Raw genomic sequence first — 57,671 nt, 5'->3', positions numbered from 1 at the left:
AAAGAACTTTGATACCATTCGACTGCAATTCCGTATCCATTGCCTGAAAAGAATTTGCGCGACGAAGTAAGGCATTAATCCTTGAAACAAAAACTCCCAGTTTGAACGGTTTTGTAATATAGTCATCACCGCCAATATCCAACCCCATAATGATGCTTGTTTCTTCGTCCGAAGCCGTCAGAAAAATAATCGGCACCTTTGATGTAAGCCGAACTTTTTTGCAAAATTCAAAGCCACAACCGTCCGGCAGAGATACATCCAAGATCAGCAAATCATATTTTCCATCTTTCCACATCCCCTCTGCCTCTTTGAGCGTTCTGGCAATACTCAGTTCAAATCCCTGCTTTTTGAAAACAAAGGATAATCCATTGATAAGGCTTAAATCATCTTCTAAAAGTAATATTTTACTCATCTTTAACTCTCTTTCTGTATATCATTTCATATAATGTGCAGATTGAGTTACCATCATCCAGATGAAGTTGATAGGATTCTGTATATGATTATCTCTACATCTGTCAAGCTAACATTAGTGCCTTTTTATGGCAGTTTCCAGCTCATAGTAACTCTGGCATCCAATCCAACCATTCACCAACATTCAAACTTTTAATATACACTGGGTTTTGCACTCTGAGGCAAAGAAATCTGTATGGATAATCAAAGTTTTTGAGCCGCAAACTTGAGTTTTTCTTATATAAAAAAGTCAAAATAGGATTAATCAGTTTTCTACAACTAGATTAATCCTATTTCATTTTATCCTTCTTTTCGTATGATTATTTTTACAGAAAATTCCAACAGTAGAAAGGATACATGAACAGTATCACAAATTTACTCGAAAATCATTGATGTTCCGGTTTAAGAGTGAACTTTATTATCTGCTATTTTATAATCAAATGTCATATAGCACATTTTTTATTATTTTTCCTGATAATCCCGTCCCAAAAACTTCTTTTTCTTCGTAAAAACGGCCACTTGATGCTCGTCAATATTCATTTGGATTAGTTTTCTCTGCTCTTCACTTTCAATCTTATCGCGGTTTAGCGTAAGAATATATTGAAAATCCTGATATTGTTCTTCTTGTTTATAAAGATAATTCAAACATTGAACAAGTGTATCCTGATCCACATCAAAAATATTATCATGCACTAAAAACAGCGGATGCCTATCTCTCGTATATTGATTAAATAATAATGCCATATCATAAATGAACACCTTTGTTCTATCTACACTATGACTTCCATCATCATAAATGCGAAGAGTCAATTCGACTGGTGTTTTTCTGCGAGCTTTATCAATTGTCTGGATGCTAAACGAACATTCCTTATTTCCCATAATAAATTCATGGATTTGCAAAATAGTATCAGTAAAGTCATCAATGATTTTTTTATTTTGTTCAATCTCATCATCAATTTCCATGAGTTGCTGCGTTTTCTGTAGGTTTAGCATTCTTTTCTTTTTCTCGTTCTTTTGGTATTGTTCGAATAAAAACTTTGTATTTGAAGTGGCTTCTTTCTTTGCTTCGTAAATTTTTAAACTTACTTTTAAATTCTTAAGAATTCCTTTTTTATCAATCACCTTCAGCTTTTCTGAATATTCATCATCCAAAATCCGAATTTGTTCCGCAATATTTTTTAACTGGGACTCCAATTCTTTTGCTTTTTGATTCACCAACATTCTTTGAAATTCTTCTATTTTATTCTTAAATCCTACCACTTCATTCAAAGATTTTACTATAGCATTTCCTAAATCATTCTTAAACTGGTTGTAGACCAATTCGATTTCTCTGTCATCAATTTGTTCCGGTTTTGGCATTTTTCTAATTTTTTCATAATCATAACGCAAAGCCTTTTGCCGTTTTCTCAATTGGTCCAGTAAATCCTCCAATTCAATTAGATCCGCTTCCATAGCATTAAAGCTCTCATTCGTTTTAAAGCTTTCAATCGCATCCTCCAATTTTTGCAATTCATCTTCCAATGCATTGAGCTCCGCTCTGACATCTGAAATTTTCTTTTTCCCGTCCTGCGTCAGTTCTTTTTTTTCTTTCGTAAGGACAGTACTAACTGCCTCAATTTCCCTGATGGTTTCAATTGTATTCTTATAAGCTTCCAGAGAAAATCCCAGCAAATATAAATGAGCACTTAGATCGTCCGGGATCTTTTTTGTCAGGTCATGACATTTTATTATATCTGTAAACTCTGAACGTTCATCCCTCATCAAGATTGAAAAAAGATTTCTAAAACTAGGCACTTTTTTACCATTTAATTTTGAAAAAATAATTCCAGTCAGATAATCTCTTGCGTCCTGAATTTTATCAAAGGAAACTGTTTTCCCCTCCCTGATAAGTATAGGTTTATCTGCTTGTTTGCGGTTTCTTTTTATGGTGACTGTTTCCTGCCCTATATCTAAATCCAGGATTACATTTTCTTCTACTGGGAAAACTTCTTTTGGTATTTTTACAATTCTGGATTTTTCATAATCATTCAGAAAACAAAAATCCAAAAATTCAATACTCATGGATTTTCCAACACCATTTGTCTTTCGGCCTTTTACAGATCTGTCATCGTACTTCTCGCCTAATATAATATTAACTCCATCATGAAAAGTAATTTCTTCAAAAATATTATTTTCAGAATAAAGTCGATTGAGACGAATACGATTTATTTCTTTACCCATATGTTCGCCTCCTCAAACTCAACAATATCAACAGAGTATAAAAAAGAAAGCCCTAAGATCAATTGCCTGCTACTTGTGATTCCGGCTTTTTTTAATGCTTTGGACACATCATATATTGAAATCTTTTCTGCATCTCGCTTTTGTATCTCTTTGAGTATGAGATAACCAATATACATTGCAGAAGATTTTAGTGCATTGCTACTTGTCAGCATCATACTCACTCCCTTCGTTTGGAAATACCCTACATTTAATCATTTCATTGACAAGATAGAATTTTATCGCAGAACGGTCATATTTTTTTCCATTAGTGCTTAATTTTTCTTCAAAATATGTAACCAATTTATTTAAAGCAGCAATGGGGTTATCATGCTCCTCTTCCAAAAATTGTACGCTAATATCCTGCAGATAGAACATAATAATAATGTCCTGAGCTTCATCTATTCCAAGCGTTTCATTCACAATATTCAACGCCTCTCCATAAATTGTATAAAGCGTCGTATACTCCGTAATTAATTTATCCGTAAAATTCTTAAATCTTTTATATATTTTATACTCTGGATCCACCGTTGTTTTACGATCCTTGTTTACTTTTCTATTTTGTGAAATATACTCTATCAAATCTATGATTGTGTCCACTTCTCCCGCCTGTGTTTCTCTCACAGAATAATATTTGTTACACAATTCTTCTGACAGATAATCGCTAATTTTTTTTATTTGCACTGTCTCTAATTCACGAATATCTTTTATTAACTTTTCAACGTCCCAAATATCTCTTGTCTTTTCGAAAGAAAACAGCCCCTGTGTATCAAAATCAGAAGAATATTTTTTCTTCTGCGTCAAAATTAGTACAACCAATCTGTCATATAAATGATACGCTTGATTTTTATTAAATTCCGCTATCGTATGCCTGATTTTTGTACTACTATTGTCTGATGTAACCTGAACTGCTATCCTATTCTTCCGATCAATCAAATCAATTGCTGGAGCATTTTTTTCCAAATGATTTGCATTTTTCAATTCATAACCATAGATAAGATTCAACAACCCAGGAAAGAAGTCTTCCGCAATGATGTTAATATCATAGAGATTTACTGCATTTAAAATAGACACTTCCCGACTTAATAGTGCTAAATTTTCAGCTATAGTTTTTAAATAAACCTCTTTATTTATCATGCTTTTCCACTCTCCTTATTTGTTGCTTGCTTCATTCTAACATATTTTTTACTATATGACTATTGATTTTTCTCGTAAATCGTGATCGCATGAATTGTGCTACCTTTGATTTTCTCCGGATACAAGCCATAGGTATGTGAGTGTACGATGAAAGCAATGTTACTCACCTCGTGATCAACTCGCTTACTTCGAATATGTAACAAAGAATTTATCGTACCAGATAAGGAATGACAAAACCATCCAGATTTTACGGCTGTTATCTTCCTTTTTCTCTTTATGGTCTTTCAGAAGCCGAAGCAGTTCCTCTATATAAAAAAATTCTTCTGCTTCTTTTGGATCCAAAAAAAATAAGAGGGCTGCATCTTACAGCTCTCTTATTTTAAATATACATCCTATAAGCAAAGCGGAATCTGCCATATAGAAGCTATCATAATAGCAACACTGCCTATAAAGGATTGTCCCGGTGTGAAAATAACGGTTGACGGGGAGATAATATTGCTAACACATACCAACAATGCCAATATAAAAGCCGCAAATATCATTTTTTCAATCAGAATCAGGTTTTTACTAATCCAAAATTTTTTCAGATTGATAGACATAGAATATACGGAATAGTATTTATCTGCACGTATTTCTTTTTGATTGGACAAATAGCAAAGAACTGTAATTGTTCCCGGAAGTAAAAAGGAATACCACCAATACAAGGACATATACTGGAATCCAGTAAATCCAGCCATAAGCCAAGCAAAAACTGCTGTAATCAATGGGGCAATTATCAATAATTTATTGAAAAAGGTTCTTCTGAATTTTAAATGTTCTGATTTAAGGTATTTCATACTCTTACATTTCCTTTCTGTTTTTTTTCACAATATCCATGAATAATTTTTCGAGATTTTCTTCAGCATGTAAAACACCTTCATACCCCAAGACACCCTCCGAGATAATGCCGATATGGTCAGCAATCTGCTGTACCTCTGTAAGAATGTGGCTGGAAAGAATTACCGTAATTCCTTTAGAGGGGAAGGAACGAATCAATTCACGGAGTTCTTCTATACCAACAGGATCGAGGCCGTTTGTAGGTTCGTCTAAAATCAGCAGGCGGGGATTGTTTAAAATTGCAATCGCAATTCCCAACCGCTGTTTCATGCCAAGAGAAAATTGTCCTGCCCGTTTCTTTCCGGTATTCGTAAGGCCGACAATATCAAGCGCTTCATGGCAGCGTTTATCCGGTAAGCCGAGAAGCTCCGTCCTCACTTTTAAATTTTCAAATGCAGTCAGGTTCTCATAAAGAGGCGGGGTTTCGATTAAGGTTCCTATGTCATTCAAATCTTTTCAGCGCCAAGCGTGGCCGTCAAACTCAATGCTTCCAGATGTCGGTTTCAAAATGCCTGTTACCATTTTAAGTGTTGTGGACTTTCCGGCTCCGTTTGGTCCCAACAATCCATAGACGGAATTTTTTTCAATATTCAGCGATATGTTATTTACAACTGTCTGCCTGCTGAATGATTTACAGAGATTTGTTGTTTTCAAGATTATACTCATATTTTACACTATCCTTTCTTTTGATTATGCTAAAAGGATAACTGCAAATTTTGAAGATTTCATAAAGAAAATAGAATTTCTTAAATACATAATAGGAAATACTTGTCCACTTCCAGAAGATGCTTTCCAAGCGTATCATGCAGAAGCATCACCCGATAGGTTGAATTTCGATGGTTTTTCAGATAATCTCTGCGAAGAAAACCATACTTGCCAAGTTGCTCCATCTGCTTACCGGATTTATAAGTAAGATCCGGAAGCAGATATCCATTTACATTCGTATACGTTAATTTCATTTTGTTAGCACTCTCCATTTCTCATCATTTTTTGACCACAAATTCACGACATTTACGACAAATCTGACACTGCTTTACAATACCAGACAAAATGACTGATACCCCGGAAAGCCTGTAAAACAGGCACTTTTGGGACACACAAGACAGGACAAAAATCGACTTCCATTATCAAATAAAAAACGCGAATATTCCAGTGCTTAATAAGCCACTGATATTCGCGTTTCTTATTATCCTAACCACTTGAAAGATGGATAGTATCTTACAACAGCTTTCCCCACAATCTGGTCAAATCGCACGAATTTGTTTTTCCATGAACGTGAATCCTTCGAATCATTCCGGTTGTCACCAAGCATGAAATAACAGTTTTCCGGAACTGTATATGGACCATAACTTCCGATCATTTTCTCCGGAATGAAAGAGTCATCCAATGGAGTGGGGGAACCATCAATATAAACTTTCCCATCCTTAATTTCCACTACTTCTCCCGGCAGTCCGATCACTCTTTTGATAAAAAGACGACTTTCATCATCTGGGTATTTGAATATTACAATATCAAATCGCTCCGGGTCCTTGAACTTTTCAGAAATTTCATAACCGAACAGATTAAGATTAATTCCATACGCAAGCCGAAAGCCGAAAAGGCGGTCTTTCACCATAAGTGTTTTTTCCATGGAGGGTGAAGGGATTTTTGCGTTAATCAAAACAACATTATTGATAACCAGAGTAATTGCCACTACTATTACAATCAATTTCACATAGCCTAACAGTTCACGCCAGATTTTCATATTCTCCACCTCACCGTTCTTTATCATTCATATATCTGAACAATCTTTTGTCATATTTTGCTTCCCGGTACCAGCCAATTCCGATCATGACCACGCCTAATACAATGGTAACCGTTCTGACCATTGTATCAGCTGAAAACAGGCAGGTGATTACAATTCCAGTTCCTGCACCTGTAAAAAAGTCAATAACAGACTTTTCCCGTTTCAATGATCCAAGCACTCTTTCTTTATCCATGGTTTTTACCATTTTGACATCTTCCTTTATTAAGACATCGAGAGAAATATCAAAACGGTTGCTGATGTCTATGAGAATCTGCAGATCCGGATAGCTCTTTTCATTTTCCCAATTAGACACAGTCTGTCTCGTAACATGAAATATTTTTCCAAATTCCTCCTGGGTCAGTCCCTTTTCTTTTCGTATTTTTAATATCTGCGTTCCAATGTTCATATTGCTCTGCTCCTGTTCTTCCAATCGGTTTTGCTTTCTCACCTGGATTATATAAAAATTTCTGCCAAATGAAAAGCAATTTACCTTTTACAGCGAAAAAACAGGTATGCAAAGCTTCTTTGACATGGGATTTTTGAAAACAGATTCACGTTTCTCTACCTAATCTGAATCCTTATTTTATCCCCGACAGATGTCCAACCGGATTCTGCAGTGATTTCACCGATAGCTCCATCATAATATGCGCTTTCTTCGGTTCCGTAATCTTCATCCGTTTTATCTGCTGCGTCGGTATTTTCTTTCTGGTCTGTATCGTCTTGAAGCCTTACTTCTGTGGGAGCATCTGCCCCTCCGATAATTTGAGTTTCAACCTGATCCTCTGCATCTGACGGATTTTTTTCCTCCAAAGTATCCTCCGGAACCTCTTCTACCTCTTCTGTAGTCTCACCAATTTCTACAAAATCGTCATCAACCCAGACAGTGTCTGCAGCAGCCATGTAAGGTTCTCTGGTATAAAGCTGTAATTCCAGATAATCGCTGTCAATATCCGGGAGCAAAAGAACCGGGCCGTCAGAATCCAGCTGATACATACCCCAGAAACTGGTTTTAAAACTCCATTGAGATTTACCATCTGCCGAATTACTGCGCAGTTCATACTGTACCTGATTTCCTTTACTGTCTGTCCCCATAAGCATCATCTCATTACCATTATACAGCTTTTCCTCAAGTTCTTCCGGAATTTCTGCCTTAATTATACTTTGCAGTTTATTCATGGAAAAGTCTGTTAATTTTACGATTCCTTCTTCTGTTTTAACAGAAACATCTTCCAGCTTTTTATGAACTGTCTGTTTCATAAGCTCCTCATGGGGAATAGAAAAATCAAACTCAAACTCTACGAAATAATCTTCGCCAAGATTTTCATTTTGATAGGCACCGAGTACCAAATGTACTTCCGGATTTTCTCCCAAATCACCATCAAGGGAAAATCGAGATTCCAGAACAGCATCATAGACATTTTCATCCAGTCCATTATTTAGCAAATCTTCGTCCGAATATGGCAGATGGTGTCCGCTTTCGTATTCTTCAATTTTCTGTCCATTTATTGTAGTTTTCCGATAATCAATGTCAAGCTGTGTATTGGCAAAGGTCCAGGCATCCTGGACATCATCCGTGTCCTTTTGCCCGGAAGATGTTTTTTCTGCATGCACCTTTGTTAACAGAACCCCATTATCCAGAACAACTTCTTTTAATGTTACAGTAATTCCTTTGTCTTCCTTAGAGGTATTCAACACTTCCGTATAAGATTCAATACCTTTTGGGAAACCAAGGGTTTCTCCTATGGACAATGTAATATTTTTTATTGCAGCCTGGATATGTGGATTAGAAAAGATAACAGAACCCAAGGTGACGATCACACAGGCTGCTGCTGCTTTGCTCCACCCTTTTGGTCTCCGGTTTTCCTTTTTTTCACTCCATTCCCGCTCTGCTTCCTCTATATATTTCGGATCAATATTACCAAATTCTTTTGAAAAATCAAACTTTTTCATATGCGTCCTCCTTCTTTTTCCAACAGTTTCAACAGCTTTTTCCGGTTTCTGTATAAATTCATTTTCACGCTTCCCGCTGACATATGATGCCTTTTGGATATTGCAGAAACAGGATCTAAAAACCAGTATCTTCGTACAAAAATATTTCTGTCCTTTGGAGACATTTCTTCCAAAAAACGATTTATGGTTTCCATCAGTTCTTTTTCCGCCAGCTGTTCTTCCACGGTATAAGTTACATTTAGCTGCTCCATTTCCTCCATAACATCTGCCATATGAACATCCGGGCGCTTGCCTGCAAACTTTTTCCTTAAGCGGTCAATACTAAGATTTCTTGTAATCCGACCGCAAAAGTGTGCCAATACAGAAGGATGCGTAGGAGGAATCTGTGACCATACCGAAAACCAGGTATCATTCAGACATTCCTCGGCATCTTCTCTATTCGCCAATAAATTCCAGGCAATCTTGTAGCAATAGGGGTGATACTTAGTACTCAATTCTATAATTCCATTCTCATCTCTTTTCAAAAACAGGTTTATAATTTCATCATCATTCATTTACAGGTTGTCCTCCGAGTTTCTTTAAGATAAAAGTCACTGTCCATAATCTGACCAGCAACAGATAAGGCGCCTTTTTGAATAAAAAAATTTCCATTCATATTATATATCGTAAAAAATAGTGGATGGTAACAAAAAAATTTAATTTTTTCAGTTGAGATCCAAACTACAGTTTTGGTTTTCAGAAGATTACCTTTTAGGGGTAAAAATAATGAAAAGCAGCCGATATTCTCATTTTATATATCATGAGATACCGGCTGCAACTGCTGTTATAAAATATTTTCTTGTTCTGTAGTTTTGTACTTTATACTACAGCATTCATTATAATCACGGTCAAAACACATCCTATAAACTGTCCACAAAACGCATAAAATCTTCTCTTCCTTTTGGTGTGCATTTATAAACTCCGGCCTCTTCCAGCACATGTACAAACACCAGTCCTACTTCTTTTTGAAGAATTGCATGAATGTTCTCTGCATTAATATCCGAATATTTTTTCAGCAATTCTTTCACCCAGACCTCATGCTTTGCTATTTTTTCATTTGAAGAAATATCTTTTCCAGATAAAATGTATTCCTCTAAATTGTCTGATATTCAAGTCGTTGAGTCGCTCTTGAAAGCAAAACCGTATTACACTTGTAAAAAAGGTCTGCCGCTTCTGCACTCAGATCTTTTTGCAAGTGTAATATTCTACATATTCCTGAACTATCCTTATGGAGTAACATATCACTGATATGGACAAACAGATACCTTTCGACGATCAATCAGTCTATTAATTGTTTTAGTACCAACATCAAATTGAATCAATTTCTTTATATAACTTTATTAGTTGCCTAAGCAAATTTTCATATTCTTTTATTGTCTCATCCGAATTAGACTCTTTTACTATATCCTTGTCATTTCGTAGATTAGAAATTTCAAATGGGTATTGGTTCAATAATTTGATTGTTTCTTTGCAATTTGGGATTAATTGATTTCTTTTATTATATGGAATCGCATTTATGCGTTCTCTTAAATTATGCCGCAGATTGTATGCAAGCCAGTCTGCCGTATCAAAAAAAGCACGATATTCATGTCCATATGCTTTCTCAAGGTTTCCTTTGATATAAGAATAGTAATCGTATCCCTCCGGCACTTTTTTGGTTGTGCTTGCAAAAATCCTTACAATATGATCATATGCATCCCGGTGCTCTTTTAATGGCTGAATCAATGCATCCCCATTTTCTGATATTTCTTCGGCTGTAAGTAGATAAATTTGGGTTTTTTGATGTAATTGATATATCTTTTTCCACAACAGCCCAATCTCATCGTTTTGCATTAGATTAAAAACATTTTGTTCAGCCATTTAAAATACCCCGCTATTGAATTAATGAATTTTTAACTTTGACTCCTTTTCCCTCATTACCAGAAACGATTTTTCATCTAGAATACGGTCACCAAAAATCCGCCAGGATCCACGTCGCTTTATTCGGTACGCTTTAATAGTGGAGATTTTTCCGTTTTCACAGTCTCTTGAAAAAAATTTCCTATATTTAAAAGTTTCTATTATCCCCCATAGAGTTCCTGCAACTATAAAAAAAAGAAGTACTGCTACAGCTTCAATCATAAATATTCTCCTTATCATCCCAGTTACATGCATCGTCACAATCGGACTGCATCCCAAGGTCTTTTGGTTCGATCACATTTCTTACACTACTACCTGCACTATATTTTTCTCTTCTGTAAATTATGCTAAGATGAACAAATATTTCTCTGTAAAGTAACAAAAGAATAAATCCAACAAATATACAGGATAGTAATATAACTCCTTTCCTAGATGCCACAGATTGCAATTGTGGATTTCCAAGGAAGCAAACTGCTGAAATTGCGCTTCCTGATTTGCCTTTCCATTTAAGAACAATGAGTCGAAAGCATCCAAAACCGTAAAATCTTTCAGATTTCCACCCACATACTCCTTAAACTCTTCCTCCAATAATCCGAAAGTTTCTATACAAACAAATAGAGTTTTATCATAAAAATCCCAAATACCATTGTCAACGGATTTTTCGTATATTTATATTTTTACCGTCTCATAACCAACTCTCTCACTTCGAACATGTAGCAAAAAATCTATCATACCAGATAAGGAATGTCAAAACTGTCCAGATTTTACGGCTGTTATCTGCCTTTTTCTCTTTGTGCTCTTTCAGAAGTAAAAGAAGCTTATCTGTATGAAAAAACTCTTCTGCTTCTTTCGAGGTAAATAACTCCTTTACCCTCTGATACCAGTCATCCTGCCGCAGCCACACACGGATTGGAATTGGAAAACCAAGTTTCCTACGTTCATCGGTTTCCTGTGGAAGAAATTCTGAAACAGCTTTACGGAAAATATATTTGGTTGTACCCGCTGCAATCTTGGCTTCCTTCGGAAGCTTTGCTGCAAAGTCAAAAACTTCTTTATCCAGAAATGGTACCCTGACTTCCAATGAATGTGCCATGCTCATTTTATCTGCTTTCTGCAAAATATCGCCAGGAAGCCAGTATCTCAGATCTACAGACTGCATTTTTTCCATGTCTCGAAGTGATCCTCTGTTTTCTGACTCAAGTTCTTCAAAAAATGGTCTTAAATATTCCTGTGTGGAAGGTCCTGTTACTTTATTTTTCAAAATCTGCGCTTTCTCTTTTTCACGGTAAATATATGCATTTCCGATGAAACGTTCTTCCACTTTCATTCCTGCACGGATAAGGAAATCTCGTCCCTTCACATCCGGCAGCTTTGCAGCCAGTTTTCCAATTACACGTCTGACACCAAATGGAATCCAGGCAATTTTTTTCAATGATTCCGGTTCTCTGTAAATATTATATCCACCGAAAAGCTCGTCTGCTCCTTCTCCGGAAAGAACAACCTTGACATGACCTGCAGCCTCTTTTGAGAGAAAGTAGAGTGCAACGGCAGAAGCATCAGCAAGGGGCTCATCCATATGATACATAACATCTGGAAGGGCATCCCAGAATTCCTGCTTGGATATGATTTTCACATGGTGTTTTAAACCAGCTTTTTCTGCCACTTTGGCAGCTTTGTTTACTTCACTATATCGGTCTCCCTCATCGAATCCCACTGTAAATGCCTGATCTGCACCAGAGGAAGAAGCCAGATAACCGGAATCCACTCCCCCGGATAAAAACGCGCCAACTTCCACATCACTTAACATATGGTGCTCCACTGAATCCTTTAAATTCTCTGCAAGCTGATTCCGCAGCTGCTCCATATTCGTCTTACGGTCCCATTGGCCTGGTGCAAGCTTTGTTTTGAAATAAGTCTTTATCTCATAGTTTCCGTTTTTATATAAAAGCATATGACCTGGCATAAGCTTATAAATCCCCCTGAAAAAAGTTTCTTCCAGAGGGGAATATTGAAATGACAAATACTGCTCCAGTGCCTTCTGATTTACTTTCCTTTCATAGCCTGGAAATGCAAGGATGCTCTTAATTTCAGAAGCAAATACAAAGTGTCCATCTATTTCGGCATAGTACACAGGCTTAATTCCAAAAAAATCCCTTGCAAGCATCAAACTCTGCTCCTGTTCATTCCATACAGCAAATCCAAACATTCCCCTGAGCTTATCCAGTGCCTTCTCCCCATACTGCTGAATAGTATTTATCAGAACCTCCGTGTCAGAATGGGTACAGAAAGAAATGCCGAAAGCCTCAAGTTCTGCCCGCAGTTCCTTATAATTATAGATTTCTCCATTAAAAACAATATGAAGGTTTCCGTCCGCACTTTCCATAGGCTGCTGCCCATCTTCTAAATCAATAATACTAAGTCTTCGAAAGCCCATCGTGATCTTCTCCCTGCAAAAAGAGCCCTCACTATCCGGACCCCTATGCTCAATGGCTTTCATCATCCTTTCAATTACTGTCTTCTGATCCTGTCTGTAACCTGTAAATCCACAAATTCCGCACATTTTATCCTCCGTATCTATTTGATGTAGTTTATACGCTGCAGCAACTTTTTTATCACAAGTGAATCCCACATGGTCACATCGTAATCATAGTGGTCTGTAAGTCTGCGCCTCAGCTTGTGTTCTCCCTTCTTTTTCTACTTTTGTAGAAATCACCTCTAATTCTACATCTGTAGAATTAGAAAGTCAATCCCATTTTCTACAATTGCAGAATCTATGTCATATATTTGATTGCCCGTCATGACATACCCCAATGACTCAGATCTTACAGATTTACAAACGGTATGAATGCCTCACCGCTGATAAAATGAAAAGCCGGAAAAACGGTCTTTTGTTACAGAGCCATTTTTCCGACTGTATAGTTACCTATATTTAGTCAACTACCCATCACCTAAAGGTAATGGGCTTGGCAGACTTAGCCAAAAAGAGCCGATATCAGTCTTGCAAAGACCTTGTATCGGTTCTTTTTGTATTTTCTCATTATCTAATTATGGGAGGATTTTTCTGTATCACCGAAAAAACTTTTATCCCCGCACTTCAAGCCATTGGTCAATGTTCCCAAAATGTACCGCCTGCAGGTTATCTACATCAACCAGTTGCGGGAAGCTGTTTCTGATGATCAGGACACCGTTTTCCTTATCCTGTTTTTCTCCACCGCCAGCGATGCCTCCCATGGTCCTATCAAGTGTTAAAACCGTTCCATCTTTATAACGCACCTGGTCAATACTAGTTCTGGCATAAAGATCCATGCCATAGTCCGTACCTGCGTACTCAAATTTGTTTTTTTCATCTTCATACACCTTCATAGCTTCATCATAATCAAGATATAATGACCATAAAAGGGGCGTTACTTCCATTTTTTTCACTGTGATTTCATAACCTCCAAAATCACATTTCCGGTTCACTTCCAGAGTTGTCGGAGGCTTTACTGCACCCAGAGTCCATTTAAAGTCCCATGTTCCATCTGTAATAACAGTCGTATCATAATCTCCTTCCTCCGTAAGATTCTTTAATGTGATTTCTACTGTTTTATTACTCAGATCATAATCACTGTCATAAGATATACAGGCGTTAAAATGTTTAAGATGTGCAGAATTTTGATCTGTTTTCAGTAACACATCCTGTCCTACCCCAGTATTGAAACTTCCAAATCTGTTATCGTCCACTGCATATACTTCTTTTCCATCGATCTTAAAATGTGTCATCTCCTCAAAAGAAGTATGATCAGTCATAGAAATACTGTCATCTGTTTTCACTTCAAAAAAAGCATACAGGAATCCCTGATCCTGAATAGAATCTGTCAGGGTAACCGTCACACCATTTTGTGTTACAGACTGGTCTATATTCTGAATATAGGTTGATTCCTGCAGTGTCTTCTGCTGTTCTTCCGATGGCTCCAGTCTTTTCACCAGGTAATTATTCCATTTAAAGAACTCTTTTGCAGCTACAGTAACAGCCATACCAGTACAAATTACTGCTACTGCAATCAATAATCGGCCACTGATTTTTTTTCTTTTGTATTTTTTATCAACTGAATCCGCCTGTTCAATCTGTTTTAGTGTATCTTCAAATTTATTATGAAAATCCTGTGGTACTTCCGGTGCGATATTATTCCATTTGTTCTCTAACATGACATTTTCCCCTTTCCTGTTATTCTTTTTAATTGCTTGCTGTTTTTCCCAGTTGCCGGTCTTTTCTCTTCTTCGGATAACTGCTCTTTCAAAAACTCTCTTGCACGTGAAAGTCTGCTTTTGATCGTTCCTTCCGGAATATCCAGAGCCTCACTGATCTCTTTCAATGAAAATCCTTCTAAATAATACAATGTTACCAAAACCCTCAGATCCTCCGGAAGTTCCATAATCGCCATATACAGATGACTGTATCTGTCCTCCTCAGTCATTTTCATATTGTCCATATATTCTTCATATGGAATAACATTTTTTCTTTTCCGAAGAATCCCTTTGCATTCATTGATCAATATCCTTGTGATCCATGTTCGGAAATATTTTTCTTTCTTTAAAGTGGGAAGTTTTTCATATGCCTTAAGAATTGTTTCCTGCACAGCATCCCCACAATCAGAGTCATTCTTCAGAATGGACTTTGATATATGATACAGCATGGCTTCTGCATCCCGAACCTCCTTAATAAATACATCTTTTGTCATAACTTTGTCTTCTCCTTTTGTCCAGCTGGATTACTACTCATGTTTACTTTTACACTAATTAGATGCATCGGAAAGGAAATCGGTTCTCATCAAAGTATTTTTTTCCGTTGCCTCTTCCATTGCCAACGAAAGATCCACTTTTTTTAATCTCTGTCCTGTTTGTGCTTTTTATGTAATTCCGTAATATATTCCTCAAGCTTCTCTTTGTCTTGCTCTTCACAGGCGACCAAAACCAAACACTGCTTAGATCAATCCGATATGCTTTTACTGTTTTCTGCCCCGGTTTCTCTGTATATGTGCAATAATTCCAGAAACGGTGCTAATTTATCCGGTAGTTTCATTTTTACTCTCTTACGTTTTTTACATTCTCCGTATTATACTACCATTTCACCAGAATATTTTCAGAAATTTTACAAACAAAAAGATGGACATAAGCAAGATCATACATGACAGAAGCACTCCTTGCATTGCCAATCAGATCCGGATTCGGATATTCATCAACGATGGATACCAGGTTGTGTTTTGTATATCAGCTGCCACAAGGGATGATGACATGATCTTTGCTGTGAAATTCAGGCATAACCTGCCGGATCATGAAGTCTGCCTATCAGTGTTTTTTCGCTGTATAATGTTTTTGCCGTACAGGGTCACTTTCCTTTGTAATGTTTTATGCCAAATTCATTATACATCAGGAAATCCTGTACGATATTTTTTTATAAAAAAGTTGTAAAGTGGTGTATCAATATCATAATTTTCTAAAATTGAAACTTTTTGCGCTTTGACAGGATATATAAGAATGTAAAGGTTAAAAGCTTTTAATTTTTGAAAATATTAAAAAGAAAGTAGGATTGATATGACAGATGAAGAAGAACTTTTGCAGCGTCTCAGGAACAGAGAAAAAAATTCAATAGATGAAGCAATCCGAATTTATACGCCGTATTTGAGTACTGTTTTGTATCATATGGCCGGCAATTCACTGCCGAAAGAGGATATTGAAGAAATTGTGGCAGATGTGTTTGTTGTACTTTGGAAGAATACCGGGAGGATAGATTTGCAGAAAGGTACATTACGGTCATATCTTGCTGCTGTTGCCCGGAATTTTGCTCTGAAACGGATAAACAGAAAGATGGATCATACATCTCTTGAAGATATTGAGCTGTCAGATGGCAAAAATTTCATGGAAGAGAATTTTCACAATAATTATGTATGGGAAACAGTTATGAGCCTTGGCGAACCTGACAGCGAGATTTTTGTAAGGCGGTATAAATTTGATGAAAAAATCAAGGATATTTCAAAAGCAATGGGACTTAATATTTCTACAGTTAAGACCAGACTTTCAAGAGGAAAAAGAAAACTCAGAAAAATGTTATCGGATGCGGAGGAAAAATTATGAGAAGAAAAAATTTGCTTAAAGAATTGGGAATACAAAAACAGGCAGATATTTCCTGCAATGCTCTTGATATTGATACAGAGAATGTCAGACAGAGAGTTTATGCAAAACTTGACTTCGCAGATACAGAAAGGAAGCAAACGACTATGAGATCAAAAAAGAAAATATTACCTTTGTTGATAGCTGCAACACTTACAATTGGAGTTACTGCTATGGCAGCAACAGGAAAGATTTCAATGTGGACAGGTTCATCTGCATCACGTGCTGATTATACATCTCTTCCAACGTCAGAACAGATTACAAAGGATATTGGGTATAGACCGGTATTGATTGATACCTTTGAGAACGGGTACTGCTTCAAAGAGGGCAATATTATAAAAAACAGTTTTAAGGATGGCAATGCAAATGTAATTGAGAATTTTAAATCTGTGTCCTTTGATTATCAGAAGAATGGAGATGTTGTATTGTTTGAACAGCAGAAATTTAACTCAAAACTTACTCCGTCAGGTGATATTATTGCCACTGTAAATGGAACAAATTTGTATTATGTACATTATATAAATAAAGTGGTATCAGATGATTACGAATTGACAGAACAAGATAAAAAAGACCAGTCCAGTGGAAAAGTTGTATTCAGTTACGATGACAGTGCTTCTCAGATTGAAGTCAGTCAGGTTCAAAGCGTTAACTGGAATAAGGATGGCATCCAGTATGATTTGCTGCAAATAGATGGAAAATTATCTGCCGGAGAACTTGCAGATATGGCGAGAGAGGTTATTAATAACAGAAGATAAAGAAAAAAGATGGTGGATTCAGTCCGGTTCACCATCTTTCAGCTGTTCAAACAGATCCGACCATTCTCCGTAGACATATTCGTATTTCCAGCCTGTGTAAGAGGCAAGCTTCTGAAGATATTCATAACTGTAACCGCTCTTTGGGGAATTATCATCCGTTCCTTCCTGGAAATTATGAGAAAAATAATAGCCCACTTTTACAGTTTCCTGTTCTTTAGCAGATACGCTGCCAGTGAAAAAAGCCAACATTCCCATACAGAAAAACAAAGATACTGCGATAAAAAATGACTGATGTACAGATCTGGAAAACAGACGTGCAAAATTCCCTTTTGTACCTCGGTCTGACACTGTTTTGTTCATAGGCCCCCCCCCCGTTAACTACATTATATAAATTTCCCCGATTATTAAATAATAATTATACACTTTAAGACAATATACTGTCATTTTTTATGGAAATCAACTTGTATAAACAACAAACGGAAAGAAAAAAGAATACCGGATTCACGCAATATTTCACATGAATCCGGCATTTATATATGGTATATGATGGCACAGGCATAAAAAACTTTTTTGTTTGAATTTTTTTCAGCTGTGAATAGATTTTCAGTAATTATTTCTCAATACAAATAAATGCTTTTCCCAACAAGTTTATCGCCTTCATATTGTAATTTTATTGAGAAAAACCGTTCTTCCCCTGAAAGCAGCAGATCAAGGAATACTTTATCTCCCTCCCATGCAGGAAGTTCGGGTACTGTGTTTTTATCGATCCAGCAAAGTTCACCTTCATTACATTCGATCAACTCGCCAGTATATCCATCTGCTGTAAAAACACACATAAGTTCTGATTCACATTCATTGTTTATAAACGTTACCAGACCACGGAACTTATATGATGTAAGTGTAAAACCTGTTTCTTCCTTCACTTCACGCACAAGACATTCTTCCGGTGTTTCCTGATCTTCCACATGTCCGCCAACACCGATCCATTTTCCTTGATTCATGTCATTTTGCTTTTTTATTCTGTGAAGCATCAGGTATTGATCGTTGTTTTCTATATAACATAATGTAGTAGTTTTCATCTTTTTTCATATGTTTCAGAAAAAAGCTGTTTACGTAATTCATTTTTTCTGTCTGCTGAGGTGAAAGCTGCTTCGACTGAATTAAGGATGAGCTGCTTCTGCTGCTCTTTTGCAATGCCTGTCAGGGATTCCATGTATTTAAATTCCCTGGACAGGGATGTCCGTTCAATAGCTGGATCATCTGTATTTAATGTTACTTTAAGGCCTCTTTCCAGGAAGGTTTTCAACGGATAAGAAGACATATCTGCAACTGCTTTTGTCTGGCGGTTACTTGTTGGACACATTTCCAGAAAAATTCCGGCATCTTTTACAAGCTGGATCACTTCTTCATTTCCTGCGATACGCACACCGTGTCCAATCCTTGTCGCTCCCATGCGAACCGCTACCCTTACATCATCCGCATCACCAGCTTCGCCTGCATGAATAGTAAACGGGATTTCATCTTTTTTTGCTTTCGCAAAAAGATCCTCATAATCTTCTGTCGGGAAAAGTGCTTCCGCACCTGCAAGGTCAACAGCGACAACGCCCCCATCTTCCACAAGATATTTCCGGGCCAGTTCCAGTGTTTTCAGATTGTCCTGCTGATTGGATTCTCCGCGCATGCAACATAAGATCAGATTACCTGGAATCGGCGATTTTATCAATCCACGCATCGCAGATTGAACAGCATTTTCCTGGGTCATTCCCTTCTGAGTGTGAAGCTGTGGTGCAAATCGAAGTTCTGCATAAATCACGCCGTCTTTATGCATTTCAGAGAGAACAAGATAAACGGCATCTTCCAGTGCTTTTTCTGTCTGGAGCAGAGAAAGCGGCAGCTCAAAACATTTCAGAAAATCATTAAGATCTTGGCAGGAATCCGGTACAGAAAGGAGAGCTGTCAATTCTTTGTCAGTTTTTGCCGGAAGTGTGATCTGCTGCAATGCTGCAAGTTTTTTTGCAATGTCTACGCTAATGCAGCCGTCCAGATGCGCATGAAGGTCGATATAGTGATTTATTCTATTTTCTTTTTTCATAGGAAATAAGTACCTCCCTGTTCTGATTTTTTTCTGTTTTAGCATAAAAAAGAACGTATGAAATTCCACAGTTTACGGAAGCCTGCGTTATTTTCTATGTTTCAGGACTTAATTCCAGATATTATATAGCCTGAGTCACCTCTTTTAACCAGCTTTTTTCATCTTCATCCAGATATGGAGAAATTTTCTCATATACAAGTGCGTGATACTGATTGAGCAAAGCTCTCTCTTCTGCTTCCATCTGTGCCGGGTCGATTCCTTCCAGATCAAAAGGTACCATGGTCAAAGATTCGAATTTCATAAACTGGCCGTATGCTGTCTTTTCCGCTTTTTTGCATACGATCAGGTTTTCGTGGCGGATTCCGAACTCATTTTCTGCGTAGTAACCTGGTTCATCGGAAGTGATCATGCCTTCTTCCAGCACAGGGGCCGGACGGTCTGCAGGATTTTTCCAGCGAAAGCTCTGTGGGCCTTCGTGTACATTGAGAAGATAGCCTACTCCATGACCGGTTCCGTGGTTATAGTCCTCTCCCATTGCCCAGAGCGGACCTCTTGCTATGGAATCCAGATTCAGTCCCGTACATCCGTAACGGAATTTTGCAGCTGCCAGGTTTAAATGTCCCCGAAGCACAGCTGTGAAATATTTCTTCTCCTTTTCTGTGACCGGGCCAAGTACGACGGTGCGGGTAATATCTGTGGTTCCCTCCAGATAATGTCCGCCTGTATCCATCAACACCAGTCCTTTTGGTTCCAGAGGGATATTCGTTTCTTCTGTTGCACCGTAATGGACGATTGCCCCATGAGCACCATAGGCAATGATCGGATCAAAACTGTTCCCAAGGAACTTTTCCTGTTCGGAACGGAAATCATAAAGCTTATCAGCTGCGGAAAGCTCTGTAATCTCCTGTTTTCCAACATTCTTTTTCAGCCAGTGAATAAATTTCACCATTGCAACTCCATCTTTGATATGGGCAATCTTCTCATTTTGGACTTCTGTTTCATTCTTGACAGCTTTCGGAAGAAGCGTCAGGTTTTCTCCGTCCAGGATTGTCACTTTTTCCGGGATATTGCTGATCAGGCGGCTGTTTACATTACTTCTGGAAAGATAGATCTTTTTCTCCCCGGATATTGTCTGCACATAATCATAAATATCATTGTACGGATAAATGGTAACGCCATCAGCAGAAAGTGCCTTTTTTACAGATTCCGGAAAAGCTTTTTCATTGGCAAAAAGGCGGATCTCTTTCTCATCCATCACAAGATAGGAAAGGACTACCGGGCAACAGTGAATATCGTTTCCGCGGATATTTAAAAGCCATGCGATATCATCCAGGGAAGTGAGTACAAAGAGAGATGCGCCTTTTTCTTTTAATTTAGTACGGATCTCCTGGATCTTGTCTTCTCTGGATTTTCCAGCCCATTTCACATCAAGCTCCATCACCTGTTCACAGGAAAGAGACGGACGATTCTGCCAGATTTCACCGATCAGATCCTCGTTTACAGAAAAACGTACCTGCTTTTTCTCCAGATTCTTTTTCAGCTGATCTGCCTCTTCTCCGCTGACTGTACGGCCGTCAAAACCAAGGCACATCCCTTCTTTCAGATTTTCTTCCAGAAATTTATGGATGGTTGGAACATCTGGTTCTCCCATCTTAAAAAGTGTGACGGGTGTTCCCTCTAATTGCTGCGCTGCCTGAATAAAGTATCTTCCATCTGTCCAGAGACCTGCCATATCCTGCATGATCACTACAGTTCCAGCTGAACCGGTAAAACCTGTGATATATTTCCTACATTTAAAATAATCGCCTACATATTCTGAACCGTGGAAATCATCGGTTGGAACAAGATATGCATCAATTCCCTTTTTTTTCATCAGCTTTCGAAGAGCTACGATCCGTTCTGTAACTGTCATAAGTTTTATGCCTCCTCTGTGAAGTTATTTTTTATTGCAAAGCCATGATCCATAGGTCCGCTGCCTTTTCCAAGGTCAAGCATAGCTGCAAGTGCTCCTGAAATATAATCTTTGGCGCGGTTTACGGATTCCTCCATGGAGAATCCTTTTGCAAGGTTGGAAGCAATGGCAGAAGAGAGAGTACATCCTGTTCCATGAGTATTCGGATTGTTAATACGCTTTCCTTCAAACCACCGGTAAGCTCCGTTCACATAGAGCAGATCATTGGCATCATTAAGCTGATGTCCACCTTTGCAAAGAACTGCACAGTGATATTTTTCAGATACCTGGCGGGCTGCTTCGATCATAGCTTCTGCAGTTGTGATCTGCATTCCGGTCAGTACCTCCGTCTCCGGAATGTTCGGAGTCAGAAGATCGGCCAGAGGAAAGAGTTCATTTTTCAGAACATCGACTGCTGCCTCACTGATCAGTCTTGCACCGCTGGTTGCCACCATAACCGGGTCAACTACGATGTTTTTTGCCTTATATCGGCGAAGTTTCCCGGCGATCACCTGGATCAGGTCACTTTCCGAAACCATTCCGATCTTTACTGCGTCCGGAAAAATATCGTTAAAAACAGAATCCAGTTCCTGACCGAGAAATTCAGCTGTTGCATTCTGGATCGCTGCAACACCGGTTGTATTCTGTGCTGTCAGTGCTGTGATAGCACTCATTGCATAGACACCGTTTGCCATCATGGTTTTGATATCAGCCTGGATACCTGCTCCTCCGCTGGAATCGCTGCCTGCTATGGTTAATGCTGTTTTCATATGTATTATCCTCCGTTTTCCGTAAAATCTATTCCATATAATTTAAAAGTTCATTTAAAGACCTGCAGTAAATATCTGCCTTTTTTTTCAGCTGTTCCTGATCCGGTTCTCCGAAAGGATCGAAAATTCCTGCTGTCTGAAAACCTGCATCTCGGGCCGTAATCAAAGCATACAGGGAATCTTCCACAACAAGCGTTCCATTGGGACTGGAATTCAGAGACTTTGCCGCTGTGAGATAAATTTTCGGAGAATATTTGCTCTCTCCGATCTCGCTTGTCGTATAGATCTCTTTCAGATAAGGAAGCAGATGGTTTCGCTCCAGTGCTTTTCTTACATGCTCTCTGGGACTGGATGTAGCTGCCACTACCGGAATTCCCAGCTTATTTATTCTCTGCAAAAGTGCTTCTGCACCTGGTTTGGCTTTCACTTCTTCGAAATAAAAGGTCTGTATTCTGGTTTCCAGTTCCTGTATAATCTCTTCTTCTGAATTTTCAAGAGAAAATGTATCTTTCAGCCAGGCAGCTCCCTGTTCCATACTCATAGAAAAAAGGATCTCATCCATATCCGGAACAGGTGTATATCCATGTTTTACAATAAATCTTCTTCCAAGCTCCTTCCAGATAAAAAGAGAATCCAGAAGCACTCCGTCTATGTCAAAAATAATAGCATTTATCGGGTAAGTCATTTCTTTTATACTCCCTGTTTTGTATACTCTAACAAAAACACGGATATGTCTCTGAGACATATCCGCATCTTATTTTTTTATAATGCTATTATAGTCTGTCAAGGCATGAAATGCAACGGTGAGTTAGCGACCGCTTCGTAAAGCTATTACATCCCCAGATTTATTCTTTGCCGTTAAAGCAGTATGTACATACATTACACGGATCAATCCCGATAGATTCCAGAAGATCATCCAGCCTGTGATAGCGAAGAGTGGTAAAGTTCTGCATCTTGCAGATATCCTGTACCATCTGCTCGTATTTTTCTGTACGTGGATCTGCATATTCATCCAGAATTTCCTGCGGACAGTTGGGACCCTCTCTTTTCTCGATGACCTGACGGGCAATCAGTTCCATCTCGGATTTGGAACGGGAGAAGTTTAAATATTTACACCCATACATGATCGGTGGGCAGGCAGGACGAACATGAACTTCTTTTGCACCGCTTCGGTACAGAAACTCGGTTGTTTCACGGAGCTGGGTTCCACGTACAATAGAATCATCAATGAGAAGAAGTTTCTTATCCTTGATCAGGGCACGTACAGGGATCAGCTTCATCTTGGCGATCAGATTACGCTGGTTCTGATTGGTGGGCATGAAGGATCTTGGCCAGGTCGGTGTATATTTGATAAACGGTCTTGCGTAAGGAATTCCGGATTCATTAGCATAACCGATAGCATGAGCGATACCGGAATCCGGAACACCGGCTACAATATCCGGATGAACAGAATCGCCATCTCTTTTTGCAAGCATGCTTCCACAGCGGTAGCGCATTTCTTCTACATTGACGCCTTCATAAGAAGCTGTCGGATATCCATAGTAAACCCAGAGGAAGGAACAGATCTTCATTTTCTTTCCAGGCTCTACCAGAGTTTTTACACCATCTGCCGTGACAAATACAATTTCTCCAGGTCCAAGTTCCTTATAGTCTTCATATCCCAGGTTGATATAGGCATGGCTTTCAAAAGACAGACAGTAGGAGCCTTCTTTATGACCGATCTCTACCGGAGTACGGCCCATCTTGTCACGGGCTGCATAGATTCCGTCTTTTGTCATAAGAAGTAGTGTCATGGAACCATCGATCAGCTCCTGTACATACTGGATACCCTCCACGAAATTGTCTTTTTCACAGATAAGGGCTGCGATCAGCTCTGTCACATTGACTGTTCCGTTTGTCATTTCCTGAAAATGTACCTTGGTGGTATCATACAACCGTTGCAGAAGTTCGTCATAATTGTTGACCTTTCCCACAAAGGTAAGGGCAAAACTTCCGATTCTGGAACTGAACAGAAGTGGCTGTGGCTCATAATCGGAAATACATCCAATTCCCATGTTACCTTTCATGGAACCTACATCCCCGTCAAATTTTGTACGGAAAGGTGTGTTCTCAATGTTGTGGATGGCACGGTCAAATCCATTTTCACCGTAAACTGCCATTCCGCCGCGACGTGTTCCCAGATGGGAGTGATAATCTACTCCGTAAAAAAGTTCCAGTACGCAGTCTTCTTTTGATGCTACTCCAAAAAATCCGCTCATAATGTGCTCCTCTCTGCTTCCATAGTTTAACGATTCTTTATTTTTCGTACATCCATAATCGTTTTTCAGTATAGCATACGGCACAGAAAAATAACAATTAATTCAGAGGATATTTCGTCTTTTTCAAAATAAATCATAAGGATATTAGCCATATTTATAAAAGATTTCTGCTTTTTCTAATTCCACAGTGCAATAAAAAGATTCAGATATCCGGCAAACGTCAGCCATATAATATACGGAATCATCAGATAGACAGCTTTTTTGGAAAATCCTGCAAATACACGAATACACCAATATACCAGTCCCCACAGAAGAAGCAGCCACAACAGGGCAAATGTATACCAGCCGGCACCAAAAAAGAAAAACGGCCATAAAAAGTTTACCGCAAGCTGAATCCCATATAAAGTAAGTGCCTGGTTTCTGGCTTTGCTTTCCGGTCTGGACGCGACCAGCCAGGATGCAGTTCCCATCATGATAAACAAGATCGTCCACACAACAGGGAACAACCATCCCGGCGGAGATAAAGGTGGTTTGTCAAGCCTGGCAAATACCTTCATTCCATTTCTTGTAAAAAATCCCGAAACTGCACCTGTAGCTAACGGCACTGCTATACAGGTTATCAGCTTTTTGGTTTCTTTCTTCAAAAAACATCCTTCCTTTCCTCTCATCCAATGAGTTTCATGTAAAAGGGTTATTTAACAGCCTGTTATTTTCTGATTTAGTATATTTCCGGAACCTGATTTTTATACATAAAGAAACAGCCCTGCTTTTTACACAGAGCTGCTTTTTTACAAAAAATTTATTAAAGGGATTGGGATTCACTTATTCCTGTGTGATGCCTTTGAACTCGTAGCCGGCTTCTTTGATCACTTCTTCAACCCTGGCCTCATCAACCTTCTCCGGTGCAGTGAATACGGTTGTTCCGCTCTCGTGGGAAGATACCACATCCTCAGCACCAAAAGCTGCCTGGATTGCTTTGTTTACATGTGCCTCACAGTGACCGCACATCATTCCTTCTACATTAACTGTTACTTTTACCATAGTTTTTGTCTCCTTTTCCTGTTTTTTATCTTCTTTATTTTCATCATGACTGATGTTTAAAGTTACCGGATTTTTCAGTGCCTTATCACGGGCTGTGCTATGAACCTTGAAGAGATTCAGTCGAAGTGCATTGGTTACCACGCAGAAGCTTGACAGGCTCATTGCCGCAGCACCGAACATCGGATTCAGTGTCCAGCCGAAGATCGGGATCCATACACCTGCTGCCAGGGGAATACCGATCACATTGTAGAAAAATGCCCAGAAAAGATTCTCGTGGATATTTCTGAGTGTGGCACGGCTCAGACGAACTGCAGCCGGAACATCACTTAAACGGCTCTTCATCAGAACAACATCTGCCGCATCAATGGCAATATCGGTTCCCGCTCCGATGGCAATTCCGATATCTGCTCTTGTAAGTGCAGGTGCATCGTTAATGCCATCGCCTACCATGGCAACCTTTCCCTGTTCTTTCAGAGAACGGATCACACTCTCCTTTCCGTCAGGAAGAACTCCTGCGATCACATCGTCAACGCCAGCCTGCGCCCCGATAGCTCTTGCTGTCCGCTCATTATCACCGGTCAGCATCACCACACGGATTCCCATATTCTGAAGCTCTTTTACCGCACGTGGGCTGTCCTCCTTGATCACATCTGCCACTGCGATGATTCCCAGAAGCTTTCCGTTTCTGGTAAAAAGAAGCGGCGTTTTTCCCTGTTCCGCAAGTGCTTCGGCTTTTGCCTGAAGATCTGACGGAACACGGGTCTGGCTGCTGATAAATTTCATACTTCCGCCTGTCAGCGTGTCATTTCCAAGCACTGCTGAAAGACCGTTACCCGGAAGTGCCTGGAATCCGGTAACCTCTTCCGGAACCAGCTTCTCTTCCTCGGCTTTTTTCAGAACAGCTTTTGCAAGGGGATGCTCGCTTTTTTTCTCCAGGGCACAGGCAAGTGTGAGAAGTTCTTTCTCTGTAATGCTCTGTGCAGGCAGAATATCTGTCACTTCCGGCTGACCGCTTGTGATCGTTCCTGTTTTATCCAGCGCAACGATCTGGACTTTTCCCGCTTCTTCAAGGGAAACCGCTGTTTTAAAGAGGATTCCGTTTTTGGCGCCCATACCGTTTCCTACCATAATGGCAACCGGCGTTGCAAGTCCAAGTGCACACGGGCAGCTGATAACCAGAACAGAAATGCCTCTTGCCAGCGCATAACCAAAGCTCTGTCCGACCAGAAGCCAAATGATCGTCGTGATCACGGCAATGGTAATTACGGCCGGAACGAACACTCCGGAAACACGGTCTGCGATCTTGGCAATGGGAGCTTTTGTAGCGGCTGCATCACTGACCATTTTTATGATCTGGGAAAGTGTGGTATCCTCTCCCACACGGGTAGCTTCACATTTAATGAATCCAGACTGGTTGACTGTTGCTGCGGAAACCATATCTCCGGTTTCTTTATCTACCGGAATACTCTCACCGGTCAGTGCAGATTCATTGACTGCGGTAGTACCTTCCAGGATCACACCATCCACAGGAATGTTCTCACCCGGACGTACAACAAAGATCTCACCTTTCTGTACCTGTTCAATAGGGACGTTAAGTTCCTGCCCGTTTCGTACTACAACTGCTGTTTTCGGTGCCAGCTTCATCAGGCTTTTCAGGGCATCGGTGGTCTTACCCTTTGAGTGGGCTTCCAGCATTTTTCCTACAGTGATCAGTGTCAGGATCATGGCTGCGGATTCAAAATAGAAATCCATCATGTAATTCATGACTGCTGCAGAATCTCCATCTACCTGTGCTCTCGTCATAGCAAACAGTGCATAAACACTCCATACAAAGGATGCCATGGAGCCAAGTGCTACCAGGGTATCCATGTTCGGGGAACGATGCCAGAGACTCTTAAAACCGCTGATAAAGAATTTCTGGTTGATCACCATGATAATTCCTGCAAGAAGCAGCTGTACCAGTCCCATGGCTACATGATTGTCATCAAACCATTTCGGCAGCGGCCATCCCCACATCATATGTCCCATAGAAAAGTACATCAGAACAAGCAGGAATCCGACGGATGCAATGAGACGCCTTTTCAAAACAGGGGTCTCATGATCCTCCAGTGCTTCCTCGGCCGCTGACATGGAAATTTTTTCGCCGGCGGCACCTTTCAGGGAAGCTCCGTAGCCTGCCGCTTCCACTGCCTTTATGATGTCCTGTGCAGATGCGCTTCCCTCCACTCCCATGGAGTTGGTAAGAAGGCTCACCGAACAGCTGGTAACACCGGGAACTTTGGATACGGCTTTTTCTACCCGGGCAGAGCAGGCTGCACAGCTCATACCAGTTACGTTATATTGTTCCATTCTCTCTTAATATCCTCCTAAAATATATTATCCCTATTTCATCAGCTTCTGGAGGGTTGCTACAAGCTCATCGATCGTCTCGTCCTTACCTTCCCGGATATCTCTGGCGACGCAGGTACGGATATGGGTGGCAAGCAGCTCTTTATTAAAAGCATTGACTGCGGCATTGACCGCTGCGGACTGGATCAGGATATCGTTGCAGTAAGCATCATTCTCCATCATTCCTATGATGCCCCTGATCTGTCCTTCAATACGTTTCAGACGGTTGATCAGCTTCTTCTTCTCCTCCTCGGAACGTGCAGTGTGTTTCTCACTGCAGCAGGGACAGGCTTCTTTTTCAGTCACAGGCTGTCACTCCTTTCTCTTTCAAAATACCCTCATGGGGTATTCGCTTTACATGGAACAATATATACCCTCATGGGGTATTTGTCAATACCTGTCAGGAAAAAGTTTTTGTACCTTCCATCAGACAATAGGACAGCTGAAGGATCAGCCGTTCTTTGGGATCGTCAAGATTGATCTTTGTCAATTGGGTGATCCTCTCTATCCTGTAGAAAAGAGAACTTCTGTGTATGAAAAGAGCTTTTGCTGTCTGAAGTGCATTTCGTTCCAGCTTGAGATAGATCTTCAGGGTTTTATACAGCTCCGTATTATTTTTGCTGTCATAATCCTTCAGCACATGCAGAGCATGGGAACACAAAAGCTTCGGCGAAAGATTTTCACCCGCTTCTTCCAGAATGTATTCCAGAAAATATTCGTCAAAGCGGTGACACCAGATCATGCTGTCGTATTTTTCGCCAAGATGAAGCGCTGTTTTTGCCTGAAAATACCCCTGGGGAAGCTGAAAAAAATCTGCAAGTTCTGCACTCGCCCCCATTTTAAATAGTCCTTCTCTTAAAATAATCGCCAGTCCGCTGATCACCTGAGCAACACTGGAATTCTCAAAAGAAAGATTGACGATCACCACGATTCCCTGCTGATAGATAAAGGCCCTGCCTTCCGGAATCTGGGATTCAATATGTCCCAGTGTCGCAACCGAGGAATGCATTTTTTCATCCAGCTGTTCTGCCTCCAGCCGCAGGCAGAGATAACGGTCCGTTCTGTTCCAGTTAAGAAAATACAGAAAGTCCTGAACCTTGGCCGGATCTGAGATCTTTCCATCCAGAAAATCCGTAAAAAAGCGTCGGGTATCTGTTCCCAGATTCAGATGAAACAGATTGTGGTGCTGAATGCAAAGCTCAATAAAATTACCAAGATACTGTAATGCCGCAAAATTCCCAGGATGAAACGCGGTCTGGATCTCATTTACGCACAGCCGCCCCTCATAGCTTCCATTTACCCAGAGATTCCTATACAGGATGCGATACCCCCTGAGATCCTCATTGTAAATATCCGGCCCTTTTGTGGAAAGAGTTCTTAAGTATTCCAGGTCTACTTTAAATTCGTGGATCAGATTTAACGGAACCATCATCCTTCCGGTTCTGGAGTCTCTCTCCCATACAGACATAGGACCTGTTCTGTACGGACAGGCCAGAATATAGAAATTCGTATCATGAGCAAAAAGAGGATTCTTAAATATGGGAACACTTGCTTCCAGCATATTGTCCAGAGGCGCTTCACTATTCAGGGAAAGCTGTAGCTTTCTGTCCCATTCTCTGTATTTCTCAAAGACCTGCTGTGCAGAATTCATGATCCCGGCAAACTGTTCCTGCTGACCTACCATAAGTACAACACAGCTTTCATGAAAATTGTGATAGTCTGTCTGTCCTGCAATAAGAAACGTTCTGTTTTCATAATGACAGAATTCTTCTGTAACCTGTGAGGCAGTCGCAAGATAAATATAATTTTCGGATAAAGTGATTTCTTTCTGAAACAAACGGACACCTGTCAGCCGGTAAGGATCTTCTCTTCCAAACAGGGCAGTCTCTGCAAAAGAATCCGCAAATTCGTCAATCAGAATCTGGCCATTCAAAAGAAACCTTTCGGATATATTGTCATAATCATTACTGTTATTGTGCATTTTTTCTCCTTTTACTTCCTGTCATTTCGATCATTTGTACAATTATAACATAAATATTTATGAAATACAGTATTGTTTTTTGTATAAGTTTACATCTCTGATTGTACAAAACGTCTGAATATATTCATAAAAAATGAAACCCTGTGCGGATTTACGGACCATTTATTCTGCTGTATACTTGTCCCATCAGAAGAAATCCAGGATCACGGGAAAGTGATCCGCAAGTACTCGCGACGTGCTTTATGTGCTTTATTATGAAACCGGAAACTGTTTTTTGGATAACAGGGGGATTTTTATGGGAAATGAAAAAAAAGAAACCGAACGCAAAAAAGGTCTCAGCAACGCACTGAAGTACTTTTTCGGAGTCGGAGACGCAGGCTTTGTCCTGATGAGTAATATCGAAACTTTTTACTTTATGACATTCCTTACTGACCTGGCTCAGTTCAGTGCCGGAATCGCAGGTGTGATCAATTCTGTTTTTACTATTGTAGATGCCTGTCTTTCCTGGCTGTACGGAGGAATTATCAACGGCACGAAAGCAAAAAAATGGGGACGCTACCGTTCCTGGCTGATCCTGGTTCCGTGGATGGTCCCGTTCCTGTACGCATTCATGTTCATCCGCATCAGTGATAACGAGATCTTATCCGCAATCGTGATCATTATCGCATCCATTTCTTCACACGTTGTATGGAATTTCAGTTATGTTGCAAACGCAACACTGATCAGCGTTGTAGGAAAAACTCCTGAGGAAAGAGCAATTCTTGCTTCTTCCCGTGCAACCTGGAATAATGTGGGCGGACTTCTGTTCTCCTATCTGGGACTTCCTTTTGCAACACTGCTGGCAGGCTACGTAGGCGAGAAAAACAAATTTGCAGCTGCCGCGTTCTGTCTGGGCGTACTTATGGTAGTCACCTATTTTGCACATTTCAAAATGACCGAAGGATATGAAGAGATCGAAACAGAAGCTACAGGAAAAGCAAATGACAAGACCAAGGTTTCCATTCCGGAAATGTTTGCTTCTCTTTTCCAGAATCCACCTCTTATGGTCCTGATGCTGGCTGACCTGGCTAAATGGTGTGTAAAATTCGTAACTGCCGCATCTGCAATCTACTATTTCCGCGATGCCATGGGAAATCCGGGATTAATGGTGACTTATACCTTCTGTATCTCTCTCGGTGCGATCATCGGAGCATTTACCATGCGTTTTATCGCAAAAGCACTTTCTTCCCGTACAACCATGATCGTGGCTTACGGCGGTATGGCGGCAGCATTGTTTATGATCTATCTTTTCTATGGAAATGCCTATACAGTTATCGGTCTTATGACTCTGGCACAGGTATTTTATGGAATGGCTTTTGCAGCTTCTCCTGCTCTGTATGCAGATACGGTTGTCTATGCCACATGGAAAAGCGGTAAGGATGCTTCCGGATGGATCATGGGACTTCAGAATCTTCCACTTAAGGTTGCTGTTTTCCTTCGAGGAACCATCTTAAGTGCCTGCCTGGTCGCAGTAGGCTGGAAATCCGGTGTTGTCCTGGAGGGTGCAGCACGCCAGGGAATGACCATTGCTTTCGCACTGGTTCCTGCTATCTTCTGCCTTGTGGGAATGATCCTTCTTCTTGTAGGATTCCGGATCACCAAGGATAAGGTTGCTTTTTATCAGTCAGAGATTGACGCAAGAAAAAACTGATATTTAACAGGATGTTAAACATAAGACATAAATTTTAAGACATTTTTATAAAGGAGGAATTGTTTATGTTATCAGCAAAAGAGAATTTTCTGGAAACGATCAAACCGGACGGAAAACCGGATCGTCTTGTAAAACAATATGAAGGTGCTGTTTTTTATCCGCCTAACCCAGCAGCATCCTATATCCGTGGCAACCGTCATCCGGGTATGGATCCTCTGATCGACCGTTTTGGTACTGAAATCCTGTGGCCTGCAAATCAGGTTGCTGCCATGCCACATGTTACTGATAAAAACAAGGTGATCAGCGACATCACCGAATGGAAGGAACAGCTTGTGATGCCGGATCTTCAGGCAAACTGCTCCGATCCTGCTCTCTGGGAGCCTTTTATCAAAAAAGCTGATGAAATCCGCGCAAACGGTGACCTTGTTATGGCCTTCATGCCTACCGGTGTATTCGAAAGACTTCATTTTCTTATGGGCTTCGAGGATATGCTGATGAATTATCTTCTGGAACCGGAAGATATGATGGATCTCTGTAATGCCATCGGCGAATACCGTTTCCAGTATATGAAGCTGATCGTTGATTATATCAAACCGGATGTAATGCTGTCCCATGATGACTGGGGCTCCAAGCATTCTCTCTTTATCAGCCCGGAAACCTGGCGTGAATTTATCAAGCCACAGTATGCAAAAACCTATAAATACATGAAGGATCATGGTGTGATCGTCATGCATCACGCTGATTCTTTCCTGGAGCCGATCATTGAAGATATGGTAGATCTTGGCATTGATATATGGCAGGGAGCTTTGCCGGAAAATGATATTCCGAAGCTTCAGAAACAGCTGAACGGCAGAATGACTCTGATGGGCGGTATTGATGCTGCCATCGTTGACCGCGCTGATTCCACAGAAGAGGAAATCCGCAAGGAGGTAAGAAGAGCCTGCCAGAGCTATGGCCCTGGTGGTCATTTCATTCCGTGTATCACTTATGGCGGTCCAGGATGCCTGTATAAGCATGTGGACCCGATCATTGATGACGAGATCGATAAATACAACAAAGAAGTTTATGGTGTTTAACCAGACGTCAAATAAACAAGGCAAATAAAAAAAGGAGGCTGATCCGTATATGGTCAGTCTCCTCTTTTTTTATTTTCTGTTCTTATTCTTCTACCATATGGCCAAAATAATAAAATCCTTTGCAGGTGTCAAGACTTACCTTGACATATTTGCCGATCAGCTCCTTCTCTCCCGGAAAGTGGACAAGGAGATTATGCTGGGTACGGCCTGTGAGTGTACCTTTCTCACGGTTTTCATCTTCTACCAGGATCTCCTGAACAGTTCCCTGGAAACGTGAAGAATTCTCCCTGCCTTTTTCCTGCACCAGAGCAAGAAGGCGGCTAAAGCGATCCTTAACAACGTCCTCCGGTACCTGATTCTCCATTCCTGCTGCCGGAGTTCCGCTTCGCTTGGAATAAATAAATGTAAAGGCTGTATCGTAGTTGGCTTTTCTTACTACGTCCAGAGTCTCCAGAAAGTCCTCTTCTGTTTCTCCCGGAAATCCAACCATGATATCAGTTGTCAGAGAGATATCCGGAATCGCTTTACGGATCTTATCTACCAGTAAAAGATATTTCTCTTTATCATAGCGGCGGTTCATCTCTTTTAAAACTCTGCTGCTTCCGGACTGCAGCGGAAGGTGAAGGTGATGACAGATCTTTTTGCTCTCAGCCATGGTCTGGATCAGCTCATCGGAAAGATCTTTCGGATGTGAGGTCATGAAACGGATGCGCCTCAGTCCTTCAATCTTCTCCACTTCTTTGAGGAGCTGGGAAAATGTCACAGGTGTTTCCAGAGTTTTTCCGTAAGAGTTTACATTCTGGCCAAGAAGCATGATCTCAGTTACTCCATCTGCAACCAGTTCCTCGATCTCACGGATAATAGCCTGTGGCTCACGGCTTTTCTCTCGGCCGCGAACATACGGCACGATACAGTAGCTACAGAAGTTATTGCACCCAAACATTACGCTGACACCTGTTTTGAACGGGTATTTGCGGGATGTCGGCATACCCTCTACGATTTCATCGGATTCCTTCCAGATATCAATGATCTGCTCATCTGTCTGCAGTGCCCTGTAAAAAAGTTCAGGGAATTTATGGATGTTGTGGGTTCCGAATACAAGATTTACATATTTATATTCCTTGCTGATCTTCTCCACTACATGATGTTCCTGCATCATGCAGCCAAAAAGTACGATCTTCATATCCGGATGACTGCGCTTAATGCTCTTTAAATGTCCCAGATGTCCATAGATTTTCTGGTTGGCATTCTCACGGACTGTACAGGTGTTAAATACTACGGCATCGGCATCTTCCGTATCTACCATCTCATAGCCCATCTTCTCCATGATAGCTGCAATGGACTCTGTCTGGATGGAGTTCATCTGGCATCCTTCATTCTGGATATGGAAAGTAGGGCGGCGTGTGCTGTTTTCAGCAAGAAGTTCCTTACATTTCTCAATGTACTGAAGCTGAAGCTCTGTTTCTTTATTCTGGCTCAAATTGATTCCTCCAATAAAATTATTTATGTATTCTTATGCGGTATTCTTCGTTAGACAATATCAGACGGGAGCTTAAAGAAACCCCCGTCTGATATATCATACAGAATTTATACTTGTCTGTCAAAGAGTTTTTACAGCAGCGGAGCAAAAACCCTCAGTATATTCTGCATGGCACGTACTGTGATATTCCGTTTCAGACAGAATTCCAGATCAATGCTGCTGCAATACTCAAGTGTCTCCAGAAAATCATTACGGATATCCAGTACCACATCATTCTTATACAGCCATACACCATCCTCAAAATGCAGATAAAGACTTCTATAATCAAGGTTGATGGTTCCCACAACTCCTACTTTGTCATCGCAGACAAAAGATTTTGCATGAAGGAATCCCGGCTGGTATTCGTAGATTTTTACACCGGATTCCAGGAGCTGTTTATAATAAGACTGGGTCAGAAGAAATACCATCTTCTTATCCGGGATGCCAGGTGTCATGATCCGAACATCCACGCCGCTTTTTGCCGCAAGGCAAAGGGCTGTCATCATCTCGTTGTCGATGATCAGATACGGTGTACAGATATAGACATAGTTTTTGGCACGGTTGATGATATTCAGATAAACATTCTCACCTACGACCTCATCATCAAGTGGTGAATCGCAAAATGGTTGTACATAGCCGCTTCCTTCGAATTGTTCCGGATGCCATCTGTGAGGTACATAGTTGCCAAAATCAGAAGAAGTATCTGTTCTGCTAACGATTCCCCACATATAAAGAAACATGGCTGTCATATTCCAGACACCGTCACCTTTAAGCATAACGGCTGTATCTTTCCAGTGCCCGAAACGCTTGCGCTGATTGATGTATTCATCTGCAAGGTTAATTCCACCTGTAAAACCTGTCCAGCCATCGATCACGCAGATCTTGCGGTGGTCACGGTTATTCTGGATAATGTTAAGGATCGGGCGGAAACGATTGAATACTTCACATTTAATTCCATGTTTGCGCATTTCTTCATCATATTTATAAGGCAATGTAGTAAGACAGCCAAATCCGTCATAGATCAGCCGGACATCCACGCCTTCTTTCGCTTTTTTCTCAAGGATGTTCAGGATTGTATGCCACATAACACCGTCATTGATGATAAAATATTCAATGAATATGAAATGTTTCGCCTGTTCAAGCTCATGGACAAGAACCGGGAACATATCGTCTCCTACCTGAAAATATTCTGCAGAAGTGTTCTCGTAAACAGGATATCTGGAATACTTCCATATATATTCTGACTGGATAGCCATGGACTGGTCGTCTTCCATCAGGTGGTTTCTGGTGCTCTCTGAGCCTTCCAGATATTCTGCTGTCTCGTTGATCAGTTTCTGATAATGTTGTTCCATGACTGTTCCAATTCGCGATTTACCGAACAGAAGATACAAGGAAACACCAAAAACCGGAAAAACAAGGATCAGCATTGTCCACGCAAGTTTATAGGAAGGGTTAATCTTCTTGTTTACGATCCAAAGGACAACCAGAAAACCGGCTGCCTGCATTCCGATCGTTACCCATCTGGAATACTCCATGAGACGGAACAATGCGATCAGCAGCCATGCCAGCTGTACGATCAGAGCAAGTGCTACATAAAAAATTCGATTAAACAGTAATTTCAGAAGTGACTGCAATGGTTTGATTATTAGTTTAATGATTAAGTTCATATTTTTTCCCTTTTGTCAAACTGTCTGCTGCTCTTTTTTAATTAAAAATCCCTGACCATATAGCCAGGGATTTTTTTGCGCACAATTAATTATATTTACGTTTTCTTGCGGCTTCAGATTTTTTCTTACGACGAACGCTTGGCTTCTCGTAATGCTCTCTCTTACGGATTTCCTGCTGGATTCCCGCCTTAGCACAGCTTCTCTTGAATCTGCGAAGAGCGCTATCTAAAGTCTCGTTCTCTTTTACGATAACGTTTGACATAGACTCACACCTAACCTCCCTCCAGTTGTAGATTGTGCTAAAATACAACTGTCTGGGTATTTTTCTTGCACGAGTGTTATTATATATCATAACACAAGGTTTCGTCAACAGCTTTTCGCATTTTTTATGAAAAATTTGTCAAAAATGTAAATCTCGAATATTATACTTATTTTGTCAGCTGTTTCTCCAGGATTCCTGCTGCTGCATCCATAGCTTCCTGAGCTTTCTCCGGATTCTTTCCGCCGGCCTGTGCCATGTTCGGACGTCCACCGCCGCCACCGCCAACGATAGCTGCTACTGCCTTGATGAGATTTCCTGCATGAGCTCCCGCTTTCTGAGCTGCATCTGTTGCCATTGCAAGGAGATTTACCTTACCGCCGTTTACTGCAGCAAGAAGGACAACACCTTCGCCGAGCTGTTCTTTCAGCTTGTCACCAAGATCTCTCAGGCCGTTCATATCAACGCCATCAACTTTGGCGGCAAGGAGTTTCACGCCGTTTACTTCAATGACTTTATCCATAACATCACCAAGTGCACTCTGAGCTGCTTTGCTCTTGAGGGACTCGTTCTCGCTCTGAAGTGCTTTTACCTCAGACTGAAGATGGCCGATTTTCTCTACTACCTCAGATGTATTAGCCTTTAATGCTTTTGCTGCCTCATGAAGAAGCTCTTCCTGTTTTCTGTAGTAGTCGATAACAGCTTTGCCTGTCAGTGCCTCAATACGGCGGACACCTGCTGCAATACCGGACTCGGAAACGATTTTAAAGAGCATGATGGAGCTTGTGTTCTTTACATGTGTACCGCCACAGAGCTCTTTGGAGAAGTCACCCATGGATACTACACGTACCTTCTGGTCATATTTCTCACCGAAAAGAGCCATTGCTCCGGATTTCTTGGCCTCTTCCACATCCATGACATCTGTATGGACATCAAGACCTGCCTGGATCTCTTTGTTTACAAGCTCCTCTGCTGCCTGGATTTCCTCAGCTGTCATAGCCTGGAAATGAGCAAAATCAAACCGAAGTCTGTCCGGTGTTACAAGAGAACCCTTCTGCTCTACATGGGAACCCAGAACAGTTTTCAGCGCTTTCTGAAGAAGATGTGTTGCACTGTGGTTTTTCTCTGTATCTTTTCTTGCATCTTCATTTACTTTCAGGGATACTGTCTCGCCTGCGGTGATCATGCCGGACTCCATATGTCCTACATGGCCAAACTTGCCGCCGCGCAGTTTGATGGTGTCCTCAACAACAAATTTACCGTTTGCAGTCTCGATCACACCGGTATCGCCTTCCTGTCCACCCATAGTTGCATAGAAAGGAGTCTGTTCTACAAATACAGTACCTTTCTGTCCTTCTGTGAGAGAATCTGCAATCTCTGTCTCTGTGGTAAGGACAGTTACTTTGGAATCAAAAGTAAGATGATCATAACCAACGAACTCTGTAGTTACATTGACATCAATATCATCATATACAGTTGCATCTGCGCCCATATAGTTAGTTACTTCACGGGCAGTACGTGCTTTGACTCTCTGCTCTTCCATTGCTTTCTGGAAGCCTTCCTCATCAATACCGTAACCTTTTTCCTCAAGGATCTCTTTTGTAAGGTCAAGAGGGAATCCGTAAGTATCATAAAGCTTGAATGCGTTTTCACCGGAAAGAGTTTTCTCGCCAGCTTTCTTCATATCCTCTTCCATATCAGAAAGGATGCGAAGTCCCTGGTCGATGGTCTTGTTGAACTGATTCTCCTCGTTTGTGAGAACACGGAAGATAAACTCCTTCTTCTCCTCAAGTTCCGGATAACCGGCTTTGGAGCTCTCGATCACCTGCGCACTTAATTTTGCAAGGAATGTTCCTTCAATGCCGAGAAGACGTCCGTGACGTGCTGCACGGCGGATCAGACGACGGAGAACATAGCCGCGGCCTTCGTTGGTTGGCATGATTCCATCGGAGATCATAAATGTTGCAGAACGGATATGGTCTGTGATCAGACGGATAGAAACATCGTCTGCATAGTTTTTCTCATATTCTTTATGTGCGATCTCGCAAACAAGATTACGAAGTGCACAGATCGTATCTACATCAAAAATAGAATCTACATCCTGAACAACTACAGCAAGTCGCTCAAGTCCCATACCTGTATCAATGTTCTTCTGCTTCAGTGTTGTATAGTTTCCATTTCCATCATTCTCAAACTGTGTGAAAACGTTGTTCCATACTTCCATGTAGCGGTCACAGTCACAACCTACTGTACATCCTGGTTTACCGCAGCCATATTTTTCCCCACGGTCATAGTAAATCTCAGAACATGGACCACACGGACCTGCACCATGCTCCCAGAAGTTGTCTTCTTTTCCGAAACGGAAAATACGTTCGGCCGGAATTCCGACCTCTTTGTTCCAGATATCGAAGGCTTCATTATCATCCAGATAAATGGATGGATAGAGACGGTTTGCATCAAGTCCTACAACCTCTGTAAGAAACTCCCAGGACCAGTGAATTGCTTCTTTTTTGAAGTAATCACCAAAAGAGAAGTTACCGAGCATTTCAAAGAATGTACCATGGCGTGCAGTTTTACCTACGTTTTCGATATCTCCTGTGCGGATACATTTCTGGCAGGTTGTCACTCTTGTTCTTGGCGGTTTCTCAGCACCTGTGAAATATGGTTTCAGCGGAGCCATACCTGCATTGATCAGAAGAAGACTCTTATCTCCCTGCGGAACCAGGGAAAAGCTTTTCATTACAAGATGTCCCTTGCTTTCCATAAAATCAAGGAACATCTTACGAAGTTCGTTCACTCCGTACTTTTTCATGTTGTTATCCTCCTTGTGTCAGCCCCTTTTTGCAACATTCCCTGATCTTGAAATCTGCATTCGGAAATGCTGCATATACGGGAAATTATTTTACACAGATTTTTTTGAATTTCTTTTTGCCTCGCTTGAGAACGATTCCTTCTCCTGCAAAAGCATCTTTTTCAACAGTGTGATAGATATCTGTAATCTTCTCACCGTCGATGGAGACACCACCCTGCTGAATCGCACGACGACCCTCGGAACGGCTTGGTACCAGCTCTGCTTTTACAAGAAGTGTGATCAGGTCGATTTTTCCTTTCTCATCAAAATCCTCCTCTGCAAGCTCGGTTGTCGGCATATGAGAAGTATCCGCACCTGAAAACAGTGCGCGTGCACCTTCCTGTGCTTTCTTGGCCTCTTCCTCACCGTGTACAAGCTCTGTCAGCTGGTATGCAAGAATCTCTTTTGCTTTGTTCAGCTCGCTTCCTTCCCATTTGGCCATCTCATCGATTTCTTCAAGTGGAAGGAATGTAAGAAGACGCATACATTTGATAACATCTGCATCGTCTACATTTCTCCAGTACTGGTAGAAATCAAACGGAGATGTCTTGTTCGGATCAAGCCATACAGCTCCGGACTGTGTCTTGCCCATCTTCTTGCCCTCAGAGTTGAGAAGCAGTGTGATAGTCATAGCATAAGCATCTTTGCCAAGCTTACGGCGGATCAGCTCTGTTCCGCCAAGCATATTGCTCCACTGGTCATCACCGCCGAACTGCATATTGCAGCCGTATTTCTGGTACAGCATGTAAAAATCGTAGCTCTGCATGATCATGTAGTTGAATTCCAAGAAGCTTAAGCCTCGCTCCATACGCTGTTTGTAACACTCTGCTGTCAGCATACGGTTTACGGAAAAGTGAGCACCTACCTCGCGGAGAAGCTCTACATAATTAAGATTCATAAGCCAGTCAGCATTGTTTACCATAAGAGCTTTTCCATCGGAGAAATCGATGAAACGGCTCATCTGCTGTTTAAAGCAGTCAATATTGTGCTGGATGGTCTCTTTTGTCAGCATCTGACGCATATCGGTTCTTCCGGACGGATCACCGATCATTCCTGTTCCACCGCCAAGAAGGGCGATCGGACGGTTGCCTGCCATCTGCAGTCTCTTCATCAGGCAAAGAGCCATGAAGTGACCTACATGAAGGCTGTCTGCTGTCGGGTCAAAGCCGATATAGAATGTGGCTTTCCCGTTATTTACCATCTCTTTAATCTCATCTTCGTCTGTAACCTGCGCGATCAGGCCACGTGCTTTCAGTTCATCCCAAACTGTCATTGTTCTTTCCTCCTGTATAGCTTTTATGTTTACGCTTTTTTGTTACATAAAGTTTATAATTTACAGTATTAGCGTAAAAAATAAAAATGCCCGGTTCCTGTCCGTTTAGGACGAGAACCGGGTCCCGCGTTACCACCTAAATTTACAGAAAACTCGCATTTCCTGCCTCATAAAGTGAATTTATATCCTTTATGTCAATATATAACAAGATATAAAATCACTTCAGCACAATAACGGGTGCTATCCGTCGCAGCCTATCTGTAAAATCTATATTTCACAGTATTAAATCATGATTCGGTGCGCAGCTCCGGGATGTATTCACGAAAGTTCCACCCTGCGCCTCTCACCTGCCGGCTGCTCTCTGTGGGGTTTTCCCTGGGTTACTTCTTCCCTTCCTCGCCTTTTACTATACTATATGAAGTATACAAACTGCTTTTTTGTTTGTCAAGAAATTTTAATATTGCTTTGACAACTTAAAGCAGCAGAATATAGTTGCTTATTTTACAGAAAACGGCCATTTAAAATTATTATTTCAGGCCTTCATCTACGTAAAGTTCATTGCCATCTGCTGCCGATGTTGCAAGTTGATCGCACCGTTCATTTAACGGATTATCTGCATGTCCTTTAACCCAGTGGAAGTTTACCTGATGCTGTTCTTTGGCCTTTAAAAGGCGTTTCCAGAGATCTACATTCTTTACATCTTCATTCTTTCCGCGTTTCCAGTTCTTCCTGAGCCAGGAATCGATCCAGTGCTGGTTAAAAGCATCTACCAGATATTTGGAATCAGAATAGAGATCCACCTGGCAGGGACGTGTAAGAGCTTCCAGTGCCACAATGGCTGCCATCAGTTCCATTCGATTGTTCGTAGTTTTCCGATACCCTCTTGATAATTCTCTTTCGTGAAGCTGTCCTTTGGTGTCAATATACTGAAGAACTGCTCCATAGCCGCCTGGTCCGTCAGGATTTCCACGGGCTGCACCGTCTGTATAGATTTTCACCTGCATATAATCTACTCCTTGAATCTAAATTGAATATAAAGCAGACATTTTCATTCCACTTTAATATATATTCTATTTTTATTAATTTACAGTATTGATTTCTATCCGATTATACCTGTCCTATCTCTTCTGTGCAAGAATTTTTTTCCAGACACCTGTGTGCTCAAATTCTACTGCTGCGTTTCCGGCATCCTTCACAAGTTCAGGATCGTATCCCAGCATATCCAGAAGACGAATTGCATTCCTTGTTGTGGCTCTTCCCCGCTGAAGCAGATAATTAAACACTATCTCCCTGTCTTTGACTTCTTCTTTGAAATGATAATTTCTATAAATACCATCCAGAATATAGGAAAGCTCAATATCATGGGTCGCCGCAAAAGGCAGCATCCAGTTTCCGCGAAGTACATTAAGAATCTGAGAAGAAGCTGCAATACGTTCAATTGTATTCGTTCCTCTTAACACTTCATCAATCACACAGAGAAGAGGCTCTTTTTTACGGCTTTCATCCAGAATCCGTTTCAGGGAGCGAATCTCTACGATAAAATAACTCTCACCACTGCTGATATCATCTCTTAGTGCCATGGAAGTCATGACCTTGAGAAATGGCATATGGCAGGATGATGCTGTACAGGTGTGGATCGTCTGTGCCAGAATGCCGTTGATAGCCACATTTTTAAGAAAAGTGGACTTGCCGGAGGCATTGGAACCAGTGATCAGCGTTCCTCCCTCTGCTGTAATGCTGTTGGCCACCGGATTAGAGATCAGCGGATGATAGAGAGCTTCTGTTTCCAGGCGTACTGGTTGATGATCCTCTTCTTTCCAGAGTATAAACTCCGGGTTACACCACTCAGGCAGTATCCGACGGAAAGAAGCAATGGAGATCAGTGCGTCCAGCTCTCCGATATTGTCGATCAGGTTCATGATCTGTCCTGTTTTATCCTGAACTTCTTTCAGCACGGAATTATACATTAAAATATCAACATGAAAAACCATCCGCACATAACTCATAAAAATCTGAAACGGATCTCCGGAGTCTGCATTTTTACTGGTAAGCATAACAGCTTTTTTCCGAAAACGGCCGAATTCTTTTTTCCCTTCTCTGATAGCATCCATCTGTTTTTTGACTTCCGGCCAGTCCACAGTCTGCATATCGTCTGCTGCTCCCAGCATTTTCAGAAGATGATTAAAACAGTCCAGATAGGCTTCCATGACCTTCTGACCGATACTTGCATAATAAATGACAATATTTGCGATCATCAGACAGATAAATACAAGAAAACCTGCCATCGGATACATCGGAAGCAAAATAAAAAGACTTGAAAGAAGTGCTGCAAGCATGACAATATGGATTTTAAGATCAATAACCGGAGCATCTTTTAATGCCAGAACTGTATCTGACAGGGAACCGATCCTAGTTTTTCCGACAGAAGCTAACATCAGCTGGAGTTCTGTGCGTTCCTGCTCATGAGTATCGAAAAATCTTATCTCTTTTTCCCGTTCTTCCAGTATTTTTTTATCAAAAGCAGGTCTTCGGAGCATATCATAAAGAACATCTTCACCAGGCGAAGAAACTGTCTGATTCATCTGCATGAAAACACGGTCCATATCCAGATCGTTCCATGTAATATCATCAATACAAAAACCGGCACTTTCTTTTCTGCGGAAATAGTGAGAAATCCGTTCCAGATCATCCGGAGAATATTCCCGTTCAGGAACCTTGCCAAATATCCTGCGAATACGGTTCCGCTGTATTTTTTTCCATTTATGGTTATTCCATGCTATTAAAACGACAAACAGCAGAACAATGCCTGCTGCCCATATGATCACCTGGAAATAAGGATTCATATATGCCCTCCTGTTATGAAGTATGAAAAAATCCCCTGCCTGACACCAGACAGGGAACTGTTTCTTATACCCAGTCTACAAAAAACGTATGATCTTTGTAGACTTCATATTTAACTTTACTAAAATTCAACGGCTGTTTTTTGAAAGCACTGTTCATCATAAAATACATATATTTGAAATCTTTCTGTTTAAATCCTTTTAATGTTCTGGCTTTCCCGTTTTTAACATAATTATTAAAAATAGTCATAGCCTCTCTGGCAGCCTGATATGCAAGAGTACGATTCTCGAAATTGCCATTCAGTCGTTTCAAAAGAGCACCGTCACGGACTACGGAATACTGAGCTGTTGTGCTGCTTCCAATATTTTCGTAGATCACACCACGTATCGTTGATGGAAATTCTTTATCTGTCTTGATCGTACGGTTCAGAACGCAGAGCGCTACCGCTTCCATTCCGATCTTTCCCTGATCCCCCGCCTCGGACTCGCAGAGTGCAGCAAGAAGTTCCTCATCTGTTGTCTTGCCATTGGCAATTCCCGGATGACTCTTATACTCTTTGACCATGGTATAATATCTGGAATTTTTAGTATCGTAAACCTTTACATTTCCATTGCTCAGATTCTTATCCGGATGGGAAGAACTTCCACTATTATTGTCATTTATCTTAACTGAGGCCACTCCGGTTGAAGAAATCGTATAAGTAACTCCGCTAACTGTTACCGTTGTGCTGACGGCCATGGAACCATCTGATTTGAAATAATATTTTTTTCCGCTGATGGTCTTTAAACCGGTAACCATATAACCTGTGTTTTTCTCAAAATAATACTTCTTTTTACTGATAGTCTTCCAACCTGTAGCCATATAGCCAGTATCTGGTTCAAAATAATAATTAATATTCTTGCTGGTATTCTTCAGCCATTTCGTTGCCATTATTCCGGAACCTTTATAAAAATAGCGCCGATGACCTTTGCTGTCTTTCATCCAGCCAGTAACCATAACACCTTCACCGCTCGTAAAATAATATCTATAACCTTTACTGTCCTTCATCCAGCCTCTGGTCAGCTTACCAGTAGCCGGATCAAAGTAGCGTTTATGTTTTTTTGAATCAGTCAGCCATCCTGTTACCATTACGCCTTTTTTACTGGTAAAATAATATGTTTTTTTACCGTTCACATTGAGCCATCCCTTGACCTGGACACCTGTTTTTTTATTGAAATAATATTTATATTTTCCGAGAGTAAGCCAGCCTTTCTGTTTGCTTCCATTACTTTTTATGTAGTAGGTCTTTCCGTTAATGGTTTTAAATCCGGCAGTTGCTGCCTGTACTTCTGTAGCCGAATGCGAAAGGAAAGTACATCCCATCAGAAGCAGCGCGGCCATCATCAGGCCTTTGAACCAGTTCTTTTTTCTGAAACTCTTCATAATTTTCCCCATTCTTTCTGAACCGACGAGAGTATATCGGATCTGTTTCTAAAAATTACAAAATTGTTACATTAGGTTTATTATATCGTAATGAATAAACACTGTCAACTTTTTTGTAACCTGGGACAGACTCCCCTCATATGATGAAGTGTAATCAAATTTTTCGGAGGACTTATCAATGAGTGACTTAGCGGCTACAAACTGTAATGACTGTGGATGCGGCTGTGATTCCGGATGTGGCAATAACTGTGGATGCAACAATGGCTGTGGGTGCAACAATGGCTGTGGATGCAACAATGGATGGGGAACTTCCCTGTTTGGCAGTGGAAACAGCTGCTCCTGCATTCTCTGGATCATCTGCCTGCTTTGCTGCTGCGGAAATAATAATAGCTGCGGATGCAATAACAACAGCTGTAATGATAGCTGCTGGATCATTATCCTTCTTCTGCTGTGTTGCGGAAATAACGGATGTGGATGCTGCTGATTTCTTTTCTCCCAAAAGGGGCAGAGGTTATTTCCTCTGCCCTTTCTGGTCTTGTTTTTTGGCCTCTTCCTGCTCCTTTTTCTTATCTTCCAGACATTTCAGATCTATCTCATAAAAAGCATTTCCATCGATCACAAGCTTCTGCTTTTTTTCAGTTCCCATATCTGTTTCCCTTATTAAAAATTTCTTCTATATATATTATGGCAGTTTTCGTGTTTCTGTCATATTTCTGTTTCAGAAATCATAGATTTCAGGAAAAAGGACTTTTTTATGGAACAGGATTTCATTGCCAGAACTGCCCTGGACGAAATGGTGGAAAGTGACCGAAATCAGATGCTGAAAGCTATGATCCCCTATCTTCCGCCATCAGGTCAGCGGTTTCTGTCCATGTATGCCAAAACCCAGGAGCTTATTAATACTATGACTTTGTTTCAGAATCGCAGTTATTATCCGGATATGCAGGCAGCCAGTGTCTCCGTAAACGATCCTATGGAAATGCTGCAGGATATACGAAAGTGCTGCGGAAGCCAAAACCGCAGACAGATTGATCAGATCACCAATCTTATGGCAACCATACAGATGATGAAGATCATGAATGAAAATCCACCAGGAGGTGATAATCCATGAGTGACGACTGGAAAAAAGACCCCCGCCTTTCCCAGATGGATCCACAAAAACTCTCCATGCTTCAGAATCTGGCGGATCAGGGATTGGGGAAAAATCCTTCAGAACTGCTACCTTTTATTATGGAAGCTGCTTCCAGGGGAAAAAATGCCGGATTGAATTTCAGCTCCCATGAAATTTCCACGATCATAGAAGTGATCAAAATGGGAAAGAATCCGGCAGATGCAGCCAGGCTCGACCGAATCGTAAATCTGATGAAAATGATACAACATTAGTTCTTCTGACCCGGAACAGAACTTTAACTGTTCCGGGAATTATCTGCCTTTTACTTTTTCTTTCTTTTGTACCTGGTACAGTCTGTAAAAATCGGCCAAATCTATAGATAATACTACATAATTCATAGAACATATCCACCATTTTTGTGATATTTTTTTATCATTTTCCCTTTCTTATTGTATTAGTATATGGTATACTTGTCCCTGAAATGAATGATATGCAAAATAGGACTTTATGCGTCAAGTGTTTGGCGAATGGGGAGTTGTCGCCAGAACGAAAAGTACGTCTTACGGTATGAAGTTCGCACCCGTTGCAGCAATATAAGAGAGTATCTCATATTGTGTAGGGCTTTTTTCGACATACGTTCTATTACAATTGGAGATATCTTTTTTTATGCCCAAAAATAAAAAAGACAGTCTCCGAAAGCTGTGATTTTTTTAACAAAATGGAGGTTGTTATTTATGGTAGACAAAGCGAAAGTTGAAGAGGCGATCAAGCTTCTTCTTGAAGGAATCGGCGAAGATGTTGACAGAGAGGGTCTTCAGGGAACACCTGAGCGTATTGCCCGTATGTGTGAAGAAATTTACGGCGGACTTGACAACGAGGCAGACGAATATCTTCAGAAGCAGTTCCATGTAGAAAATAATGAGATGGTTTTGGAAAAAGATATCACTTTTTATTCCATGTGCGAGCATCATCTGATGCCATTTTATGGAAAAGCCCATATTGCCTATATTCCAAACGGCAAAGTTACCGGTTTAAGCAAACTGGCCCGTACAGTAGATGTTTACGCAAGAAGGCCTCAGATCCAGGAGCGTCTTACTGTTCAGATTGCAGATGCATTGGAGAGAGTTCTTGATCCAAAAGGAATTATGGTTATGCTGGAAGCAGAACACACCTGCATGACTATGCGTGGAATCAAAAAACCGGGAAGCAAAACCGTCACAACTGTTACAAGAGGCGAATTTAAAGAAAATATGGAACTTCAGAAACAGTTCCTTGCAATGGTAAAAGACTGATGGACATGGTGAACCAGATCTGGAACCATCCTCTCTATCAGAAAGAGCTCGGGAAACTTCAGATCCTGGAGAAGCACCGAAAGTTCTGCAGACATACACCGGAACATTTTCTGGATGTTGCCAGACTTGCTTACATAGAGGCTCTTGAACAAGCTTATCCTGTCTCAAAGGAAATGATCTACTGCACTGCTCTTCTGCATGATATCGGACGTGCCAGACAGTACGAAGATGGTACGCCGCATGATGAGGCCGGAGCTCTGATCGCAGAACAGATCCTTAACGAACTTGGATTTTACAGGGACGAGATCATGGCTATCGTTTCTGCCATCCGCGGACACCGTGCCCAGAGTGACCAGTCCATACTTGGAAAACTGATCTACACTGCAGACAAGAAATCCAGAAACTGTTTCTCCTGCAAAGCAGAACCGGAATGCTACTGGTCTCCGCAGAAAAAAAATATGACGATCCAATATTAGGAGGTTTTTCCATGAAAATCGGAAATCGTGAATTTGATGTAAAAAATAAAACATATATTATGGGTATTTTGAATGTCACACCGGACTCTTTCTCAGACGGTGGAAAATGGAACGACATGGACAATGCCCTGAGACATACCGAAAGCATGATTGCTGACGGCGCTGATATCCTGGATATCGGCGGTGAATCTACCCGTCCTGGTCACACGCCGGTTGGTGCACAGGAAGAAATCGAGCGCATTCTGCCTGTTATTGAAGCTGTAAAAAAACGTTTTGACATTCCTATCTCTGTAGATACATACAAAGGCAGTGTTGCTGAGGAATCCCTGAAAAACGGCGCTGATCTGATCAACGATATCTGGGGACTGAAATATGATCCTGAGATGGCTCCTGTTATTGCAAAATACAATGCTCCATGCTGTCTGATGCATAATAAAGCTAATACAGAATACAATAATTTCATTGTAGACATGCTTGCTGAGACACAGGAATGCGTCAATATCGCCAAACGTGCCGGCATTGCAGATGATAAGATCATTCTCGATCCTGGCGTTGGATTCGGAAAAAACTATGAGATGAATCTTATGACTATGGATAACCTTGAGCTCTTCCAGAAGCTTGGATATCCTGTTCTTCTCGGTACTTCCAGAAAATCCATGATCGGACTTACCCTTGATCTTCCGGTTGACCAGCGTGTTGAGGGAACTCTTGCGACAACAGTAATCGGCATCATGAAAGGTTGTGCTTTTGTCCGTGTTCATGATATCAAAGAAAATAAACGTGTGATCCAAATGACTGAAGCTATTCTTGGGCGCTAGGAGGAACTGATGGATAAAATCGAAATCAGAGATCTTGAGATTTTTGCAAACCATGGTGTATTTCCGGAAGAAACTGCTCTTGGACAGAAATTTGTAGTTTCTGCAATTATGTATACAGAAACACGCCCGGCAGGGCTTACCGACGATCTCTCTGCTTCTATTAATTATGGAGAAGTCAGTCATATGATCACGGATTTTCTTCAGAAGAACACTTATAAACTGCTGGAAGCTGCTGTGGAAAATCTGGCTGAGATGTTACTGCTCTCTCTTCCGCTTCTTAAAAAGATTACTCTTCGCATAGAGAAACCGTGGGCTCCTGTAAGCCTTCCTCTGAAAACAGTTGCTGTGGAGATCACCCGTGGATGGCATACTGCTTTTATTGCATTTGGTTCTAATATGGGTGACAAGAAAAAGTATCTGGATGATGCGATCCAGGGGCTTCGCGATATGAAGGAAATTGTTGTTGAGAAGGTTTCCGGGTATCTTGTAACGGAACCTTATGGTGGTGTGGAACAGGATGAATTCCTCAACGGTGTTTTGAGAGTCCGTACACTTCTTTCTCCGGAAGATCTTCTTGACAGACTGCATATCCTCGAACAGGCTGCTGACCGAAAGAGGATCGTTCACTGGGGACCGCGGACACTGGATCTTGATATTTTGTTTTATGATAACGAGATCATTGATACAGAAGAATTGCATGTTCCGCATATTGATATGGAAAACCGTGATTTTGTACTGAAGCCTATGGTGGAGATCGCACCGTATTTTCGGCATCCGGTGCTGAACCAGACTATGAGTCAGCTTTTAAAAAAGCTCGATGAGAAAAATTGATAAATTAAATGAACATAAAGCCCGATACAGATGCAAATCAGGACATCTGTATCGGGCTTTTATTGTTTGGTGTTGCTGTTTTGAATGTATTAAATTTGATAAAATGGAAGAGGCTTTTATTTCTGGTTTACCTTGTCAAATTCATCAGTGATCTCTTTGGATGGAGCTTTGGTAAGCAGACTTACTATGATATTTGCAGCAATGGCTACTATAAAAGCCGGAAGAAGTTCATAGATTCCCCAGGCGCCCCCCAGTTTGCTGATTCCGTACTTCCAGATGAATACCATGGAGCCACCGCAGATCATTCCTGCCAGGGCTCCATGCCAGTTAGAACGTCTCCAGAATAGTGCCAGAAGTACCACGGGGCCAAATACAGCTCCGAAGCCTGCCCAGGCAAAGGATACGATGGTGAACACGGAACTGTTCGGATCACGGGCAATAAACATGGCAACTACTGCAATCAGAAGAAGAGTGATCTTATCGGCTACCATGCTTTCTTTTTTGGTTTCTTTATCCTTCAGGATGCTTCCGAGAAGATCGGAAGAAACTGCTGAGGATGCTGCCAGGAGCTGAGAATCTGCAGTTGACATGGTGGACGCAAGGATTCCTGCAAGGATAAGTCCTGCAAGAATTGCTGCAATTACGCCATGTTTACTGAGAAGATCTGCAATCCGAACGATAATTGTCTCAGATGCTGAGCCTTCCAGAAGGTCAAACTCTCCTGCTGCTGTCATTCCAAGTCCCACCACACCGATCAGTACTGCTACTGCCAGTGAGATCACTACCCATGTAGTTGCCACTCTTCTGGAAAGTGTAAGTTTCTCTTCATCTTCAATCGCCATGAAACGAAGAAGAATATGCGGCATTCCGAAATATCCAAGTCCCCATGCAAGCATGGAAATAATATTAAGCAGTGGATATGCCTGTTCTGTTCCGGTTGTCGGATCATATGTAGTAAACATAGTCAGATATCCAGGCAGGGATCTTGCATGGTCTGCAACTGCATCAATACCCCCTGCTGTACTGATCCCAAATACAAATACGATCACAAGTGCGATGGACATGATGATACTCTGGATAAAATCTGTGGTAGAAGCTGCCAGGAATCCTCCCAGTGTGGTATATCCAACGATGACCAGTGCACTGATGATCATGGCCGGCAGATATTTTACACCGAAGAGACTTGCAAAAAGCTTACCACAGGCTGCAAATCCTGAGGCCGTGTACGGGATAAAAAAGATCACGATAAAAATCGCTCCGATAGACTGCAGGATCTTTTTTTCATCTCTGTAGCGGTTACTGAAAAAGGATGGTAATGTGATGGAATTTCCTGCTACATGTGTGTAGCGGCGAATTTTTTTTGCTACAATCCTCCAGTTTACGTAAGTTCCAATTGCAAGACCAATGGCTGTCCAGCCAGCATCTGCAATACCGGTAAGATAAGCAAGTCCCGGCAGACCCATCAGAAGCCAGCTGCTCATGTCAGAAGCCTCTGCACTCATGGCTGTTACAAGCGGACCAAGCTTTCTTCCTCCAAGATAGAAATCAGAGCTGTCATTATTGTTCCTGGAACACAGATAACCTACAAAGAGCATTGCACCCAGGTAGACGATAATGGCTGCCATTATACAAATATGTGCTGTTGTCATTGTTTCTCTCCCTTCCTTTCCGTTATGGAAAGGCGTATTAATTCACCATTTGAGAGTTTTATCTCCTTTTTCCATACCGGATATTTACATATTTATAGATTTTATTATATTAACTTAAGAAAGTAAAGAGTATTTTTGGATTTTTTCACATATTTTTTGTATAAAATTGTATTAATAACAAGAAAAAGGGCTGAACCCCATGTAACGGTACAGCTCTTTTTCAATATATGTGTTTAGTTTTCTTCGATACGCTTCTGTACATCTTCCACTGTATACGCCTCTGTCAGAGCTTTCAGATCATCAGGTGTGGTATCTGTATTGTAAGCCTTGATTACTTTCATCAGATCTGCACAGCTGTATGCATTTTCGTAAATGTCCTGTGTATATCCGTAAAGCTCATTGAAAGAATCTTTATCCGAAGCACTCCAGAACCCCTGGTACAGACGCACTGTATTAGAATCTGCATCATCGGTATTTGCTTCCGGATAACCGGCCATTGCATTGTACAGAATTGCAAAGGCAGGACCACCCATGGATGCATATATACCTGCAATGTAATCAATTTTAGGATTTCCAAAGGAATCCTCTGTGTTGATCTCATCATGGTTTTCCTGGGAGAAGCAGTCAACTGCTCCGATCTTGACATTGGATCCCTGCTCCTCTTCTTTTGCTGTAATAATCTTCATGATCTCATCTACATTGAAGGTACAAAGAACAGCATCATAATTTGCGTCTACAAAAGCATGTTTCAGATTATTGATTCCCTTCGGGGCTGTCATATAGCCAGGACAGATGGTAATGCTGATATCATCCTTTCCTGTATCTACAACAGTTGTTTCCTCAGATACTGCAAGTTTCTCTACATCTTCGGAATAGGTCAGGCCTTCTTTCTCAACAAGACCTTCCAGAACACCGATGGTTCTCTGAAGATGCATATAGTTTCCAGCGGAAGAACCACCTGTCAGTACAATATAATTGCTTGTATCTGAATCTGCAAAATAATCAGCCATATTATAGCCGGCTTCATAGTCTGCCTTTGCATCCGGTCCTACGCTTCCAAGAAAATACTGGCTGCTTTTTATCTTGTCATAATCTTCATCACTGATGTTTCCGGAACCAAGAACATAATACATTTCTTCCTCATCGCAGGTTTCTACGATCTTCTGGATATCCTGTCCATAAAAAGAAATGATCCCGCTCACACCCTGCTGCTTCATTGCGCGGATGAAATCGCACTCATCCTCTGCAGAACTGATATTTCCTGAAAAATAAAACTTAACCGGAAATCCCTGTTGGATGTATTCTCTGTAATAGTTCATGAACATGTTCATTTCCGGGCTGTCCTGATTATATACTACAACACCTATTGTATATTGGATATCTTCATCTTCGCCAGCAGCAGAAACTTTTTTTCCGCCAACTGCAAAAACAGCAAGCAGCAACAGCAGAAAGCCCAATATTTTAAAGTTTTTAAATATCATACTGTTTTTTGCCTTTCTTTATTTCTCAGTTACATAATGGCAGGCAACTTCATGTCCTGCTTCCACTTCTGTAAGTACAGGCCGTGTTGTTTTACATTTTTCCATACAATGTTCGCAACGGTTCTGAAATGGGCAGCCATGAGGAACATCCAGAGGGCTTGGCGCCTCACTCTCAATGCTCTCGATTTTTTTGTCCTGATCCATATGAATGGAAAACTGTGCTCTCAGAAGTGCCTGTGTGTAAGGATGAAGAGATTTTTCTGCAACATCTTCTCCTGGAATTACCTCTACAATATTACCAAGATACATAACTGCGATCTGATGGGCAAAAGAACGGATCAGTGCCAGATCATGACAGATAAACAGCATGCTGATATTCTTCTCTTTCTGAAGACGTACGAGAAGGCGGATGACTGATTCCTGCACGGAAACATCAAGTGCTGAGGTAGCTTCATCACATACCAGGATCTCAGGTTCAAGAGAAAGTGCACGCGCAATGCTGATACGCTGTCTCTGACCACCACTCATGTTATGAGGATATCGATCCACGAAATCTCCGGGAAGCTCTACCATCTCCAGAAGTTCTCTGGCTTTGGATTCTTTTTCGCTTCTTTTCAGTTTTCCGTAATTGATCAGTGGCTCTGTGAGAATATCCACGATCTTCATTTTCGGGTCAAAGGACGCCAGCGGATCCTGGAATACCATCTGCATATTCTGACGGTTCAGCCATGTTTCTTTTTTGGAGAGATTGGAAAGATTTTTCCCATGGTAGAGGATTTCTCCGTTCGTCGGTTTGTCAAGAGAAATGACTATGCGGACAAAGGTTGATTTACCGCAGCCGCTCTCTCCTACAATTCCCAGCGTCTTTCCTTTATAAACATTTAAATTGACATCATTGCAGGCTGTTAAAGTTCTGCCGCCGGAAGCCGGGAACTGTTTTACGATATGTTTCGCACTGAGTACGATATCTGATTCATTAAACATAACGCTGTCCCTCCATTTCCGGCACTGCAGCCAGCAGTTTCTTTGTATAATCACTTGTCGGGTTATTCATGACTTCATCACGGGTTCCCTGATCCACAACTTTTCCGTTCTGCATCACAACCAGCTGATCTGCCATATAAGCTGCAACACCGATATTGTGGGTAACAATAATGATACCTGTACCGAAATCATCACGGAGCTCCATCATCTGACGCACGATCTGCGCCTGTGTGGTAACATCCAGTGCACTGGTAGGCTCATCTGCCAGAAGAAGTTCCGGGTTAAAAGTCATTGCCATAGCAATACCAACTCGCTGGCGCATACCGCCGGAAAGCTGGTGAGGATAGCTTTTCATAATATTTTCCGCGTCAGGAAGACGCATTTTCTGAAGCATGGAGCATCCTTTTTTCCATGCCTCTGCTTTGGATACATCAGTATGTGTGCAAATATACTCCACGTACTGACTTCCGATCTTACGGATCGGGTTCAGGGTTCCCCCACAGTCCTGAAAGATCATGGAAATTCGGGTGCCTCTTAATTTTCTCCATTCATCCTTTGTATTGGAAAGCAGAGATTTTCCGTTGAATTGGATATCACCGGCACTTACCCGGCCGCCCCCGGCAAGTGCGCCGAGAACTGCACGGATAACTGTCGTTTTTCCACTTCCACTCTCTCCTACCACACTGATGATCTCACCTTTCTTCATGGAAAGGTTGAAATGCTCTATAGTAGATGCCTGCTTTCCGTACTGAACGGAAAGATCCTTGATTTCAAGCATAGGTAAACGCTCCTTTACTCGGCAAGAGTGATATCCTTTGTCAGCCAGTAGTAATCCATCGGATACATCTTAACTCCTGTTACCTTCTTGTTGGAGAAAAGATAGGTTGTTTCGTAACCAAAGAATACAGTTGCAGCATCATCCATGATATCCTGCTGAATATCAATGATGAGATCTTTTCTCTTGTCCTCATCAAATGTCTGAGCAAGCTCATCAAGAAGCTTATCAACATCCGGGTTATTATATCCTGCTGTATTGTTTGCAGAGGAGCTGTACCAGTTCTCTCTTAAGTAGTTCTCAGGATCTCCTGTGTTTGCCACCAGCACGTTCCAGATCAGAAGATCATACTGACCGGAATCTCTCATGTCAAGAAGTGTCTCATAACTTACAGTATTCAGATTTACATTGATACCAATCTCTTTCAGGCTGGCCTGTGCTGCCTGTGCGTATACACCAAGCTCGGCACGGCTTGTGTAGATAACAAAATCAAGAACAAGCGGATCTCCGTCAGGAGTCTCTACAAATCCATCACCATCAACATCTTTATATCCGGCTTCATCAAGAATCTTTTTTGCGCCATCCGGATCATAAGCATTCTCGTCCTTCAGGTCATCGAATCCAAAGTCAAGTGTCGGAGGAACCGGTGCTTTACCAGCTGTTGCTCCACCCTCAAGAAGAGTATTACAGTATGTTTCCTTGTCAAGACCACGAAGAAGCGCCTGGCGAAGAGCCTTATCACTGAGTGCATGATCCTCATTCTGGTTCATGAATGCATAGGTGGAACGAAGAGACTGAAGCTCCTGGATATCGTAGTTGTCATTTCCCTCAAACTCAACCAGATTCTCAGTTTTCAGGTTATAAGCGATATCGATCTCACCTGTCTGAAGAGCCATGGAACGTGTTGTCTGGTCATCAACACATTTCAGTGTAACTTTATCAAGAGGAACTTCTCCATCCCAGTAGTTCTCATTCTTTACTACGACACAGGAGTCTGTCGGGCTGAAGGACTCTACTGCGTAAGGTCCTGTACAGATCGGTCCTTCCATTGCGAATGTGGAATCATCTACGTTAGTATCTACAATAAGGAAGAGTGGGTCTGCAAGGCATCCTGCCATGTTTGCGTTAGCTCTGTTCAGATGGAAGATCAGGTTCTGTCCGTCAACCTCAATGCTGTCAAGATCAAAGAACTCCGGAACACGGTCACTTTTTTCAACAGTACGCTCGATGGAAGCTTTTACCATCTCCGGTGTCATGTCGTCTCCGTTGGAAAATTTTACGCCTTCACGGATCTTGAATGTCCATGTTTTACCATCTTCGCTGTTCTCCCACTCTTCTGCAAGACATGGAACAATTTCACCGTTCTCATTGAATTTTGTGAGGCACTCACCGATCGCGTAACGGGATACTACCCAGCTGAAATACTGCTCTGTCGGCTCAAGTGTATCTGCAAAGCTTGTTACTCCGATGGTGATCTCTTTGTCACTGTTTTTGTCACCTTTGGCCTGAGCAACTGTTGTCATGGAAAAAGTCATCATACACGCAAGTGTAGCAGCCAGCACTTTTTTTACTACGTTATTTCTCATTTCATCCTCCTAAAGATAAATAATACTTATTAATTGGTGTTGGTTTGTTACAGAAACTGTTTTAAAATTTTTTAATCCTGGCGCGGATCAAGCACGTCACGGATGCTGTCTCCAAGCATATTGAAAACAACAACGCAGATCACAATAGCAATACCAGGATAGATCATAAGCCATGGCGCTTTTGCCATGTAGGTCCTTCCTTCATTAAGCATAAGTCCCCACTCCGGTGTCGGCGCAGTCGCACCAAATCCCAGGAAAGAAAGAGACGCCAGCTCAAGCATCATGGTTCCGATATCTGCTGCCGCAGTTACCACCATCTGTGTTACCATGTTTGGAAGAACGTGCACAAGAAGAATTTTCCATGTTTTTGTTCCGTTTACCACTGCTGCCTCTATATAAAGACTCTTCTTGACTTTTAAAACCATACTTCTTGCAAGACGGGCATATTTCGTCCAGCTCACAGCCGCGATGGAGATAACGGCATTAACAAGGTTTGGTCCCAGCATACCGGCAATTGCAATAGCCAGTACAAGACCCGGGAAGGAGATCATCATATCTGCAATACGCATAATAACCGCATCAACAATACCGCCAAAATATCCGGCGATAACTCCTAAAAATGTACCAATCACAAAGATCACAGCAACCAGACATAAGGTCATGATCAGAGAAGTTCTTGTTCCGAAGATAACACGGGAAAGAAGATCTCGTCCAAGCTTATCCGTTCCAAACGGATGAGCAGAGCTTGGCTCCTGCAGTGATTCGGTCATAACTGCATCCAGTGGATCATATGGTGAAAGCTGCGGTGCAAAGATAGCAACACCGATCACCAAAAGACCCAGAATAAAGAAAAGAGTGAATTGTTTATTTTCTTTGAATGTTCGTAATACCTTTTTCAATTATCTATCCTCCTTAAGTCTTGGATCAAGATAAGTATAGGACAGATCCACAAGCAGGTTGATGCACATATAAAGGATAGCGATCCAGAGTACATAGCCCTGTACAAGAGGATAGTCACGACAGGAAATTGCTTTTACCGCCATATTTCCCATTCCCGGCCAGTTGTAAATGATCTCTACAACTGCGGTACCTCCAAGGAGACTTCCCAGAGAAAGACCCAGCAGTGTTACCAGCGGAAGCATTACATTAGGAAGAACATGCTTCCAGAGGATCGCACTTTCTTTAATTCCTCGCATTCTTGCACCGGTTACATAATCCTGATGAAGCTCCTCCAGTACTGCACTTCTTACCTGTCTGGTATATTTCGCCGACATGGCAAGTGCAAGGGTCAGAGCCGGAAGAACCATGGCTTTAAAATCAGTACTTCCTCCTGCCACATTGATCCAGCGAAGCTGAACTCCAAAGATACTGAGAAGTATAAGTCCCAGCCAGAAGCTTGGAACAGATACTCCCACGAAAGTAATGCCCCTCACAAAATAATCCGGAAATCGGTTCTGATATACAGCTGCCAGAATTCCCAAAGGTATGGAAATAATGACCATCATCAGAAGTGCCAATAGCGACATTTTAAGTGTAGGCCAGAAACAGGATACCAGTTTGTCTGTTACCGGCATTTTGAAAGAATAGGACTGTCCCATATCTCCTGTAACAACACCCTTCAGCCAGGAACCGTACTGTACAAGAAATGGCTGGTCAAGACCAAGCTCATGTCTTGTCTGTTCCAGAAGCTCCGGTGTAGGAAGATTACCACACTCTGTCAGCATGATCTCCGCAGGATCACCAGGTGACAGGTAGGTCAGTCCAAATGTGAAAAAGCTGATTCCAAATAATACAATTATAATCTGGAGAAATCTTTTTCCAACTTGTTTCTTTGTCACGTTTTACTCCTTTCCTCCTTTGATGCGATTTTAATTCAGTCATCTTTAACTGACTTATCGTAAAATAGTCAGATTATATAGCAACAGGGATTCTATTAGGCAGAAATACATAAGATTTTTAGAAAAATGCACAAAAAAATGCCCGCGACGAAATACCGGGCACAAAAAAGCATGTTTCCTATCTTCCGTAAGAATCATTCCTGGACAATTGCAAGCAGGTCTCCTGACTTAGGCTCCTCACCCTCAGACGCCTTCCCGGTCTCTCCCAGTGGCATTATATCTGAGGATTCCCCATTACAGTGACGGGATCGTACCGGAATTCCACCGGTTTCCCTATTAATCCATGCTGGAACTTGCAATGACTGATATAAAAATCAGCAAAAACTATTAAATTACGAAACTATAAATGAGCAAATTTGAAAAAATGCACAAAATTATCCTGCTAATTTCATA

General features: G+C 41.3%; 53 protein-coding genes, 2 pseudogenes, 2 riboswitches and 1 other annotated feature (1 of these 58 running past the window's edge). Of the genes and pseudogenes, 10 read left to right on the top strand and 45 right to left on the bottom strand.

From position 1 onward, the window contains the following. From HFM85_RS14135 to HFM85_RS14055, 17 genes and pseudogenes are all read right to left on the bottom strand, one after another. On the bottom strand, nt 1-412 hold the 5' portion of the coding sequence (locus HFM85_RS14135) for a response regulator transcription factor (protein ID WP_173738931.1). 275 nt of this gene lie to the left of the window's left edge; only the first 412 of its 687 coding nucleotides appear in the window; it begins with the start codon at nt 410-412; its stop codon lies off the left edge, out of view. A gap of 500 nt (nt 413-912) precedes the next feature. Then, nucleotides 913-2,670 carry a DUF2326 domain-containing protein gene (locus HFM85_RS14130; RefSeq protein ID WP_173738930.1) on the bottom strand — a complete coding sequence of 586 codons (1,758 nt, stop codon included), beginning with the start codon at nt 2,668-2,670 and terminating at the stop codon, nt 913-915. After that, entirely contained in the window at nt 2,655-2,885 is a 231-nt protein-coding gene (locus tag HFM85_RS14125) for an ABC-three component system middle component 6 (protein ID WP_118252797.1), read from the bottom strand. Before HFM85_RS14125 ends, HFM85_RS14130 begins: the two co-directional genes overlap by 16 nt. Continuing rightward, entirely contained in the window at nt 2,869-3,843 is a 975-nt protein-coding gene (locus tag HFM85_RS14120) for an SMEK domain-containing protein (protein ID WP_173738929.1), read from the bottom strand. The genes HFM85_RS14125 and HFM85_RS14120 overlap by 17 nt, the downstream gene beginning before the upstream one ends. A 392-nt stretch (nt 3,844-4,235) precedes the next feature. Next, the gene (locus HFM85_RS14115; RefSeq protein ID WP_173738928.1) at nt 4,236-4,679 is read right to left on the bottom strand and encodes an ABC-2 family transporter permease; all 444 of its coding nucleotides are present in this window, start codon (nt 4,677-4,679) and stop codon (nt 4,236-4,238) included. A gap of 4 nt (nt 4,680-4,683) precedes the next feature. Further along, nucleotides 4,684-5,385 (bottom strand): annotated as a pseudogene (locus HFM85_RS14110) (lantibiotic protection ABC transporter ATP-binding protein). A gap of 101 nt (nt 5,386-5,486) precedes the next feature. Continuing rightward, nucleotides 5,487-5,678, bottom strand: a pseudogene (locus HFM85_RS14105) (TnpV protein); the annotation flags it as partial. A 227-nt stretch (nt 5,679-5,905) separates the two neighbouring features. After that, nucleotides 5,906-6,463 (bottom strand): signal peptidase I, encoded by a 558-nt coding sequence (gene lepB, locus HFM85_RS14100; protein WP_110103551.1) that lies wholly within the window; start codon nt 6,461-6,463, stop codon nt 5,906-5,908. A gap of 10 nt (nt 6,464-6,473) precedes the next feature. Further along, nucleotides 6,474-6,911, bottom strand: coding sequence for a helix-turn-helix transcriptional regulator (locus tag HFM85_RS14095; RefSeq protein ID WP_173738927.1), 438 nt, complete (start codon nt 6,909-6,911; stop codon nt 6,474-6,476). Between the two features lie 155 nt (nt 6,912-7,066). After that, entirely contained in the window at nt 7,067-8,455 is a 1,389-nt protein-coding gene (locus tag HFM85_RS14090) for a DUF4179 domain-containing protein (protein ID WP_173738926.1), read from the bottom strand. Beyond that, entirely contained in the window at nt 8,452-9,009 is a 558-nt protein-coding gene (locus tag HFM85_RS14085; RefSeq protein WP_114002530.1) for an RNA polymerase sigma factor, read from the bottom strand. Before HFM85_RS14085 ends, HFM85_RS14090 begins: the two co-directional genes overlap by 4 nt. A 345-nt stretch (nt 9,010-9,354) precedes the next feature. Next, entirely contained in the window at nt 9,355-9,522 is a 168-nt protein-coding gene (locus HFM85_RS14080) for a hypothetical protein (protein WP_173738925.1), read from the bottom strand. 280 nt (nt 9,523-9,802) lie between these two features. Beyond that, on the bottom strand, nt 9,803-10,354 hold the full coding sequence (locus HFM85_RS14075; RefSeq protein ID WP_173738924.1) for a hypothetical protein: 552 nt from the start codon (nt 10,352-10,354) through the stop codon (nt 9,803-9,805). Nucleotides 10,355-10,375: 21 nt separating this feature from the next. After that, on the bottom strand, nt 10,376-10,615 hold the full coding sequence (locus HFM85_RS14070; RefSeq protein ID WP_173738923.1) for a hypothetical protein: 240 nt from the start codon (nt 10,613-10,615) through the stop codon (nt 10,376-10,378). Between the two features lie 478 nt (nt 10,616-11,093). Beyond that, complete coding sequence (asnB, locus tag HFM85_RS14065) at nt 11,094-12,953, bottom strand: asparagine synthase (glutamine-hydrolyzing) (RefSeq protein ID WP_173738922.1); 1,860 nt, start codon at nt 12,951-12,953, stop codon at nt 11,094-11,096. Between the two features lie 521 nt (nt 12,954-13,474). Beyond that, a complete protein-coding gene (locus HFM85_RS14060; protein ID WP_173738921.1) occupies nt 13,475-14,581 on the bottom strand; it encodes a DUF4179 domain-containing protein in 1,107 nt (368 codons plus the stop codon). Continuing rightward, on the bottom strand, nt 14,575-15,114 hold the full coding sequence (locus HFM85_RS14055) for an RNA polymerase sigma factor (protein ID WP_173738920.1): 540 nt from the start codon (nt 15,112-15,114) through the stop codon (nt 14,575-14,577). The genes HFM85_RS14060 and HFM85_RS14055 overlap by 7 nt, the downstream gene beginning before the upstream one ends. Before the next feature lie 853 nt (nt 15,115-15,967). Here HFM85_RS14055 and HFM85_RS14050 point away from each other — a divergent pair. After that, complete coding sequence (locus tag HFM85_RS14050; RefSeq protein WP_092070503.1) at nt 15,968-16,507, top strand: RNA polymerase sigma factor; 540 nt, start codon at nt 15,968-15,970, stop codon at nt 16,505-16,507. Then, the gene (locus HFM85_RS14045; RefSeq protein WP_173722932.1) at nt 16,504-17,298 is read left to right on the top strand and encodes a hypothetical protein; all 795 of its coding nucleotides are present in this window, start codon (nt 16,504-16,506) and stop codon (nt 17,296-17,298) included. The genes HFM85_RS14050 and HFM85_RS14045 overlap by 4 nt, the downstream gene beginning before the upstream one ends. A gap of 18 nt (nt 17,299-17,316) precedes the next feature. Here HFM85_RS14045 and HFM85_RS14040 read toward each other — a convergent pair whose 3' ends face one another. The 11 genes from HFM85_RS14040 to HFM85_RS13990 all read right to left on the bottom strand — a co-directional run bounded on the left by HFM85_RS14040 (nt 17,317) and on the right by HFM85_RS13990 (nt 29,779). Further along, complete coding sequence (locus tag HFM85_RS14040; protein WP_173738919.1) at nt 17,317-17,658, bottom strand: type 2 periplasmic-binding domain-containing protein; 342 nt, start codon at nt 17,656-17,658, stop codon at nt 17,317-17,319. 257 nt (nt 17,659-17,915) lie between these two features. Continuing rightward, a complete protein-coding gene (locus HFM85_RS14035) occupies nt 17,916-18,377 on the bottom strand; it encodes an NUDIX hydrolase (protein ID WP_173738918.1) in 462 nt (153 codons plus the stop codon). Then, entirely contained in the window at nt 18,374-19,390 is a 1,017-nt protein-coding gene (gene add / locus HFM85_RS14030) for an adenosine deaminase (RefSeq protein WP_173738917.1), read from the bottom strand. Before add ends, HFM85_RS14035 begins: the two co-directional genes overlap by 4 nt. Nucleotides 19,391-19,511: 121 nt before the next feature. Then, nucleotides 19,512-21,302: an aminopeptidase P family protein gene (locus HFM85_RS14025; RefSeq protein ID WP_173738916.1), complete on the bottom strand. Its 1,791-nt coding sequence runs from the start codon at nt 21,300-21,302 to the stop codon at nt 19,512-19,514. Nucleotides 21,303-21,307: 5 nt separating this feature from the next. Further along, the gene (gene thiD / locus HFM85_RS14020; RefSeq protein WP_173738915.1) at nt 21,308-22,111 is read right to left on the bottom strand and encodes a bifunctional hydroxymethylpyrimidine kinase/phosphomethylpyrimidine kinase; all 804 of its coding nucleotides are present in this window, start codon (nt 22,109-22,111) and stop codon (nt 21,308-21,310) included. Nucleotides 22,112-22,139: 28 nt separating this feature from the next. After that, a complete protein-coding gene (locus tag HFM85_RS14015; RefSeq protein ID WP_173738914.1) occupies nt 22,140-22,796 on the bottom strand; it encodes an HAD family hydrolase in 657 nt (218 codons plus the stop codon). A 160-nt stretch (nt 22,797-22,956) separates the two neighbouring features. Continuing rightward, nucleotides 22,957-24,369, bottom strand: a complete 1,413-nt coding sequence (locus HFM85_RS14010) for an amidophosphoribosyltransferase (RefSeq protein WP_173738913.1) — start codon at nt 24,367-24,369, stop codon at nt 22,957-22,959. 176 nt (nt 24,370-24,545) lie between these two features. Next, entirely contained in the window at nt 24,546-25,013 is a 468-nt protein-coding gene (locus HFM85_RS14005) for a TspO/MBR family protein (protein WP_243251338.1), read from the bottom strand. Nucleotides 25,014-25,191: 178 nt separating this feature from the next. Next, the gene (locus HFM85_RS14000) at nt 25,192-27,759 is read right to left on the bottom strand and encodes a heavy metal translocating P-type ATPase (RefSeq protein ID WP_173738911.1); all 2,568 of its coding nucleotides are present in this window, start codon (nt 27,757-27,759) and stop codon (nt 25,192-25,194) included. Nucleotides 27,760-27,792: 33 nt separating this feature from the next. Next, nucleotides 27,793-28,104 (bottom strand): metal-sensing transcriptional repressor, encoded by a 312-nt coding sequence (locus HFM85_RS13995; protein WP_119240028.1) that lies wholly within the window; start codon nt 28,102-28,104, stop codon nt 27,793-27,795. A 94-nt stretch (nt 28,105-28,198) separates the two neighbouring features. Continuing rightward, a complete protein-coding gene (locus HFM85_RS13990; protein ID WP_173738910.1) occupies nt 28,199-29,779 on the bottom strand; it encodes a PucR family transcriptional regulator in 1,581 nt (526 codons plus the stop codon). 295 nt (nt 29,780-30,074) lie between these two features. Here HFM85_RS13990 and HFM85_RS13985 point away from each other — a divergent pair, with 295 nt between their 5' ends. Together HFM85_RS13985 and HFM85_RS13980 are read left to right on the top strand one after the other, a co-directional pair. Then, nucleotides 30,075-31,469, top strand: coding sequence for an MFS transporter (locus HFM85_RS13985; RefSeq protein ID WP_173738909.1), 1,395 nt, complete (start codon nt 30,075-30,077; stop codon nt 31,467-31,469). 65 nt (nt 31,470-31,534) lie between these two features. Beyond that, a complete protein-coding gene (locus HFM85_RS13980; protein WP_119240025.1) occupies nt 31,535-32,545 on the top strand; it encodes a uroporphyrinogen decarboxylase family protein in 1,011 nt (336 codons plus the stop codon). A gap of 82 nt (nt 32,546-32,627) precedes the next feature. Here the strand turns inward: HFM85_RS13980 and miaB are convergent, their stop codons facing one another. The 10 genes from miaB to HFM85_RS16450 all read right to left on the bottom strand — a co-directional run bounded on the left by miaB (nt 32,628) and on the right by HFM85_RS16450 (nt 45,023). Further along, nucleotides 32,628-34,025: a tRNA (N6-isopentenyl adenosine(37)-C2)-methylthiotransferase MiaB gene (gene miaB / locus HFM85_RS13975; RefSeq protein WP_173738908.1), complete on the bottom strand. Its 1,398-nt coding sequence runs from the start codon at nt 34,023-34,025 to the stop codon at nt 32,628-32,630. A gap of 131 nt (nt 34,026-34,156) precedes the next feature. Continuing rightward, the gene (gene cls, locus HFM85_RS13970; protein ID WP_243251335.1) at nt 34,157-35,731 is read right to left on the bottom strand and encodes a cardiolipin synthase; all 1,575 of its coding nucleotides are present in this window, start codon (nt 35,729-35,731) and stop codon (nt 34,157-34,159) included. A gap of 85 nt (nt 35,732-35,816) precedes the next feature. Further along, nucleotides 35,817-35,993, bottom strand: a complete 177-nt coding sequence (gene rpsU / locus HFM85_RS13965; protein WP_004222305.1) for a 30S ribosomal protein S21 — start codon at nt 35,991-35,993, stop codon at nt 35,817-35,819. A 166-nt stretch (nt 35,994-36,159) separates the two neighbouring features. Beyond that, nucleotides 36,160-38,802 (bottom strand): alanine--tRNA ligase, encoded by a 2,643-nt coding sequence (gene alaS, locus HFM85_RS13960; protein ID WP_173738907.1) that lies wholly within the window; start codon nt 38,800-38,802, stop codon nt 36,160-36,162. A gap of 85 nt (nt 38,803-38,887) precedes the next feature. Then, nucleotides 38,888-40,114, bottom strand: a complete 1,227-nt coding sequence (gene tyrS, locus HFM85_RS13955; protein WP_173738906.1) for a tyrosine--tRNA ligase — start codon at nt 40,112-40,114, stop codon at nt 38,888-38,890. Between the two features lie 103 nt (nt 40,115-40,217). Continuing rightward, nucleotides 40,218-40,520 (bottom strand) — a binding site (T-box leader). A gap of 121 nt (nt 40,521-40,641) precedes the next feature. After that, nucleotides 40,642-41,118, bottom strand: a complete 477-nt coding sequence (rnhA, locus tag HFM85_RS13950; protein WP_173738905.1) for a ribonuclease HI — start codon at nt 41,116-41,118, stop codon at nt 40,642-40,644. Between the two features lie 114 nt (nt 41,119-41,232). Next, nucleotides 41,233-42,957, bottom strand: a complete 1,725-nt coding sequence (locus HFM85_RS13945; RefSeq protein WP_173738904.1) for a MutS-related protein — start codon at nt 42,955-42,957, stop codon at nt 41,233-41,235. 64 nt (nt 42,958-43,021) lie between these two features. Beyond that, nucleotides 43,022-44,377: a cell wall hydrolase gene (locus HFM85_RS13940; RefSeq protein WP_173738903.1), complete on the bottom strand. Its 1,356-nt coding sequence runs from the start codon at nt 44,375-44,377 to the stop codon at nt 43,022-43,024. A 187-nt stretch (nt 44,378-44,564) separates the two neighbouring features. Continuing rightward, the gene (locus HFM85_RS16800; RefSeq protein WP_173738902.1) at nt 44,565-44,876 is read right to left on the bottom strand and encodes a hypothetical protein; all 312 of its coding nucleotides are present in this window, start codon (nt 44,874-44,876) and stop codon (nt 44,565-44,567) included. Nucleotides 44,877-44,888: 12 nt separating this feature from the next. Further along, the gene (locus HFM85_RS16450; RefSeq protein ID WP_264292029.1) at nt 44,889-45,023 is read right to left on the bottom strand and encodes a hypothetical protein; all 135 of its coding nucleotides are present in this window, start codon (nt 45,021-45,023) and stop codon (nt 44,889-44,891) included. A 108-nt stretch (nt 45,024-45,131) separates the two neighbouring features. Here HFM85_RS16450 and HFM85_RS13930 point away from each other — a divergent pair, with 108 nt between their 5' ends. From HFM85_RS13930 to folK, 6 genes are all read left to right on the top strand, one after another. Continuing rightward, the gene (locus HFM85_RS13930) at nt 45,132-45,488 is read left to right on the top strand and encodes a hypothetical protein (RefSeq protein ID WP_173738901.1); all 357 of its coding nucleotides are present in this window, start codon (nt 45,132-45,134) and stop codon (nt 45,486-45,488) included. Next, nucleotides 45,485-45,760, top strand: coding sequence for a hypothetical protein (locus HFM85_RS13925; protein ID WP_119240017.1), 276 nt, complete (start codon nt 45,485-45,487; stop codon nt 45,758-45,760). The genes HFM85_RS13930 and HFM85_RS13925 overlap by 4 nt, the downstream gene beginning before the upstream one ends. 219 nt (nt 45,761-45,979) lie before the next feature. Next, a riboswitch (THF riboswitch) is annotated at nt 45,980-46,076 on the top strand. A 146-nt stretch (nt 46,077-46,222) separates the two neighbouring features. Continuing rightward, nucleotides 46,223-46,780: a GTP cyclohydrolase I FolE gene (folE, locus tag HFM85_RS13920; RefSeq protein ID WP_119240016.1), complete on the top strand. Its 558-nt coding sequence runs from the start codon at nt 46,223-46,225 to the stop codon at nt 46,778-46,780. A gap of 5 nt (nt 46,781-46,785) precedes the next feature. Then, the gene (locus HFM85_RS13915) at nt 46,786-47,256 is read left to right on the top strand and encodes an HD domain-containing protein (RefSeq protein WP_330594916.1); all 471 of its coding nucleotides are present in this window, start codon (nt 46,786-46,788) and stop codon (nt 47,254-47,256) included. Nucleotides 47,257-47,267: 11 nt separating this feature from the next. After that, entirely contained in the window at nt 47,268-48,074 is an 807-nt protein-coding gene (folP, locus tag HFM85_RS13910) for a dihydropteroate synthase (protein ID WP_173738899.1), read from the top strand. 9 nt (nt 48,075-48,083) lie between these two features. Further along, nucleotides 48,084-48,905 carry a 2-amino-4-hydroxy-6-hydroxymethyldihydropteridine diphosphokinase gene (gene folK, locus HFM85_RS13905; protein WP_173738898.1) on the top strand — a complete coding sequence of 274 codons (822 nt, stop codon included), beginning with the start codon at nt 48,084-48,086 and terminating at the stop codon, nt 48,903-48,905. 116 nt (nt 48,906-49,021) lie between these two features. Here the strand turns inward: folK and putP are convergent, their stop codons facing one another. From putP to nikB, 7 genes are all read right to left on the bottom strand, one after another. Beyond that, nucleotides 49,022-50,554 (bottom strand): sodium/proline symporter PutP, encoded by a 1,533-nt coding sequence (putP, locus tag HFM85_RS13900; protein WP_173738897.1) that lies wholly within the window; start codon nt 50,552-50,554, stop codon nt 49,022-49,024. 233 nt (nt 50,555-50,787) lie between these two features. Continuing rightward, entirely contained in the window at nt 50,788-52,035 is a 1,248-nt protein-coding gene (locus tag HFM85_RS13895; RefSeq protein ID WP_173738896.1) for a type 1 periplasmic-binding domain-containing protein, read from the bottom strand. An 18-nt stretch (nt 52,036-52,053) separates the two neighbouring features. Then, complete coding sequence (locus HFM85_RS13890) at nt 52,054-53,019, bottom strand: oligopeptide/dipeptide ABC transporter ATP-binding protein (RefSeq protein WP_173738895.1); 966 nt, start codon at nt 53,017-53,019, stop codon at nt 52,054-52,056. Next, nucleotides 53,012-53,797 (bottom strand): ABC transporter ATP-binding protein, encoded by a 786-nt coding sequence (locus HFM85_RS13885; RefSeq protein WP_173738894.1) that lies wholly within the window; start codon nt 53,795-53,797, stop codon nt 53,012-53,014. The genes HFM85_RS13890 and HFM85_RS13885 overlap by 8 nt, the downstream gene beginning before the upstream one ends. Nucleotides 53,798-53,811: 14 nt before the next feature. Continuing rightward, nucleotides 53,812-55,380: an ABC transporter substrate-binding protein gene (locus HFM85_RS13880; protein WP_173738893.1), complete on the bottom strand. Its 1,569-nt coding sequence runs from the start codon at nt 55,378-55,380 to the stop codon at nt 53,812-53,814. A 71-nt stretch (nt 55,381-55,451) separates the two neighbouring features. Then, entirely contained in the window at nt 55,452-56,279 is an 828-nt protein-coding gene (gene nikC / locus HFM85_RS13875; RefSeq protein ID WP_173738892.1) for a nickel transporter permease, read from the bottom strand. Then, nucleotides 56,280-57,218 carry a nickel ABC transporter permease gene (nikB, locus tag HFM85_RS13870; protein WP_173738891.1) on the bottom strand — a complete coding sequence of 313 codons (939 nt, stop codon included), beginning with the start codon at nt 57,216-57,218 and terminating at the stop codon, nt 56,280-56,282. It abuts the gene before it with no gap. Between the two features lie 196 nt (nt 57,219-57,414). Further along, a riboswitch (cobalamin riboswitch) is annotated at nt 57,415-57,590 on the bottom strand. Between the last annotated feature and the right edge of the window lie 81 nt (nt 57,591-57,671).

Origin of the sequence: Blautia schinkii, from assembly GCF_013304825.1 — a bacterium.
GTDB classification, from domain to species: domain Bacteria; phylum Bacillota; class Clostridia; order Lachnospirales; family Lachnospiraceae; genus Blautia_A; species Blautia_A schinkii_B.
This window is presented reverse-complemented; position numbering and strand designations above follow the sequence as displayed.

Coding starts and splice junctions, on each gene's coding strand:
- HFM85_RS16450 (WP_264292029.1), bottom strand. CDS start 45,023: ATGGGAACTGAAAAAAAGCAGAAGCTTGTGATCGATGGAAATGCTTTT.
- HFM85_RS13885 (WP_173738894.1), bottom strand. CDS start 53,797: ATGCTTGAAATCAAGGATCTTTCCGTTCAGTACGGAAAGCAGGCATCT.
- HFM85_RS13980 (WP_119240025.1), top strand. CDS start 31,535: ATGTTATCAGCAAAAGAGAATTTTCTGGAAACGATCAAACCGGACGGA.
- HFM85_RS14055 (WP_173738920.1), bottom strand. CDS start 15,114: ATGACAAAAGATGTATTTATTAAGGAGGTTCGGGATGCAGAAGCCATG.
- HFM85_RS13945 (WP_173738904.1), bottom strand. CDS start 42,957: ATGAATCCTTATTTCCAGGTGATCATATGGGCAGCAGGCATTGTTCTG.
- cls (WP_243251335.1), bottom strand. CDS start 35,731: ATGAACTTAATCATTAAACTAATAATCAAACCATTGCAGTCACTTCTG.
- HFM85_RS14040 (WP_173738919.1), bottom strand. CDS start 17,658: ATGAACAAAACAGTGTCAGACCGAGGTACAAAAGGGAATTTTGCACGT.
- HFM85_RS14060 (WP_173738921.1), bottom strand. CDS start 14,581: ATGTTAGAGAACAAATGGAATAATATCGCACCGGAAGTACCACAGGAT.
- alaS (WP_173738907.1), bottom strand. CDS start 38,802: ATGAAAAAGTACGGAGTGAACGAACTTCGTAAGATGTTCCTTGATTTT.
- HFM85_RS14000 (WP_173738911.1), bottom strand. CDS start 27,759: ATGGAACAATATAACGTAACTGGTATGAGCTGTGCAGCCTGCTCTGCC.
- rpsU (WP_004222305.1), bottom strand. CDS start 35,993: ATGTCAAACGTTATCGTAAAAGAGAACGAGACTTTAGATAGCGCTCTT.
- HFM85_RS13925 (WP_119240017.1), top strand. CDS start 45,485: ATGAGTGACGACTGGAAAAAAGACCCCCGCCTTTCCCAGATGGATCCA.
- HFM85_RS13930 (WP_173738901.1), top strand. CDS start 45,132: ATGGAACAGGATTTCATTGCCAGAACTGCCCTGGACGAAATGGTGGAA.
- HFM85_RS13915 (WP_330594916.1), top strand. CDS start 46,786: ATGGTGAACCAGATCTGGAACCATCCTCTCTATCAGAAAGAGCTCGGG.
- HFM85_RS14035 (WP_173738918.1), bottom strand. CDS start 18,377: ATGAAAACTACTACATTATGTTATATAGAAAACAACGATCAATACCTG.
- HFM85_RS14050 (WP_092070503.1), top strand. CDS start 15,968: ATGACAGATGAAGAAGAACTTTTGCAGCGTCTCAGGAACAGAGAAAAA.
- HFM85_RS14085 (WP_114002530.1), bottom strand. CDS start 9,009: ATGAATGATGATGAAATTATAAACCTGTTTTTGAAAAGAGATGAGAAT.
- add (WP_173738917.1), bottom strand. CDS start 19,390: ATGAAAAAAGAAAATAGAATAAATCACTATATCGACCTTCATGCGCAT.
- folE (WP_119240016.1), top strand. CDS start 46,223: ATGGTAGACAAAGCGAAAGTTGAAGAGGCGATCAAGCTTCTTCTTGAA.
- rnhA (WP_173738905.1), bottom strand. CDS start 41,118: ATGCAGGTGAAAATCTATACAGACGGTGCAGCCCGTGGAAATCCTGAC.
- HFM85_RS14045 (WP_173722932.1), top strand. CDS start 16,504: ATGAGAAGAAAAAATTTGCTTAAAGAATTGGGAATACAAAAACAGGCA.
- asnB (WP_173738922.1), bottom strand. CDS start 12,953: ATGTGCGGAATTTGTGGATTTACAGGTTACAGACAGGATCAGAAGACA.
- HFM85_RS13890 (WP_173738895.1), bottom strand. CDS start 53,019: ATGTTTAATGAATCAGATATCGTACTCAGTGCGAAACATATCGTAAAA.
- HFM85_RS13895 (WP_173738896.1), bottom strand. CDS start 52,035: ATGATATTTAAAAACTTTAAAATATTGGGCTTTCTGCTGTTGCTGCTT.
- folK (WP_173738898.1), top strand. CDS start 48,084: ATGGATAAAATCGAAATCAGAGATCTTGAGATTTTTGCAAACCATGGT.
- HFM85_RS13940 (WP_173738903.1), bottom strand. CDS start 44,377: ATGAAGAGTTTCAGAAAAAAGAACTGGTTCAAAGGCCTGATGATGGCC.
- thiD (WP_173738915.1), bottom strand. CDS start 22,111: ATGAAAACAGCATTAACCATAGCAGGCAGCGATTCCAGCGGAGGAGCA.
- putP (WP_173738897.1), bottom strand. CDS start 50,554: ATGACAACAGCACATATTTGTATAATGGCAGCCATTATCGTCTACCTG.
- HFM85_RS14010 (WP_173738913.1), bottom strand. CDS start 24,369: ATGAGCGGATTTTTTGGAGTAGCATCAAAAGAAGACTGCGTACTGGAA.
- HFM85_RS14095 (WP_173738927.1), bottom strand. CDS start 6,911: ATGAACATTGGAACGCAGATATTAAAAATACGAAAAGAAAAGGGACTG.
- HFM85_RS14130 (WP_173738930.1), bottom strand. CDS start 2,670: ATGGGTAAAGAAATAAATCGTATTCGTCTCAATCGACTTTATTCTGAA.
- HFM85_RS14025 (WP_173738916.1), bottom strand. CDS start 21,302: ATGACAGTTACAGAACGGATCGTAGCTCTTCGAAAGCTGATGAAAAAA.
- HFM85_RS14015 (WP_173738914.1), bottom strand. CDS start 22,796: ATGACTTACCCGATAAATGCTATTATTTTTGACATAGACGGAGTGCTT.
- lepB (WP_110103551.1), bottom strand. CDS start 6,463: ATGAAAATCTGGCGTGAACTGTTAGGCTATGTGAAATTGATTGTAATA.
- folP (WP_173738899.1), top strand. CDS start 47,268: ATGAAAATCGGAAATCGTGAATTTGATGTAAAAAATAAAACATATATT.
- HFM85_RS13985 (WP_173738909.1), top strand. CDS start 30,075: ATGGGAAATGAAAAAAAAGAAACCGAACGCAAAAAAGGTCTCAGCAAC.
- HFM85_RS13880 (WP_173738893.1), bottom strand. CDS start 55,380: ATGAGAAATAACGTAGTAAAAAAAGTGCTGGCTGCTACACTTGCGTGT.
- tyrS (WP_173738906.1), bottom strand. CDS start 40,114: ATGACAGTTTGGGATGAACTGAAAGCACGTGGCCTGATCGCGCAGGTT.
- HFM85_RS14090 (WP_173738926.1), bottom strand. CDS start 8,455: ATGAAAAAGTTTGATTTTTCAAAAGAATTTGGTAATATTGATCCGAAA.
- HFM85_RS14125 (WP_118252797.1), bottom strand. CDS start 2,885: ATGATGCTGACAAGTAGCAATGCACTAAAATCTTCTGCAATGTATATT.
- HFM85_RS14075 (WP_173738924.1), bottom strand. CDS start 10,354: ATGGCTGAACAAAATGTTTTTAATCTAATGCAAAACGATGAGATTGGG.
- HFM85_RS13990 (WP_173738910.1), bottom strand. CDS start 29,779: ATGCACAATAACAGTAATGATTATGACAATATATCCGAAAGGTTTCTT.
- HFM85_RS14070 (WP_173738923.1), bottom strand. CDS start 10,615: ATGATTGAAGCTGTAGCAGTACTTCTTTTTTTTATAGTTGCAGGAACT.
- HFM85_RS14120 (WP_173738929.1), bottom strand. CDS start 3,843: ATGATAAATAAAGAGGTTTATTTAAAAACTATAGCTGAAAATTTAGCA.
- HFM85_RS14115 (WP_173738928.1), bottom strand. CDS start 4,679: ATGAAATACCTTAAATCAGAACATTTAAAATTCAGAAGAACCTTTTTC.